We start from the raw sequence: 57,671 nt of genomic DNA on the forward strand, positions 1-57,671 counted from the left end.
AGTACTGCAACTAGATATTTCATTGATACAGTAATAGTTTTAAGGGGTGTTAGATACAATATTACAATAAGTCTAGCTGATAGAGGTAAGATGAAGTATCCAGTAATAATTGGACGCAAGTTCTTGAGAGCAAATAATTTGGTGATTGACCCAAATGGTCAATCGCAGTAAGGTTCAAACATGAAACTAGCAATTTTATCAAACGGTCCAGGTAATTATTCGACAAAACGACTAGCTGAAGAGGCAGAATCGTTAGGTCATGATGTGATGGTTGTGAAATATAAAGAATGTTACGCTTCAATAGAAAAGAGTAATCCCGCAGTAAATTATAGAGGCGAAGATCTTCGTGTGGACGCTATTATTCCACGGATTGCTAGTAATATGACTAGATACGGAACAGCAATTGTGCGCCAATTTGAGATGCAGGGCGTATATACTGCATCGAACTCGATCGCTATTACAAGATCTAGAGACAAGCTTAGAAGCATGCAATTGCTTGCTAAAGCAGGAGTAGGTATACCAAAGACTGTTTTCTCTCGTAATACTGCCGATATCGAAGATTTGCTTGATCAAATTGGTGGTACTCCAGTAATAATAAAGTTAGCAAGAGGTACTCATGGTAATGGTGTTGTATTGGCAGAGACAAAAAAAGCTGCGAAATCAGTATTACAAGCATTTTATCTTCATAATGAGGATGGTACTAACATATTATTGCAAGAATTTGTCAAAGAGTCTGCTGGTGAAGATATCCGGGCCTTGGTTGTTGGCGGTAGGGTTGTTGCTAGCATGAAGCGCCAAAGTTTGGATGATGACTTTCGGAGCAATATTCACCAGGGGGGCGAAGGAATGCCAATTAAACTATCGGACGAAGAGCGCAAGACTGCTACACGGGCTGCAAAGGCAATGGGTTTGCCTATTTGTGGAGTAGACATGATGCGCTCCGAAAAAGGACCTTTGGTGCTAGAGGTCAACTCTAGTCCTGGTTTGCAGGGAATTGAGAGGGTTACAGGGCGCAATGTTGCTGTTAAAATAATAGAGTATGTCGAACAAAACGCCCGAAAACAGCGCCGAAAAGATCGCGTTGGTGCCTAGTAAAGAGAAGTCGCAAAATTCATTGCTGACATTACTGGTTGTTTTAATTGTGGTATTTTTGGGATTTTCTATTTTAGTGTATTCTTTTTTGAACGACAGACAAATTGTGGTTAATAATCATAAAATCAATGTACTAGTGGCAGATACGAAAGATTCGCGTGCAAAAGGTTTAGGTGGATGGAATCGTTTAGGTAAGAATCAAGGAATGCTCTTCAAATACTCCGGTAATGGCATATATTGTGTTTGGATGAAAGATATGAAATTTAATATTGATGTTATCTGGATTAGTGACAACAATAAAGTCGTAGATATTAAAGAAAATCTTAGTCCAGATACGTATCCTGAAGTGTTTTGCCCAAACAAGGATGCGAAATATTTTCTTGAAATTCCATCTGGGTCGGTGTCAAAGTTCGGGATAAGAGTTAATGATAATATAAGTATCGACCGATAAACATGGTATATTAAGCTTATGCCTTACGAGATAGTTGTTATTGGCGTTCCTATTATTATATTGACGTTGTTGATGATGATTATGAGAACAAACAGCGGGGTGGTGTTTTTTAGTGTGTGTTCTGGTAGTGTGCTGGCTACTCAAATTGGTGGTGAGGCGTCTTTGATCGGCGCTTCTTTTATAAAAGACGGCGACCTAAGTAAAACTATTACTAGTATCGCACTGATAACTCTACCTGCAATTTTCAGTGCGATAATTTTACGTAAATCAATCACTCCAGGAAAATTTGTGTTGAACATAATTCCTAGCATTTGCGCGAGCACACTTTTGGTATTATTGGTTGTACCGCTATTGCCCCAAAATATCAATAACCAATTACTAAGTAGTAGTACATGGGAGCAACTACAGGGATTTCAACCGTTTATCTTAGTGGTAGGTGTTATCTCTAGTCTTATGTTATTAGTATTCACTCATGCCAAAATATCGACAAAGTCAAGTAAACACAAGAAACATCATTAAATCTCTAATCGATGCTGTAACCAGTCGCCTTCCAGGAACCACCTTCAATACCAAATGTTACAGACCCCGTCTTAGACATACCCATTATTGACAAGCTGACTTTTATAGATCCGGTATTTTCACTGTACGCTACCCACGTACTCTTATCAAACTTCACACTTGTACCAACAGGTACTTGACTGGTGTCTAGATTGCTGGACACATAAGGGTTTCCTTTTATGCCGTTCGATTCAATTGAGTTGATTGCAGTTTCTACTCCTGGCGGAATTCCGGTGTTTGTTGACTGAACGCTAGGAGCTTGTTGCTGATTTGGTGTAGAAGTTTGTCCTGATTGATTTGTGGTTGATGGCCCGGGATTAGCTGTGTAGTATTGTTGATTAGGGCCCTGTCCTTGAACGGTTTCAGTAGGACTAGGATTAGAATAAATGTCGTCTGTCGAAAGTTGTTGCTCTATCGAAGAAGAAGTTGGTGAATTAACTTGCTTTGAAGATACCGTATTCCTATAAAATAGGTATGCTAACATTGCCAAAAAAACAGGAATCCCAACAACGGCAATAATCAATATTGACCTTACTTTTTGATGCATTTGGAATTTTTGTATATCTTGACTATTTGCGCTAAGAGCATTAAAGCTACTCATAAAGCTTATGATACCAGGGATGGCAAAAAAATAAAACTAAACTAATAACTAATCATCTGCTTTTTCTAAGATTTTTAATATAACTTTTGAAGCTACTCCCGCCGAGATTTTTTGTAAAAAGGAAAAGGATGTTTCTGGGCGGGTGTGCTATGACAGGGCTTTGTCAAAAATTGATTGAAAGAAGTCGTCTTTCAATTTCGTATAAGTTGCCCTGTCATTGGCGTATTGTTGGGCAAGCGTAGTTTTAAGTTTTCTGTATTCGTTGCGTTCGGCTTCGTGGGTTCGCATGTAATCCCTAAAGGCGATCGGCTTTGTCCATTGTTCGGTGTCGTCTTGCAACACAAGGTTTAGGTGATGTGTGCGATTTTCTTGCGAGCCTTTAGGGAAAAACTTGCGGTCATTAAACATACGCTCAGGGATATATTTGTAACTGAGTTTTTGCAGTTCGTCTATAAACTCTGGCAAATCGTCAAAAGATTTTACGGCAACAACAATATCAATAATCGGTTTGGCAACTAGTCCTGGTATTGAAGTACTGCCAATATGTTCAATGGCAAGTATTTTGTCGCCGAAAGTTTCTAGCAATCGTTGTTTTTCTAACTCAAACTCTTTTGGCCAGTTCGGGTCGTAGTCTACGACTTTGACCGTGCCACGTTTTAGCCCAATGCTCATCGTTCCCACTGCTTCAAATGTGGCGAAAAGTCCACTTGATAATCAGGAATACCGATAGATATGCCGTAGGCTGTCGCCTCGTCATATTGTTTCTTATCTGTGCGGTCAGTAATATGAAACACCTTGCTAGTGTAGATAACGTAATGCTCGGTATCAGTCTTAAAATCAGCGTACCAGTCGTGTTCTTTGTCTAATGCCTTGCTTATTTTATCGGCGACTTCTGCAACTTTATCATCTTGTATTTCAACTGTATGCAAAGTCCATTGTTTGACCCAGGGCGTTTTATGGTGTTCGGTTACTGGCTCAACTTTTGTTGAAATGATGTTTACATCATTTAAGACAGATTTGTCTGTCAAACTTTCCTCAATAGTTACGCCGTTAAAACTCATATCTTACTCCATAGATAAATAGGTGTTAAGGATTGCTTCAATTAGCCCACTGTCCAGTTCGCTGTTCTCGGCCATTTCCGCCAGCAGAGTTAAGTCTTTCTGGGGTACCTGGCTCGGCTTGAAAGGTATATTACTTATCATCATTTCTTTCAAATCCTCCCGCCAGACCTGACTTTTTCTCAGCTGAAAAAATGAAGACACTGCCGTTAAATCTTAAAAAATGTCTGATTTGTGGAGGGCCCACTGGGACTCGAACCCAGGACACCCTGCTTAAAAGGCAGGTGCTCTAACCGACTGAGCTATGGGCCCGTTATAAAGCAAACCTTGCGATAACGGATTATTGTTAACACGACTAGCGACCGTATATTACAAGGGTATATTATCCTTGATTTCGGCAAAAAGTCAATAAAATTGACATCTACCTGCTTTTGTTTATTGACACAATAACAAATAAGATACCAGCATGGTTGGCAAGTATAGGATACGTCAAACGACAATGATTTCTTGTGGGTTGATATTATTTTTGGCGGGGCTTATATTGGCAAGGTTTATTAGTTGGGCTGAATTGGTAATTATTGTATCGATATTAATCATTGCTACTTTTATATTATTACCAAAGCATAGGAAATGTTATTGGATCACCCTGGGATTGATAGTTTGTTTATTGATAGGGTACTTTAGAGGAGTATCCTATTCGTATCAAGTTAATAAGTATGATGACCTATACAGGAAGCAAGTTAGCCTAATTGTAGTCGCAAGAGAAGACGCAATTTATAGCGAACGCAAACAGCTAATATTCTCATCAAACAAAATTGAGACAACAAATGGCCATAAGCTGGTTGGCAATATTGAGGTTGAGGGATTTGGGTTGCCAATGGTCTATAAAGGGGATAAGGTTTTAGTAGAAGGCAAGCTCTATCCCAGACGTGGAGATAATGTTGCGGGCATTAGCTTTGCGAAAATATCCTTAGTTTCATCAGGCATAAATAAGATTGATCAACTACGTAGGAACTTTGCTACAGGGCTACAAAATGTCTTACCAGAACCTCTTGCATCTCTTGGGTTAGGGATCTTAATCGGACAGAGGAGCGGTATACCAAAAGATTTGACAGAGCAATTAAGGGAGGTCGGACTAATACATATTGTTGCTGTTTCTGGTTATAACTTAACAATAATCGTATATTTTGCACAGCGATTATTGCAAAAACGGTCAAGATTTCAGGCCACCATTATTCCAGGTATGCTCGTAGTTGTGTTTTTGTTGATCACTGGGTTCAGTCCTTCTATTATTCGAGCAAGCGTGGTAAGTTTCATCAGTTTATTTATGTGGTATTTCGGCAGACAAATACGACCAATCCTGTTGATTTTACTATCTGCAGTTGTAACTGCGGGTTGGAATCCACTATATATCTGGTCAAGTGTCGGCTGGTACTTATCTTTCTCGGCGTTCTTCGGAATATTAATCCTGAGCCCTTTGATACTTAGTAACTTTTTTTCACCAAAACATAACGAAAAGCTCATCCCTCAATTAATCTCCGAAACTATCAGTGCTCAAATTTGCACTATTCCAATATTGCTATATGTTTTTCATAGTTTTTCAGTTGTCAGTTTACTCGCAAATATTCTTGTTGTTCCATTGATACCTTTTGTGATGATGGCTACTTTAGTTTCGGGGTTGTACGGAATGATTAGTCCTATAATGTTCTTTGGACTAATAGTATTGCCCGCCAAAATAATGCTTCAATATATTGTGGAGATTGCGGAATTATTAAGCAGGCTATCGTTTGCTAGCTTCGAGGTTTGGATTACGATACCTCAAACAGTTATTTTGGTGACATTGATTATTTTATTTACCACATTGCTGTATAATCGTTACTCGAAAAAATTGACAATAAAAAGATCCAGTTCTATAGTTTAGTTAAAGAATAAGCATGAAAAAATCAATTCAAAAAATCGTAAAACACCCATTTGTCATTGTTTTGGCTACTTTATATTTCATAGCTTGGTCTTGGGTATTTGTAACAGATAGCTTAGATTTGGCTGGATCAAAACCAGTAGCTATGGTTATTGCCACTTGGGTGGCGTTATTTAACGTTACTTTATCGGTATATATTGTTGTAAAAATATTTAGGTTTTTGAGAAAGAAGTTTAAATTAACAAACCCATGGTTAATTATCGCTCTCGGATTGCCGCTTTTTGCGCTTATGGACTTCTTGGTTTCGTGGATTACGGCAGTTATTTGGATCGGCCCAGAAGGAAGCATTGACAATGTTATACCTCTTGCTTCTCCAACATTGGTATTAATAAACACACCACTTGGATATACGACAAGGTTTGTTGGATTTTATGGTTTGGCTGGGTTGTTTTGGCTGACAGTCTTCTTACTTTCTAGGAAAAGTTGGCGTAAGTATGCATTTCTTTGTTTTGTGGTGACTTGTGTATTGTCGTTAGCTGGATACCTTATGTATAGACATCCAGATGGTAGGTCTATTTCTGCGACTATTGTTAGCGAAAATTTAGATAACCACGTTGGAGTACTTAAGGATCGTAACAGTAGCATAGTGGTATTCCCGGAATATTCATTGGACAATATTGACAATGAAAGACTAGGCGAGCGGTTAGGCAAAAATCAAGATGGGTCAAAAACTTATTTTGTTGGTTCTGCTCAGGTTAATAATGGTCAGCCTGCCGGACACCATAATGTATTAAGATTCGGTAATTCAGAAAACGGCATAGAAAGTTCACAAAAAAAGTATCGATTGATCCCTGCGGGCGAAGACCTAAGCTATATTATGCGCACTATGCTTCGCGCAACTAACCAAAAGTCTACATTAGATTATTTCAGTTATGCTAAAATGGTTATTAAAGGAGAGCACCCTCTCCAACCACTAAAGATTGACGACCAAACCATCCTTGGTTCAGCGGTTTGTTCAAGTATTATTGCGCCAAAGGATTATAGAGTATTTGCCAGGCAAGGAGCAACAATATTCACTAATTCTGCATCGCTCACAATTTTTAGAGGATCAAGAGTTTTTGCTTGGCAACAGAAATCACTAGCAAGATTTATGTCAGTCGCAAATTCTCGATATTTTTTGCAGTCAGCTAATGCTGCAACAGCGTATGAGTTAGATAACAATGGGCGACAATTAGCAGAGGTGCGTGGCATAGAAGCTAAAGACATTAAAGTGGTTACCAATTCCACCAAAACTGTATATACATATATTGGAGAGTTTCTGGTTGCAATCGGGATGCTAATAACTGGAGGGTGGCTTGTTAAGTTGCTACTTGACAGAACGCAATCCAATAAAAATCACAAAAAAAGAGTTTCAAAAAAGCCAAAGAAGTAATTATGTTATAATATTATCTAGAACAACTGGAGTAATAAAATGGCTGGACATAGTAAATGGGCTAAGATACATCGCGGAAAAGCAATAGAGGATGCCAAGAGAGGGGCGATATTTACGCGACTCGGCAATGCAATAGCTATTGCCGCAAAAGGTGGATCAGACCCCGACATGAACTTTTCATTAAGGCTAGCAATTGATAAAGCTAAAGCATCCAACATGCCTGCTAACAATATTCAGAGGGCAATCGATAGGGGCTCTGGCAAGCTAGGGGGTGACCAGATTCAAGAAGTAATGTATGAAGGTTATGGTCCGGGTGGTGTTGGTATTTTGGTGGAGTGTGCAACAGACAACACAAACCGTACTTATACTTTTGTACGAACAGCGTTTGCAAAGCATGGTGGAAACATTGCAGAGAAAGGCTCTGTGGCGTTCTTATTTGATAGAAAGGGAATGATTCGAGTAAAAGGCAGTGGCGAAGAATTATTACTACTAATACTTGATTCTGGTGCAGAGGATGCTATTGAAGATGACGAAGAGACGGTGGTATATACCGAACCAAAACAGCTTGCTACTGTTCGCAACAAACTACAGGACGAAAAGATTGAGATTGTTGAAGCAGAACTTACTTATGTTCCTCAAAATATCGTGACAATTGCTGACGAAGCTACGCAAGGTAAGGTAATGCGCTTGATGGATGTATTAGAAGAGCTCGATGATGTAGTTACCACACATACCAATTTCGATATAGCATAAACATAATGAAGTTGACTTAAAGTAAAATTTACAATTAAGTATTTATTCTTTTAAATATTGAGAGTATATTTAGGCATACTTATGGGGATGAGATTAATAAGTCTAGTTGCTTCTTTGTTTATTAGTAGTATGTTAGTGCCTGCTAGCATGTTGGCTGATCCTGAGCCGAGAGTACTAATTGTGGGTGTTAAAATCGGTGGAATTGTGGCCGGAGAACCTACAGAATACATTAATGTATACAATGACTCTAATGTTGACGTAGACTTATCAAATTGGAGAGTTGAATACGCTAAGCCGAATGCCAAAATAAATGATTGCAATGCAATAGATTGGACAAAACAAGATAGTTCTTCAAGCGTTAAATCATACACCTTAAATGGTGTAATTGCGTCTCATCAAACAGTTCAGGTTGAAGTTAGCATGAACGACAACTCTGGTGGCTCAGTAAGGCTAATCCAAGATAACAAAATTTGGGATTTGGTTGGATGGGGAAGTATGCCGAGTTCTGGGGTATGTAAGGAGGAAGACCTTGCTCCTATACCGGCAAATACAAAGAGTATACATAGAGCAGTTGATGATAGTGGTTACTTTATTGATACGGACAATAATTTCGCAGACTTCAGTCATTCTACAACAGATGTAAAAATTGACACAAACTCACCAAACAATACCGATACTATATCAACAAACGATAGTTGTAGAATTGATGATTGTGCTGGTGTTGGTCAACAGGCATCAAATTTATGTACTGATTTGGCAATTTCGGAGATATTACCTAATCCTTCAGGCACAGATTCAGGTAATGAATATATTGAACTATACAATTCATCTTCTTCAACTATTAATTTAAGTTTATGTAGCATTAAGATAGGTAACTCAACTAAAAAATTGACCGGCTTAGCTCCTCCAGGTTATTGGGTGCACAGAGGATTGGTTCTTCCAAATGCTGATGGCGGGATGGTTGAACTCATAACAAGTACAAACGAGGATGTGGTATCGTACCCTGCTGGATTGCATGACAATGAGGCCTGGGCTTTGATAGATGGTAAATGGCAAGTTACATCTCAGCCAACACCAGGAACGGCTAATATTCTAATTGTACCAACAGAAGTAGCAACCGCTACTACCACAAATACAACTACTCTTGAATCTTGTGGAGCTGGAAAGTATCGAAATCCAGAGACCAATAGGTGCAAAAGTGTAGGTGATTCACAAGCACTAAAGCCTTGTGAACCCGGTCAAGTTAGAAATCCTGACACAAACAGGTGTCGTTCAACTGCAATTATGTTGGCGAATCTTAAACCATGCGACGTTGGGCAAACGCGGAACCCCTCAACTAATCGTTGCAAAAAGGTATCCGCAACGACAACTCTAGCTGTATGTAAAGAGGGTCAAGTTAGAAATCCTGACACAAATAGATGCAGAAAAGTTGCTGGATCAACCACGAATGTATCAGCAACAAATACCCCAAGTTCAGAAAGCAACCAACAGAAAAATAAACTAAATTATGGTGTTTTTGCGGGTATTGCAGTGTTAGTTTTGGGGTATGGTGTATATGAATATCGAGAAGATATCGTTCAAAAACTCTCTCTATTACGAGGCAAAATACTTAAACAAAAGTAATCCTAAGGACTAAATGTATAATAAAAACGTGAGGATATTAGGTATTGATCCAGGAACGGGCATAGTTGGGTTTGGTATTATTGATGTTGATAGTGGTAATACAAAATTTGTAGAAGCCGGGGTTATTAGAACTCCAGCGCATCAAGAAGATAGCGAGAGATTACTGACTATTTACCAAGACCTTAAGGGGATAATATCGCAATATAAACCAGATGTGATGGCTGTAGAAAAACTCTTTTTTATCCGCAATATTACTACCGCAATGAGCGTCAGTCAGGCGCGTGGTGTAATACTATTACTGGGTAAGCAGAAAAAAATACAACTAAATGAGTATACCCCCTTGCAGATAAAACAGGCGGTAACAGGTTACGGTAAGGCGGATAAAAAACAGATACAGGAGATGGTTAAGGTAATCTTAAAACTACCGCAAATACCAAAACCAGATGACGCGGCCGACGCATTGGCTGCGGCTATCTGTTGTAGCACAAGTATGCGATAATATAGCTATGATAGCAACGCTAAGCGGAGTAGTAAGTGAGAAGTTTGAAGAATCTATTGTTCTTGATGTTCATGGGGTTGGCTATGGTCTGATAGTTTCGGCTTCTGATTTTGGCAGAACAAATCTTGGGCAGTCAGAGAAATTTCATGTGTATGAGCATATTCGTGAAGTCTCACACGACTTATACGGGTTTTCCAATCTAGAATCAAAAAAGTTATTTGAACAGTTACTTGGTGTTAAGGGTATTGGCCCAAAAGTAGCTATGGCAGTACTAAACGCTGGCAACAACAGTGAGTTAAAGGCGAATATTGCTAACGGCGATGTGAAATACTTACAAACTGCAAAAGGCGTAGGTAAACGAGCGGCAGAGCAAATCATCGTTGAATTGCGCGACAAAGTTGGTGAAGTAGTTGGAGAGGGTGCTGAGGCTGTAATAGCAAGAGCGGGGGTGAATGTGCAAGATGAGGCTCTGCAGGCTTTAGTTGCGCTCGGGTACTCTGAAGCTGATGCTCAAATAGCTTTACATAATGTAGATTCCAGCTTGCCTACCGAAGATAGAATAAAGAAGGTCTTGAAGGGGTGATATGAAACTTGTGGATATAGAGAAAGATTTAGATGTATACGGTGAATCGATGAAGCGGTACATGGATGCTTTTCAGTTGCCTAAGTCCTGGTTTCGAAACCCGGATCACTTTGCTATAAAGTGCGCAGACGAACTTGATTATCTTGAGACGTGTCAATCATTAGAAAAAGAGGTCTCAAAGGAAGGCCTTTGGGAGATATCATTGGATGATAGGTTGCTTGCCTCAGCGAAACTTGGAGGTAAAGTTGCTCTGGGTGGTTTTAATTTTGAGTGGATTGAAATAATGCAACCAAGGCCAGGCAAGGAGACCAAAGAAGGTTTTGTTGAACATACTGAATTCTTTTTCCCTGATCTATATGAAGTGTTGCGTGTACTTGAACAGTGTGGAGCAGATGCAACACTACAAAAAAATCCGGGTCACGAATGGGTGAATTTAGTCATTGATGATTTTGGTAGAGAGATAAAATTTAACGATAAGCCACTTGCTGACGTAGTAGCAGCTGAGCGGTCGGAGGGCGTGTTACGTAGAATATCGTAGTCGCGAGATAATGGTTTGACATGGCAATTGAGCGGATAGTAAATACAAGTAATAACGAAACTCCAGAGGAGCAAGAGCTGGAAGTTACCTTGCGTCCCCAAGATTTTGCAAACTACATTGGCCAAGAGAGAATTAAACAAAATCTGCAACTAGCAATTACCGCCTCCAAAAAGCGTGGTGAGCCGATTGACCATGTTTTATTATATGGCCCACCTGGACTTGGCAAGACCACGTTAGCTACAGTTATAGCTAACGAAATGGGCGCACAAATCAGAATAACTAGTGGCCCGGCAATCGAAAGAGCCGGAGATTTAGCCAGTTTATTAACGAACTTACATGACGGCGATATTTTATTCATTGATGAAATTCATCGCTTAAACCGTAGTGTTGAAGAAGTTCTTTACAGCGCAATGGAGGATTTTAAGCTGGATATAATGCTAGGAAAGGGTCCGAGTGCAAAAAGCTTACGCCTGGACTTGCCAAGATTTACAATAATTGGCGCGACAACTCGTACTGGTAGTCTGGCGGCTCCGTTAAGGGATAGATTTGGTATGATTCATCGGCTAGAATTTTATACTCCAGAAGAAATTGCTCGAATTATTAAGCGTGCTTCTCGGATATTAAATGTAAAAATAGATAATGAGGCCGCCGATAAGCTTGCAATCAGAGCTCGTTTAACTCCTAGAATTGCTAATAGGTTATTAAAGAGAGTACGTGACTACGCAGACGTTAATGGGGACGGTATTATCGACAATAATATTAGCGACAATGCTCTATTATTATTAGAAGTTGACGAACTCGGCCTAGATCCGGCAGACAGGCGCATGCTTGAAGCGATCATCGAAAGTTATGACGGTGGCCCAGTTGGTGTTGACACGATTGCTGCTTTGATTGCCGAGGAACGAAGTACTATTGAAGATTTTCATGAGCCATATTTGATGCAGATTGGCTTGATAGAGCGAACTCCTCGTGGCAGAAGAGTTACATCCAAGGCGTATAAACACCTTGGTCGGCACAAAAACAACGACTCTCAATCTTCTCTGTTATAATATTAGACGATGGATGTTAATGAATTGCGAGCAGAGGATAAGTTAAAATTATCACGTACCGGTAAAAAATACTTTAATCTAATAGAATTTGATAACGAAGAGCGTTTAATATGTGAGATTCGTAAACATCCAATCGGTCAATTCTTTATCTACTTAACTGGTTGCGTAATTGCTTTTGCTGTTTCTGTGGTGCTAGGTTTTGTTGGGTTCTCTGGAACACTAGAGGACTCTGGCATTGCATCCTCTAGCCTGGGGTCAGTTGTTACTGTTATAGGTTTTGTGTTTGTGTTGTTAATTATTGGCGCAATGCTAATCCAGGCAATACTATACACAAACAATGTCATTTATGTTACTTCTGAAAAAATTGCCCAAATTCTGTATATTAACCTATTTAATCGCAAGATATCCCAGTTGAGTATCGGAGACGTCCAGGATGTAACGGTTACTCAAAAAGGTGTTCTAGCTCATTTATTTAACTACGGAACTTTAGTGATTGAGACTGCAGGCGAACAACAAAATTATTTATTCACCTATATTCCAGACCCATATAAGCATTCAAAACTTATTGTGGGAGCTCACGAAAAAAACCTAGTTCAGTACGGGAACTAATTTCTATTCTTGAAATGGGTTGTCTCTGTATTGCTCGAACAGGGCTCTAATTTCTAGATTTACTGCTTGAAGTTGTTTAATCTGTTTTACTGCTGATTCATCAATGTTAATTGGTTTATTTTCGCTTGATTTTTCAGCAATTGCTGATTCACTAGGCTCTTTATTGGCGAGAAGTCTGATATTGAATGTTAGGTAGGCAATAATGATGAGACCGGAAACAACAAACAAAAATACAGCATTCTTTTTTATAAATCGTGCTAATTTTTCTATACGAGGTCTTATGGTTGAGGTATTTAAATTCATGGCTTTAAGAACATATTTAGTTTTAACGCAAAAATTAGTTGGGGATTCTTACTAGAAGATGATTTAGGTTCAATCCTAATACTGGTTACTTGTGATGTGCGACGATTCTTTTCGAGCTTGGCAAGAAAATCAATAAATTGGTAGTAGTTAACTGGCCCATTTGGCGTAATGGTTGCCTCTAAGCTGTATATACCATTCAGGCCTTTTACAGGAACAGCCTGGCTTATAGGATTGGGCGCTGGAGTTGATCCTTCTTGAGTGGATTCTTTAGACGTTGACTTTTGTGCTGGGGCGCCAAGGTTCGAGGCCGGGAAGGTAATTGATTTTATTTGGATTCCGCTTTCTTGAGCTAAGGCGAGTATTTCTCGTGTAGCACGAGCCTGGTCTTTATCTCTTGGAACAATAGCCTGAGTCAATTCTTCTAGATTCTTGTATTTTTGGATATTTTGTTTTGCTTTAGCTAAGGATAACTCCTGGTTCTCTAACACTTTATTTGATATTTTCTGATCAACCAAGTATTGAGATTGACGCGACAATAGTTTATTACCCATATATATAGCAGAAACTACGCCAAGGATTGATAATACTAACAAACCAATTATTAGTTGAAATGCTTTCTTGGAGGTCATTGGTTGCTACCTGCGGATTTATTGTTTACAAATAGGAATGGATTGTCTTTTGTGAATAAAGCTCTGAAAGTAGCCCTGCAGGGGTAGGTTGGATTACTTTCTCCGCAACTTATCGATACAATGTCTACTTTATCAAATAATTTGTTGTTTGGATCCATTAGGTTAACCTGGATTTGTGTGGCTGATTCTTGGTCTTTGGTTTCTGCTGAAAGATCAATGCCTCCTTCAACCTTACTAATTTCTATATTCGAAAGTACTGTATTTTCTGGCATTACCGAGCCCACCTGTTTGATTAATTCCGAAAACAGCACTTGTTTTGATAATACCTGAACAATAAGTTTTAGGCTTCCGGAAATATTCTCTACAGTCTTGAGCGTACCCTCAAGGTCATTATTTTTTAAATCTTGCGTGATACTGGCATTGATTTCTTGGTATCGTTTTGTTTCAGACTTTAAATAGGTAAACCCTATGAGCTGTGTCAACAAAACAGCCATCAGAATAATAAGAGTTCCACCAACCCATCTGAGTAGTTTTGAGCTACGCCTTGCATAACGTAAAGATTCTTTGTAGTCATCCGGACTAAGGTTAATCATGCGAACGGCTCCTTGGGATCCATTAATGCTAGGCCTGCTGAAGTGATGTAGATATTTTCTTCTCCAGGCTTCGGCAGATTAATAGATTCAAAAGTGATAGTATTCCATGGATCATATGTTCTTACTGGCAACCGGAGGGTGTTGGTAAAATAATCACTCAATCCGGGAATATTAGCTCCACCACCAAGTAAAACTACTTGACCTATGGTTTTGTTGCCATTATTTATTCGCTCTTCGTAATATCGTACCATTCTTTTTATCTCTCTCGTAATCTCGTCGGTTAATGGTTTAAGAGCGTCAATTATTTCAGCTTGCTTTTTACTAAAGTTTAATCCATAGCGTGATTTGATGGTTTGAGCTTCCTGATTTGTGACGTCCAAGGCGTTTCTTATGGCATCAGTGTAATGGTCGCCACCTCCTGTTGTTGTTCCTGTAACTACTAAATCATTGTCGTAAATTGTTACGTCCGTGGATATGGCGCCAAAATCTATCAATACCGTAGGAACCTTATGTTGATCAGTAAAGCCGAATAGCCTATTAGATGCACTGGTTGTTGGCTCCATTGCCACTACCTCAAGTCCAAGAATTCTTGCAAGGTTCATGTATGAGTCGACGAGTTTTCGTTGCGTCGCTACTGTTAGAACACGATTTTGATCTTTCTGTGTACCTAGTATGGAGTAGTCTAAATACAAATCAGAAGATGATGAGGGTAGGTATTGCTGAATTTCAGTATTAACTGCATCAGGTATGTCTTTTTCGGCTATATTGCTAGGTAGATTAATAATTCTTGAGAATGTATACGATGCTGGTATAGACATGATTACTCTTTTTGTATCAATAGTGCCTGTGAGTGAAGAGGAAAACATATTGTGCATACTTGAAGCGATTGATTCATAGTTATCTATGACACCATTGACAATACTTGATTCTTCAAAATTTGCCACACCATACCCTTTAACATGGAATTGATTGTGATTTGTCGATAACTGCATTACTTTTATGCTACTGAAGCCAATATCCATACCAAATACGGGTTTATCGTTATATAAATATATAGTTTCACTCATTATTTTAATCTTAAGCATTAACAGTTTGTATTATATCAATATTAATACATTATTGATATTAATCTTCAAATATTCAAAACCCCCCTCATATGAGGGGGGTTTATCGAGTACATAACCAACTAATTATTTAGGCTAGTTTTAGAGTAGGTACCACTTCCGTCAATTGTGCCTTCTAATGTTGCAGTTAATGTATATGCTGTACATTCACCATTAGCTCCGTTGTCGCATCCAGCAGGTGTAACAGCGTATGAATATGAGTTAGCTGTAGCAGTCGCAACAAGCGTTTGTGCCGAGCCTTTAGGGTCTTGTAGGGCATCGGCATCAAGCCCCTTCATATTCGCTCCTCTAAATGTAGAATCATTCACATTAGCTAACGTAGGATAGTGTCCATTCTGAGCATAGTATGCCTCTAGCTGGCCATGGATTGCTTTAATATCCGTTTGTCGTTCAGTGTCACGACCTTTTTGTTGAATACCGCTATATGTTGTTATAACTAATGCCGCCAAAATTCCAATAACGACAATAACGATTAAGAGCTCCACGATAGTGAAACCACGTTGTTTTTTATTTAGTGAAGTCATAGGGACCCACCCTCCTTCTTATTTATTGTTTTAATGTAACGAGACGTATTCGTCAAGTTGGCCATAATTATAAGCACAATAGTAATACAATGCAAGCACATTTAACTTCTTTAAAATAAAAAAGATCTTAATTGCCAATATTTTTACTAAGTGAAGCAATTGGACCCATAACACTAGCGGCTATTAACCCAACGACACTTCCTAGTACAATTATCATTATCGGCTCAATTATTGAACTTAATCCATCAATAGTAGTTGCTACTTCCTCTTCATAAAAGTCAGCAACTTTCACCAGTATAGTGTCAATTTGTCCAGTTTCTTCACCGACGGCCAGCATTTGAGAAACTATTGGTGGAAAATGTGTATTTTTAGTCAGGCTTTCTGATAGTTGTTTACCGTTTTTTACTTCCTTAGAGGCTTCCTCAAGTTCTCTTTGAAAGACTTTATTGCCGATTGCAGCACCCGTAACTTCAAGGGCATCTAAAACACCAACTCCTGCAGACATTAATGATGCAAAAGTTCTTGCGAAACGTGCTATTGCAACCTTAATAATTATTGTATTTATAATTGGTAGCCTGAGGAGTAAAGCATGAAATTTATACTTACCTTTTGGTGTTTTGATATAGCGTCTTACAATTATTACACATATAATTGAAACTATAATTATTAGTGGTGCCTGGGTTCGCACAAAGTCGCTTATCGATAACATTGCCCTAGTATAAATTGGGAGTTCAGCGTCTTCACCACCTAGATCGGTTAGTATTTTACTAATCTTTGGTATTATCAGGATCATTATTCCAAAGAACGATATCACTGTAACGACTAAGATCACAACAGGGTAGGTCATAGCGCTTTTTATCTTTTTTCGCATACTGGAATCGCGCTCTATTTGCGATGCCAGCCTTTTGAGTATGTCTTCAAGGATTCCTCCAGCTTCACCAGCACGAACCATGCTCACGTAAACCTCTGAGAATATATTTGGATATTTTGCGAAACCGTCAGATAAAGGAAGTCCTCCTTCAACATTCTTGCCGATGTCGCCTATTACATCCTTGAAGTATTTATTCGATGCCTGGGCTTGAAGTGTTGCCAAAGCACGCGATAATGGAACTCCAGCAGAAACCATGGTTGACAGTTGCCGAGTAAAAACCGCCAAATCTTTAAGGCCAACCTTTTGTCCAAGCTTAATATTGAAGCCATTCTTTGACTTTTTCTTTTTGACTATTATGGGATGCAAACTCTGTTTCTTTAGGCTATTAATAACTGCTTCTTTGCTATTTCCGGATACTGTTCCGGTTATAGTTTTGCCATCTTTAGTTGCGGTATATGTAAATTCTTCCATGGTTATACTTATGCCTCCCTAGTCACTCTTAGAATTTCCTCAATACTTGTTTGTCCGCGCAATGCTTTAATCAGTCCATCCATCTGCATTGTCAACATACCTTCTTTAATTGCTTGTGCCTCAATAACTTCACTTGTTGCGTTCCCGACTATTAGTTTTTGAATATCATTTGTATTTTCTAATACTTCATAAATTCCCATGCGTCCTTTATATCCGGTGTGACTACATACATCACACCCTCCATCATGAGCACGCCATAATTGTGTAACTTCAGATTCACTTGTTGACGGGCTACTCGTATCCCTGGCCTTCTTATTGTCTTGATCGGAAACTCCAATTCCCGAACTAATGGCTGACATCTCTAGTTGATGTATCCAGGCAAATTTTTCAGGGCTATCGATATGAAATGAATCTTTAAGTTGCCCTAGAGTCTTTTCGTCTGGCGAGTATTGTTCTTTACACTCAACACATAATCTCCTAATAAGCCTTTGGCCAACAACAGCCCTAATGGTAGATGCAATTAAGAACGGTTCAATCTCCATATCTAGAAGGCGAGGTAGTGAAGTCGCGGCATTGTTGGTGTGTAGGGTGGAGAATACCAGGTGTCCTGTAAGAGCAGCCTGAATTGCCAGATCGGCTGTTTCTCCGTCACGAATCTCTCCAACCATGATAATGTTAGGGTCTTGGCGAAGAAGCGCGCGTAGTCCATTGACAAATGTCATACCTGCTACTGGGTTTACTTGGGTTTGATTTGCGCCAATTACTCGATATTCAACTGGGTCTTCTACGGTTGATATGTTGACGGAAGGTTTATTCAAAATACTCAAAATGCTAAATAAACTTGTGGACTTACCTGACCCAGTTGGGCCTGTTACTAGAATCATTCCATAAGGCTGAACAATTGCATGGTTTATTGCCTCTAATGCCCCGTCCCAGTATCCTAAATCCTCAAGTCCAAGAGCTTTTGTCGATTCATCTAGAATACGCATTACGACCTTTTCGCCATCCATTACAGGCAGAGTTGATACACGTAGTGCATATAGTCTGCTACTAATTTGAATCTTAAATCTACCATCTTGAGGCGCACGTCTTTCATCGATTTTTAGGTTTGAAAGGATTTTTATGCGTGAAACTAACGAAGCCATGACTTTTTTTGGTAGTTTGTTGGCTTCTCTTAATACCCCATCCACACGGTATCTAACAGATACATAATCTTCCCTAGGTTCTATATGGATATCGCTTGCACCTGCTTTAATAGCATATTCAATGAGTAGATTTACTGTTTGAGCTATCGGGGAATCTTCAGCTATGTCTTCTACCTTAACTTTTTCAGATTCACTATCTTCGCTTGCTTCGCTATCAATAACTTTAGTTAGTTCATTGCTTATATTTCCTTGATATTGATCGAGTGCTGACTGAATATTATTTTTTGGCGCAATATGGATTTTTATATCAGAGCCGAGTTGTTTTTGTAATAAGTTAACAGCTTCGATATCATCAGGATCTTCCATGGCCACTAACTGGTTTCCTGCTTGATCTACTCCAAAAACTATAGCTTTATATTGTTTGGCGAGTCTTTCAGGTATTTGCTGAAGAACCTCAACAGGAATGTCTTTGGGATTGAAATCTGCAAATGGAACATCAATTTCTTTAGAATACAATTTTGTTAATTCGTTTTCAGATATTAAGTTGCTTTTTACTGCGAGATCTTGCAACGACTCATTACCATCTACTGATTGTTGACGCATAGTCGCCAGTTCATCGGTGGTTATTTGTGAAGATCGTTGGAGGAATTTCTCCATTAATTCGTCTGATATACGCATAATTAAATGTATTATAGCTAAGAAATCTAGCCATAACCAGGATTAACTAAAGTTTAGTATTTAAGGTTTTGGCAAAAATGTTCATAAACTATTAACTTGACCACTTTCTGTCAGGATAAAATGGTATACTATTAAAGCACCAAAAGGTGGAGAAGGGGAGTAAAGTGGTAGACAAGAAAGTTTCAAAAACGCAAGATGATGGAAAAACTCAGGCACTAAACCTAGCCTTAGATAACATAGAGAAACAATTTGGTAAGGGCTCAATTATGCGCTTGGGTGATGCTCATAAAGTTTCTATTGAATGTATCCCAACAGGAAGCTTGGCACTAGACTTAGCATTAGGTGGTGGCTTGCCAAAAGGTAGAATTATTGAGGTGTATGGCCCAGAAAGTTCCGGAAAAACAACCATTGCTTTGCATGCAATTGCAGAAATCCAGAAAACTGGTGGTACAGCAGCCTTTATTGACGCCGAACACGCTCTTGACCCAGCGTACGCCAAAAAATTAGGTGTTAATGTTGAAAGTCTCTTAATATCACAGCCAGATAACGGAGAACAAGCTCTAGAGATTACCGAAACACTTGTTCGATCTAATGCCGTTGACTTGGTGGTTGTTGATTCTGTCGCAGCCCTTGTGCCACGTGCAGAAATAGAAGGTGACATGGGCGATAGTCATATGGGATTGCAGGCTCGTTTGATGAGTCAGGCATTGCGTAAACTAACAGGTGTCATCAATCGATCAAAAACCACAGTTATATTTATCAACCAAATTCGTATGAAGATTGGTGTAATGTTTGGCAATCCAGAGACTACTACCGGTGGTAATGCACTTAAGTTTTATGCTTCTGTACGTATGGATATTCGTCGAGTTAGCCAAATCAAACAGGGCGATGAGATAATAGGCAATCATTGTCGAGTCAAAGTTGTTAAAAATAAAATCGCCCCACCTTTTAGGCAAGCAGAGTTTGATATCATGTACAATAAAGGAATTAGTAGATCAGGGGATGTTTTGGATTTAGCGGTAGATAAAGGAATTGTCGATAAATCTGGTGCTTGGTTTGCTTATGGTGGTAGCAAGATTGGGCAAGGACGTGAAGCCACCAAGAAGTATTTAGAAGACAATCCAAAGATTATGGAAGAAATTGCTAGTAAGGTGACTGAAGCCTCATCCCAGGAGTAGGCAATGAAAAAGGCAGTGTTGTTGCATGGAACTGATGGGAGTCCAAAAAAAATATGGTTTCCTTGGCTAAAACATCAACTAGAAGAAAATGGTTATGAGGTTTTTGCGCCAGAACTTCCGCAAAACCATACCCCAAACAAAATTGTTTATGATAAGTTTCTAAAAAATTCCGGTTGGGATTTCGCTAACAATATATTGGTTGGCCACTCCTCAGGGGCTACCACTGCATTGAACCTTTTGAGCTCTGATTGGTTTCCTAAGGTTAAGGCGACCGTGTTAGTTGGAGCATTTCTTAACGAGAGGCTACTTAAGTCTGTATCTCCGGACTGGTACGATAGCAGGCAGTTTGAGCGCTTGTTTAAAGACGAATACGACGCAGGTGTATTAAAGGTTAAGGGTGGCAAAATATATTTTGTTCACGGTAGTGACGATCCGTATTGTAGCATTGACGATGCTAAAGATCTCTGTAATCAAGTCGAGGGAACATTTATAACAATACCAAACGGGGGTCACCTATCGGCTTCATGGAACACAACTGAAGTACCTCAAATTATTGACCAGCTTAAGGTCGACAGTGTCTTATGAAAATAACAAGTATTAAACAGCAGGTTAAGCGAGCAGATCGTTACTCAATATATGTTGATGACAAATATTCATTTAGCTTGTCTGAACAGGAACTATTAAGTATCAAGATTAAAGTTGGTCAAGAAGTTACAAAATTAGAATTAAAAGAGCTATTAAACAAAGCAGAAGACGATAAAGCTTATATGAGGGTATTAGATTATCTGTCTAGACGACCAAGAAGTAGGTGGGAGGTGGGACAATACTTATTAAGAAAGGGTCATAACGACAACACAATCACAAAGATACTTAACAGGTTAAGTGAGAGGGGTTATATAGATGATAATAAGTTTGCCGAAAGTTGGGTACGTAGCCGTCGAGCACTCAAACCAATAAGTAAGCGCAAACTAAGGTATGAACTACAACAAAAACATATTTCAAAATCTATTGTTCAGACAGCTTTAGAACAAGACCATACAGATGAACAACTTGTTTTAAGTGATTTAATAGCAAGAAAACGCCAACAAACTAGATATCAAGATGAGCAAAAGCTAAAAGCATATTTAGTTCGTCAAGGATTTGGCTTTGATGATATTAACGTAGTTATTAGAGAGCATCAATAATAAAAATATTAGGCAACCGCTGGCATTGGGGATGTGTCTCGGGCTGTTGCTTCGCTGACCGTTATTTTTTTATGTGTGATTTCAATAATCTGTGAGCGATCTATCATTAGGGCTCCACCGGTAAAACTTTTTACTATTGATTGGCTGACGTGTAGCTTTTGAACAAAGAAATTGTCGGTATTTATTGCGTAATCTGATACTTTGCCTAATCTTCGTTTTTGATCAGTGATAATGTTCATGCCGAGCAAGATAAATTTGTGTTTAATGATTTCTTGTAATCGCACTAACTCATCAGGATTTGATAGTGAATTATGATCGTTTACTACCATCCCATCTTGTATTATTTCTCTAACGTCTTGTGATAAGAGGATTACATTATGTTTGGTGTAATGATCTTTGGCGTACCAGCCTTCTAGTTTAAGATTGAATGGATTTATAATTGCCTCTGTAACAACGCCAATTGGCGCTCCTATTTGAAGACTGAGAACTTGTTTGTTTAGTAAAGACTGTCCAAGCATTAACATCAACGATTATTATAAACCATTACAATAAAACAATTTTGTGGTTTGTTGGATATTTGCATACAATTGTAATTAATAATGAAACTAGAATTGGTATCAAACAATGAAGCGAGAACACGATTAATAGCTAGTCAGGTCGGGGCTAAATTAAAAGGCGGTGAATGCATTGAGTTAATTTCAGACATTGGTGGTGGCAAGACTACTTTTGTTAGGGGGTTAGTAAAGGGTGCTGGAAGCAAAAGCCACGTTTCTAGCCCGACATTTTCTATAAGTAAACTATATAAAACCAAGAGATTTAATATTGTACACTTTGATTTTTATAGACTTGAAGAAGTGGACTTGATTGAGTATGAAGTTGAAGAGTCTATTTTAGACGACACTACAGTTATTATTGTTGAATGGTCGGAAGCTATCAGACATGTCCTACCCGAGGACCGGTTGCAGTTAACTATTAAGCCTATAGATGAAAACAAGAGATTATTATCTTTTGTGGCTCCTGATAGGTTGGAATATCTAATTAATGATTGCTTAATGTCATAAAATGTATAGAATATAAGCATAACCAAGACAAACCAAAGAGCAGGAGATTTAGATGCAACCAGATAATCAAAATAGTCAGCCCATGAACCCTAATCCACCTACTCCTCCTTCGCCTCCTACTCCGCCAGTACCGCCAATTCCTCAAGCTCCTACACCTCCCCCTGGTTCCACTACATCAATAGGTTCTGCAAACAATTCTGCGCAACCTACAACTCAAAGCCCCATAGCCAGTGGCACGCCTAATACTATGCAATCTGCAAGCACGAACCAATTTCAGACTAATCCAACACCAAGAAAAAGCCACAAAGGCTTGATTATTGGCTTGATAATCGGAGCCATTTGCATTGTTATTATCCCAATAGTATTATTTTTCTTTTTTACAGTATTAAGCACCATGCAGATCTCATCTACTTCTAGTTCATTTATGACTGCCATGACTGCGGGAGATGTTGATAAGGCACTTTCTTACACTGACGGTAGCGCTGAAACTAAACAGTTTTTACAAAGTATGGCGCCTGGCATGAAGGCCACAAGCTTTAGTAAGGTTGATAGCACAAATAAATCTGGGAAACATTATTTTTTGTATACACTGCAAGGAGCAAATAATAAAATGGCTCGAACAGCGCTAGAAAAAGGCGACAAGGGTTGGCAAGTAATAGAGCTTGTTACGGGTAGTAACGTTGCCTTAGTGGGCGCAAGCAGTAACCAGACAGATACAACAGCTTCATCAGAACCAGCTACACAATCTAGCGGTAGTCAGTGCCTTGTTCAGGCAGATTTTGACAATTGGTACAAGGATATGTACGGCAAGACAGCTACAGAGTATGGGTTCCATTTTGAAGATCCAACCAGACCTTATACTGCAAATGTGCATTTTGAACCAGATTCATTAGACACTAGTTCGGATAATACTGGTGCGGTGGAAAACATGGCAAATTTAGCTAATGATCCATCGGTTAAGGGGAAATCATTTACCATAAAGCTTTATGGTGGAGTGGCAACATCACAGGCAGATAAAGATTTCGCGAATAAGCGAGCAGAAGTAGTTAAGAAGGAACTAATCGCCAAAGGAGTTCCTGCAGATAAAATTGCAATTGACCCTGCCACCTCTGCAACAGATTACGAAAGCAACCCTAACGAAGTATCTAAAAGAATGAACAGAGTGGTTGTTCTTACCTTTGATCCAACTTGTAGTGCCTCTGGGCAACGTTGATTAAGATGATTTTGACGATTCGCACAGATCGGCCCGTTGCAGAGGTTGGTCTGTTCTTTAAGGCAGGACAAGAACGTCAGTATGAGAAGTGGCAAGCACATAGAGAGCTTGCAGAAACTATACACCTTAAGATCAGTGCCCTTCTTAAAGCTGAGAACAAAAATTGGCAGGATATTACTGGTGTTGTTTGCTATAAAGGTCCTGGGAGTTTTACTGGGTTAAGAATAGGCGCTACGGTCGCCAATAGCCTAGCGTATAGCTTAGATATTCCAGTGGTTGGCACAACTGGTGATGATTGGATATCTAAAGGTATAAAACAACTGCCAAAAAATGCCGATGAACAAATAGTTGTACCTGAGTATGGAAGACCAGCAAGAATCACCGAGCCAAAGAAGTAACGTAGTGAATAACTCAACAGATTTGCGAAAAATGCTTGACAAACTAACAGCTTAAAAATAAGCTTAACTCATAGTACTTTAAACAATAAAAAAGGAGACAAAAACGTGAAAAAACACAAAATAGTAATTGGTATTGGATTATTTGTTGCAACCTTATTGGGTGCGCTAACAATAAGTCGTGGCAATGCATTTGCAGCCACTAAAACTTGGGATGGTGGTGGTGCAGATGATAAATTTAGCACCGGCACAAACTGGGATGGAGACACGGCACCAGCAAATGGCGACAGCCTTGCATTCCCTATGGATACAATTTTTAGTGGTGACTGTTCTGCAGATTTAACATTTAATAATGATTTAGACCCCAATTCTATAACTCTTTCAGGTATCTCGACTAGTGGCGCAAAGCCCAGCGGTTGCTATCATTACATTATCGTGACAGGAAATGATTTTAAATTATCTGGTGATTTTTCACCCCTAGAATCTTATCAGATAAATTTAGGGGTGGGTATAATTGCAGATGGTGACATTACTGTTAAAAACGCAATATTAAACTCTAATGAACCTGTACTTGATATTGGCAATCATACTGTAACTGTTATTGACGGTTATCTTAATAGCGTGTCTGGTACAGGTACTCTGATTTTGGACTCTATTCAAGAAGGATCTGGTGGAGGAGGTTGTTTGTCGGTTCCTTATTCTCACCCAGTTTCGAAGGATAGCCCAAGCTTTAGTGGTAACATAGTTGTTCAAGGGTATCAGCCTCTAATTGTTACATCTAGGGCCAACGATATCGCAAACAAGGCATCAAGCATTTCTTTTGTTGGAGGCAATAGTGGTTTATATCTAGTAACTGATAACGGGTCTGATATGACCTTCAGTAAAGACTTTACAATTAATGGCGGCTCTATTAATGTTATTCAAGCAAAAGGCGAAGATTGTATTACTCCTGCCGCAAATACAACTGTGAATTTGAGTGGTGTGGTTACGGTGGGAGCATCTACTAAGGTATCTTTAGATCATGCTAATCTAAAATTTAGTGGAGTATTAAATGGTAAAGATAATTTACAAGTACAACCTGGGGGTAGCGGAGCTGTAACCTATCCAGATGGATCCTCGGTGAATAGTGAGATGAGGGTTGTAACAATATCAAAGGAAGAAGATTGTCCCGATACTTATTATGCTCTAACAGCGAACAATAAAGTGCTTGTTAATTTTGATTGTAGCGAATCAATACTAGGTACGGTAGATAACCCCTTTCAAGTTAAAGGTATTCTTGGTGGTACAGGAAAAATAGGAGGATTTTTAAAGATCCTTGCTGGAGGAGCAATCGCTCCAGGACACAGTCCAGGAACATTAACGGTTGGCAATATTGAATGGGTCGAAGGCGGAATATACGAGTTTGAAATAGGCAAAGATGGTGGTGACCAAATTATTGCTAACGGAACAGTTACGCTTGGCAACGGAACATTGAAGGTCTTAAGGTTTGAAGATTATGTTCCAAAAGCAAATGATGTATATACAATTATTGCCAACGACGGATCTGATGCAGTAACTGGGACATTCAAAGACTTACCGGAAGGTGCAACCTTTACAAATAGCGATGGTGGCGTATATAAGATTAGCTACAAAGGTGGTGATGGCAATGACGTGACCATAACTGTCGTTACTGCACCAAAAGTTCCAAATACCGGATTCGCAATGCTAAAGAATAATCCATTGCTTACCCTGCTAGCAACTACCGGATCAGCATTAGCAATTGCATTCGTAGCTCGCAAGACTACAATCAAAAAACAAGCCTAGAATTTGCTTTTGTAAAAACTAAAAACTAAACAAAAAAATGCAACAAAAACAGAAGTTACAACTTAGCGCCCTTGAACTGTCTGATAGAATGCGAACATATCGCACCAGACAGCCTCATAGAGTTATTCCACGAAGCGGAGCTACTCACTTACGACGGCGAATAGGCATGGATGTATGGGAGCCCTCTAACATGGCGCTGGATACTTCTGAACATAAAGCGTTGCAAAGTACTCGCCCAGACACCACTACAAAACAAGTAAATACTACTGCAAATAGTTTCAAAAAACCAACACCATTACTTAACGATTCAAAGTTAAATGTTAAAGATAGTAATATCGCTCCCGAAGGTAGTAATCCTAAGGCGTTCGATTTCCAGGAATCCGCTAGTAAATGGAAGAAGTCTCAACAAAACAAGAAAACACTGTCCTTTAGAAGGCTCAAGTCGATATCACCAAATTATTTCATGTATGGCATGGCGGTAGTAGTGTTTATGGTTGGCATAACGGTCGCAATCAGATCGTTCATGCTCGACAACAAGATTGCCCAAACAGTTTCTGCTCAAGCTTCAAACTCTGAAGCAACTAGTGATGTTGATGAAAAAAAACCGTCTGATGATGATGTTCGTTCGTATTCTGTTGCCCCTGACTTGCCAAGAATAGTGGCAATTCCAAAGCTTGGCATTAATGGTAGAGTAAGGCAAATGTCTGTCGACAAGAACGGGTCTCTTGAGGCCCCAAGGAGTATCCATGATGCAGGATGGTACAATCAAAGTGCCAAGCCCGGAACTCCTGGTGGCGCTGTATTGCTTGACGGTCATGTGTCTGGGCCGACACAAAAAGGAGTGTTCTACAAGATAGAAACTCTAAATAAAGGCGATATTGTAACTATAGAGCGTGGCGACGGCAAGAAGATTGACTACAAAGTTGTCAAAGTAGAAATCAAGAAGGCAACAAATTTAGATATGACCGAAATGATTTTACCTATCACTAAAGGTACACATGGGCTCAACCTCATATCTTGCACTGGTAAATTTAATGCTTCTAACAAAACATTTGAAGATAGGGCTTTAGTTTTTACTGAAGTTAGTCGTATTTACTGACTTATTGGTGCAAATATGAATTTTGCAGTATAATCTTACGTAGGATATATTTTTGGGATAAATCCAACATTTTATTGATTTGATTTTGATAATCTTACTAAAGAAGTGATAGTGATTGTGGGGTTATCAAACACGAAAAGAAAGGAACTACGATGGAACCAATTACCATAGTTTTAGCTGTGGCTGGTCTTGCTGTTGGTTTTGGTGGTAATGTTTTGATTACTCGCCAAAAAGCAGGAAAAGCCGAAGAAAATGCCAAGAAAGAGGTTGATAAAGCAAAAAAAGAGGCTCGTAAAATAGTCCAAGACGCAAAAGATGATGCTCTTAAAATTGCTGATGATGCACGTAAAGAAGAACAACAGCGTCGCAAAGAATTTAAGGATATTGAGAAGCGTTTGCTTGATCGTGAAGACGCATTAGATAAAAAACTCGACCAACTAGATAAACGTAATGAGGCATTGCGTAAGAGTGAGGACGAAGTTGAAACCCTAAAAGACGAGATTCGAAAAATTCGAACCAAACAACAAGAAAAATTAGAGAAGGTTGCAAAGCTCTCTAAATCAGAAGCTACAGAAAAATTAATGCAGATGACAGAGCGCGATATCAAGAGCGACCTTACTGGACTTATTGCTAAATTGCAAACCGAAGCTCAAGAAATGGCTGAAGAAAAAGCAGGATATATTATTGTTTCAGCTATGGAGCGTATGGCCAGCGAGGTAACCGCCGAACGAACACTGACCAGCGTAAAACTTGACGATGAAGAGATGAAGGGGCGAATTATCGGGAAAGAAGGTCGCAATATTCAAGCCCTGCAACGCTCAACAGGTGTTGATATCATGGTTGATGACACACCCGGTTATATAGTGCTTTCAAGTTTTGATCCTGTGCGTCGTGAGGTTGCACGCCAGGCTGTCGAAATGTTGCTTAAGGATGGTCGCGTTCATCCAGGGCGAATTGAGGAAGTTGTTGAAAAAGCTCAGAAGAATGTACAAAAGGATGTTATTAGAGCAGGTGAAGACGCCGCCCGAGAAGTTGGAGTAATTGGGATACCTAAAGAAATTTTACAAATCTTAGGGGAGCTTAAATACCGTACATCATATGGCCAAAATGTCCTTAAGCACAGTACGGAGATGGCGCATATTGCAGGGATTATTGCCGAAGAAGTTGGCGCAGATGTTAGGATTGCTAAATATTCTGCATTGGTGCATGATATAGGTAAGGCCTTAACTCACAAGATAGAAGGAAAGCATCACCATATTAGTGGTGAGATATTGCGTAAGTACGGTGCTCCAGAAGAGGTAGCATTGGCTGCCGAGCAACATCATGATGATGTTGAGGCTACGACCGTAGAGGCCTTAATCGTACGAGTGGTTGATGCGATAAGCGCCGCCAGGCCGGGTGCTCGAAACATTAGCGCCGAGAACTTTGCAGAACGCATGAAGGAACTTGAAAACGTTGCAAATAGTTTTAGTGGTATAGAAAAATCATACGCCATTAGTGCTGGTCGAGAAGTTAGGGTGTTTGTTAAGCCTCAAAGTGTTGACGATCTGTCGGCAATTAAGTTGGCGCGAGATATTGCCACAAAAATCGAAAGCACCATGCAGTATCCGGGAACCATTAAAGTAAATGTGATTCGCGAAACTCGAGCCATTGAGTTTGCTAAATAGATATAGATTTTTACAGGGTAATAAAGTATAATTTCCCTGTTGCCGGGGTTTGGCGCAGTTGGCTAGCGCGCGCGGTTTGGGACCGCGAGGTCACAGGTTCGAGTCCTGTAACCCCGACCACATAGAATATTTTTTTAATCTACCATTACTGATGGTAGATTTGTATTTTTAAAGACGCAAGCTTTGTTGAATTTAGTATAGATTAGATATAAAATGACTCTATAATCATGAGCGTATTGAAGGCATGGAATATTAAGCGGTTCTTTATAACCTTGATGGCTGTTTTTGTGCCCATAATGACTGTCTTTTTTGGGATGATGTCACTTACCTTTGCAGATCCTGGTGATGAAGAACCATACTCTATTTTTATTCTAGCTGGTCAGTCTTGGGCAGAGGGTACTAACTCTTTTCGGGTTAATTTGCCTGCTGGCACAGGAATAGATAAGCAAAATCATCCAGCAGATACAGTGACTGGTTTTTGGTGGGCTGGGGCCGATGGTAACGGTCCAGATACCCTTTCAGAATATATTGATTACTTTAATGGAATTAGTCCTGCTGGGTGGATTCAGTCGGGTGGTGTTGGCGCTACAGGTGCTAACAGATATAAAAACATGAATGATGTTCAGAGATTGGGTCAATTTGGTCCAGAGCTATCAATGGCAAGGAAATTGTATGAAAACGGTAGAAGAAAAGTAATTATTTTGAAAGTTTCTTATGGCTTCCAAAGTCTTGCCCAGTCAACAAGTCCAACAGTTCCGTTTGACTTTAATTCTGCTCCAGGAAGGAACAAGAGTTATGACAGGATGAAAACAGAATTTAATGCTTTAACTAACTATCTTAAGAGCACAAATAAAAAATATACAGTCGATGGTTTTTACTGGTATCAGGGTGGAACAGATGCACTACAACAGTCGTATGCCGATCAATACGAACAGAACCTAAGAGACCTAATTACAAGATCAAAAACAGATCTTCAATTTTCTTCTCAGGCACATTTCGTTGTTGCAAAATTTAGCATGAGAAATTGTTATGAATATTCATACCCCTTGGACTCCATTGATTATTGCGGGTTTCCATATATGGGTTCTTTAGATCCGCTGACTCTCTCTTCTGATTTCTACACAACTCATGCCGTAGGATGGAACAGGCAAGAAAAAGTAAGAAATGCAATCCAAAAAGTTGCAGACGATGATAATAATGGAGTAATGAAGGTGGATGCAGTTGAAGATGGTGACTTAATTAGGTCGGGAGATAGAATTCACCTAAATGAAGCCAGTAATATTATCATGGGGCAACGTTTTGTCTCGATGTTTAACCCAGCATATCAGCCAGGTACCCCGAGTAGTGATTATGACGGAGATGGCATAACAAACAATAATGAAGATGTAGGAAGGGGTGCTGGTTGTCAACTCCCATATATTACACAAAATAATAGCAATCTTGGTGATGATGATTCTGACTGCGATGGCTATCCAAACTATATAGATAAACTTGATGGTAGTAATGGAAATGGGTTAGGTCTATGACTAATAAGCTTAAAAGTGTGACAGGATTTTTATTACGAGAAAAAGAAATACCTATTGCAGTAATCGTTGCATTGGGGCTCAGTGGATTAACAATATTTATATATCTAAAAAATACCAAAACAGATCCCCCAAATGTTAAAAATTCAATTGCCATTGAGTCATCAGTCGTTCCCGAGTCAAATGCTTCAATTGCTCAAAAAGGAGAATCTTTACAATGGAAAAAGAGTGTTGGTGTAAGTGGTAGTGTTGTTAATGTTGATGGAACTATCACAGAAAAAATTAACAAAGATCAGCAAGTTTTTGATGGAGAACTAGAACTGCCAAAAGGATGGTCTGCCACATATTCTTGCGATGATGGCGTAAGTTTTGTTGCAACAACCACTACCTCACCTTGCGTATCTGATGCTGACGTTGATTATATTAAAATTCAAACCGGAACATCCCAAACACTAAAGCCGTTCTCTCAGGCAGGGATGATCCTACCTCCCAAGGAAGTTGAGCTAGACAATGGTGCTTTTCATGGCATGGGGCCAATAATGTATAAAGACAAGTTCTATCAAATAATGCAGTCGGTAACAGTTCAAGACGCAGGTAGTCAAGATGATTTTACGATAAATTGTTTTGATCTAAAAGTATATTCTCAATGTGAAGGTTATCCTACGTATATGAGCACCTCAGTTGGGACTTTGGGTACCGGACCAAAGGATATAAATACTCCTATGGCTGGTCAATTTTATGTAGACGATGGAACGTACGGCAATGATGGACGACTTTACGTCGCTGGTCAGTCTGGCGCAAATTACGGTGTAGTATGTGTGGATTTAGTTTTGCAACAAAATTGCGGGTTCACTATTCTTGGGTCAACAGGTAGTACGTATGGTGGCGTGGACAACCCGGTTAAGTTATCAGGGTTTGTTATGAGCGATGGAAAGCTATATGGTGACGCAGCAGATCTTGATCAAGCAAAACAAACAGTGGTTTGCTATGACTTAAATAGTGACGGAAATGGAGCTGATGCACCATGTTCTGGATATTCAAGCTCAACGACATTAAGTATTGATACATACTATACCCCAGAACATTACAACGTCTACTATAACGGCGGAACTCATATAGCCAAAGGTGGAAAACTATATTCATTATTACCTTATTCATATAAAAACATCTATGCAACCACCTTGTTTCCCCCTCCTAGTTCACAAAGATCTTATGGGTATATTCTAAGTTGCTTCGATTTAAATACTAAGGTGAAGTGTAGTGGATGGAATGACCCTGCTCTATTTTGGCCTAACGGTGGAATGTTTATAAGCTCTGTTCGTATTCCTGGGATGTTTGCTTGGAAGAACACTGATAATTCATTACGCGCCGTGTGTTTGACGTATATTTTTGACGAAGGAATACTCGATCCTCATATGCAGTGCCTTGATCAAGAGACAGGAGACAATATTCTTTCGAATGAAACCACTCCAGATCATCCCGTCAAGATGCTTCCTACGTCTTTGATGTATGCTCCTTGGGAGTTTGGTAGGTATACTACAGATATTACTGACAGCGAAGGATCAAAAACATACTTTCCGGTTGCAAAGCGTATTTCTACGGACCCAAATAACCCATCTAAAGATAAAGGTGGAACCATGTGCTGGAATTGGACTACCGGATCAAAATGCTCAGGACAAGCATGGCAGAATCAGCCTAAGTACTGGTACGGAGTGAATAATAATCAGTCTAATGATCTTGGGTATGTTTATGATGGTTCTTGTATGTGGGGTGTGGGCGATAAGGCCGTTGGGGCAGGAAGTTGGGTGGTTAGTAATCCTAGGCTCTGGTCTTTTGACGCAAAAACCGGTGAAAGCCCTTGTCGTATTGAAGACATGGAATTTACGACAAGTATAAATGCTGATGATTTTTATTGTGATGGTCAGAGTCATGTTTTTTCTTGGGGTAAAGTTAAATTAAGTAACGCGAGCATGTATGATTTCGATAGTCTTGAAGTAACAGTAAAGAACTCTGCTGGCACCGTTCTAAAACAAGAAAATATAAAAGCAAATGGATATCTAGATCTTTCCTCAATTAGTTATTCAGGAAACGAGAATCTTAAACTTGAAATAAAAGCTGTTAATCTAAATACTACTCCTTGGGCAAATAACAATAAACCTTTTGTTTCTGTAGAGGCAGATGCCGATAATGCTCAGATTTGTTACAAAACTAAAGCCACAAATTATTGCGACATTAGTAATATAGCCGTTACATCAGGCGCACAGATTGCAACAGGCAATGATATTCTTTCTAAAGACGAAACGACATCTATTGCCTTAAATCAACCCAGCAACGAACAATGCTTTAAGGATGCTAAAATTACGATTACTGCTGATAAACAGAGAATTTCAGAAGGCGAAAACGTAAGCTACCAAATAAATATTGACAACAAAGCAAACAGCAATATTTACAATCGAGGTAATATTGTTGGCGCTCAGGTTAGGGCTAGCTTGCCAGCAGGGTTTAGTTATGTGTCATCCAGTAATGGTGGGTATCAGTCGGGATCATACGTATATTGGGATAACGTATCGCTAAATGCTGGAAGTAATACAACGTATTCATTGGTAGTTAAGGCGCCACAAAATTTGTCGTCAATTCAGAAGAGTACGGCAAATAAGGTATTCGCTGCCACAACAGATGTTCCCGCAGTCTTAACAGCAACCATCATTTATGATGATGACGTTGATCAGGCTGACAACACAACTTCAAACCAAGTGACTTTGGTTAAAGAAATACCTGATAATGATGGTGGACAAGTGGGAAACAATGGTGGAGAGGAGCCACCGGTAGATCAGGAGGCGCCTATTGATAATAACGAAACAACGCAAGACGATAATCAAGCAACAGGACTACCCCAATCATCAAACAATACCAATAATAATAAACCAAGTTTGATACCAGGGTTTATAAGAAGGTTGGTGCCAAATAGTTTGATGAATCAGACAGAGAGCATATTTAGGTTTGCAAATTCAGTTGTTCAACCTATACCAAATACTGTTGCTATAGCTATACCGTATGCAATAATAGCCTTCCTGATCGCTTTTGTTGCGGTGTATATTTATCAGGCAATAATAGCGAAGAGAGAAAAGGATAGATTGGATAAAGTAAGAAAAGACTTAAAAAGAACAGAAGAGCTAAGCCGTAATTACGTAAGTCTAACAACACATTATTTGCATACACCTATCGCAACAATGGAATCTACCATCGAACTTCTAGCCAAAGAGAATAAATTACCTAAGAGTACGGTTGATTCTGCAGAGCGCCGATTAGGGCGACTAAAATATCATATTCAGTTCTTATTAGACGGAATTAGTGGCATAGCAGAAAGTATTAAAGACCAGGCTGGACAAATTGAATCGAAAATAAAAAGACGATCATTGATAGGTAAAACCATTCTTATCCCAATATTTAGCGTTCTAATAGGGATTGTCTTTATTAATAGTTTATTCATTTGGTCTGGTAAATACGATGCGAGTCGTGCTGTAATCTTCACTCAGTCATTAAACTATTTATTGGCAACGGGTGCATTTGTGATTGCTTTTGTCGTGTATAGAAATCAAGCGTACGCACAGAAGGTTGCCGAACATGAGTTGAAACTAGAACAGGACTTATCGCTGTCGCAACTAAACTTTGTTAAAAATTCTAGTGCAACTTTAGATAAAGATATTGAAGAAATGAGTAGAATATCCAAAGAACTTGCCAATAGTCCTCGTGCTAAGCTATTTGACTCAGGACTAGTGTCACTAAAAGACCTAGCGTCAAAATTTGACTATCTGAGCATTCTGCAAAGTGAATCAAAGTCGCCAATTATAGCAGATGCTACTATAAAAAACCTTGCGTTAAATGTTGTCGATGAACTTCAAGCCTTTGCTAACCAAAATAACATCAAGATAGAGTGCATTGTAGACTCTGGTCTGACGGCAAAAATCGATAAAGAAGGTCTAAATCAACTCCTGTACTCTACATTGCATAATGCCATCAAATTTAGCAAAGTAGGAGATATTGTTAAGCTATCGATCAATAATAGCGATACAAGGCATGTGGTTATAACGGTGAGCGATACGGGTAGTGGCATACCTAAGGAGAAGATTGATACGTTGATGATGCCTTTCGGTAGATTAACGAGTACTGAACAATTTGACTTCTCGGGAATTGGCCTTGATCTTTATATGGATAGATTAATAATCGATAAAGTTGGTGGTGAAATATCGATAGTCTCGAAATTAGGAGAGGGAACAAATATAAAAATGACCATACCATCATAAGTGTTGTGGTTATAACATATTCTTGCAAATATTGCTGATTGGTTGATATAATTTTTCATTATAAGCATAATCGGTGGGCAAGGAGGGTTTCCTAGTTCATGAAAAATATTAAGCTAATCGGCGCTGGTTTATTTACCGTTTCTGTAATGGTCTTAGGGCTATTGTTTGTAGTTAAGGGGACTGCAAATGCCCAAGAAATGATACAGTCAACAGATCAAGCACAATCTTCGCAAACTCAGCAACAAGGTAGTGTCTATTCATATGTTGCTCAACCTGGCGACTCATACAGTTTAATGGCGCGTAAGGCAATTCAAACATATGGCATTACTAACAAAGTTAATTTGAGCGAGGCCCAAATAATTTTTGCAGAAACACACTTAACTCAGGATGCTGGATCTCCGGCTTTAGTAAAAGGGCAAAAGGTTGAGATTAAAGAAGATGCAGTAAAAAATTGGGTCAATAAGGCTAAGGATCTTAGTGCTCAACAACAGTCCGCATGGAATGTTTATGCGCAGAACGCAAACTTTAATACAAACAAAGTCGGTCAAGCATCTTAGGCAATAAACTGCTTAAGTTTAGTATTCGCCAGTGCTACAATAGCATATATGCAAGAGTTAGCACTGGCGGTATTGCCAGTTTTTGCCATCCTAATACTAACAGAAGTACTATGGCGTAATAACAGTTTACGTGGTGAATCTGCCCGTAAACTTGTGCATATTTTTGTGGGGTCTTATGTTGCCTTCTGGCCATTTTTGATTAGTTTTCAAGCAATTCAGTTAATTAGCGTCGCCTTTCTTGTTGTGGTTGGGATTTCTCTTAAATTTGGTATTTTCAAGGCTATTCATGGAGTTGCGCGTCGAACATGGGGCGAGGTTTTATTTGCGGTGGGCATCGGGTTGACTGCCGTACTAACAAGTCAACCTTGGGTATTCACAGCATGCATATTACATATGAGCGTAGCTGATGGGTTTGCAGCACTAGCAGGAAAAAAATGGGGTAAAAATAATAGATACCATGTTGCTGGTCACGAAAAAAGCATTATTGGAACAGCAGTCTTTTGGTTTTGTTCGTTAATAATAACTGGTTTGGCTGTTGTTAATCTGCCAGAACTACAAGCAGATGCAAGTGTATATTTGTTTGTTATACCTATAGTTACTAGCTTGATGGAGAACATTGGTATAGGTGGTACAGATAATGTTTTTGTGCCTGTTTTGGTATATTTTATGCTGACCTTCCATCCATAATTAAGACCAATCAATACTCAGCTAATAACAAGTAAATAATGATTTTCTAAGACTTCTTGTTCTTAAATGATTTGTGAGAATGCCTATCTTTCCAGGGGCCGTGTGCTCGTAGAGCGTAAACAATAACCGTAACGTCCACTAGTTCTTGAATAATGGCCCCGCTTGTTGCACTGAATTTACCGGTGGAATAGAGTAGCATTAAGGCAATGCTAATACAAATACCAATCATTATGCTTTGAGTGGCTATCTTTAGAGTATTCTTTGCAATATCAAATCCTTGAGCTACCTTACTGATGTCATCTAGCATAATAACTACGTCTGCTGTTTCACTCGCTGCGGTTGACCCCCTAGCGCCTAAAGCAATTCCAACTTCTGCGGATGTTAGTACTGGGGCATCATTTACGCCATCGCCAACAAATGCAACCGGACGTTTTTTTATTGATTCAATCGCAACTAGTTTATCTGCTGGCAAACAATCAGCTTTGACGTTTGATATGCCTAGTTGCTTGGCTATAGCATTAGCGGTGGTCTTGTTATCGCCAGTCACCATCAGGATATTTTTTACTCCAAGTTTCTTAATTTTTGCGAGCATCGATTTGGTTTCTGGTCTTATCGCGTCTTCAAAGCTGATTGATCCAATTACAGTACCATTAACGGCTACGAGTGCCGTTGTATCTGTGAGTGTAGATGGTTTCAATTTACTCGGTAATGATATGTTATGAGAAATAATGTAGTTTACCTTTCCAACAAGTACCAACTTTCCGTTAACATTTCCAGTTAGCCCGTGGCCAGATTCCTCTTTAACGTTTTTAGTTTTAGGAAACTTAATATCCTGGTTATTTGCTTTGTCAACGATAGCGTGAGCTAAGATGTGGTTTGAGTTTTGCTCCAGTGCCCCAGCATATAAAAGGACATCCTCAGTCTTGTTCTTGCCAAACGCAGTTATTTTTTTGACTGTTGGTTGGCCAGCAGTTAAGGTTCCAGTTTTATCGAAAGCAAATGTTTTTATTGCTGAGAGCTGTTCGATTGCCCCTCCATTTTTGATAATAATTCCGTGACGTGCCGCTCGACTAATACCGGAAATTAGGGCAATCGGCGCTCCTAGAATGAGCGGGCAAGGAGTAGCAACTACCAAAACTTGCAGAAAGCGCATTGAGTCACCAGACATAAGCCAGGCTCCACCAGCAATAATAAACGAAATAATAGTAAATGGTATGCTATAACGGTCGGCCAATCTTACAAATGGGGACTGAGTAGTAGACGCTGTTTTTACGAGTTTTATTATTTGCTCATATTGACTATCCGCAGACGAGTGTATGGCTTTAATAGTTATAGTACCATCAATTACAACAGCACCACTTAACACTGTGTCGCCAGATTTCTTATTAATTGGGAGACTTTCACCAGTCAGGCTAGATTCATCAAAGCTAGTATCACCTTCAATAATTACTCCATCAACCGGAACAACCTCACCTGGTTTTATTAGTACTTTATCGCCAACAGCAACTTTACTAACTACTACATCAATAGTTTTTCTGCCTTTGATAAGGTGAGCCTTCTTTGGCGCATTATCAAGCAGGGCGCTGAGTTCTGATTTGGCACGATTTTCAGCATAATCTTCAAGTGCTTCACCCCCAGTTAACATCAGTACAATAATAATACCGGCCCAATATTCACCCATGATGACAGATGTAATGATGGCGGTAGCAGCCAAAATATCAACCCCATATGTTCCGTCTCGCAAATCTTGAATCATACCCCAAATGAGCGGAATTACATTAATAATGGTCACAATTGCCAACAATATATGGCTAGCTTTAGTAAAACCAGCAAAAGTTAGAATGAGCGCAACAATCAAAGTTACGAATGCCCACGCAAATTGATAATACTCTCTAAAGAAACGTCCAAGCTTTTTGAACACTGTATCCTCCTCTTGTTTCAATCTTCTAAACTGTATTATAGCAGATATTGTACTGCAAGCATGACGATTGTAGGTTACAATAAATGCTATGGTTATAATGTTGGTCTTAAGGTGGTGGTATGGCCAAGGTTGGCGCTGGGTATGGCGCCGAGCAACGATTGAAAGAGTGCAGTGGCTAAATGAAGCTTTTTCTATTTCTGCTCTAGTTAAAACTTGGTTTGCTCCCTTTAAACAGACATACAGAAAGGTCAATAAAGGATCTATTGATTTGCATGTTCAGGCTTTTATAGATAATTTAGTATCCCGATTTATTGGCACCATACTCAGGACTATCATTATATTTGTTGGATTATTCGGCATCGTCTTAACGCTATTATTTGGGCTGATTTCATTATTGGCTTGGCCATTAATTCCGCTTTCTCCTATTTTAGCTATTGCGTTGTTCATGGTCGGGGTTGGTGTATGAATAGTGATAACTTGCATTGTGACATTAGTAGCCAGCGCGCAATTAAGGCAAGAGTCGGATCTTGGTTAGAAAAATCATCAATCAGAAACTTGATGATGATGGTTATTTTTTTGAGCTTGCTAACTTTATTGTGGTTGATAATCATTCAACAAAATGCAGTGGGTTGGCTACTCTTAATTCCAATAGGTATTTTGAGTGTGTTTTTAATTTGGTATCATGGTGAGCTTAATGAATTGTCGCCTGCATCATCACTTGATGATGTTCGAGATTTAAGCGATGTAATGAGTCGTAACCTATTATCTAAAATAACAAAAGACCAAACACCAAAAGGATTAGCGCAGGTTGTGAGTAAGCAACCGGGTGGCTACTTTTTTGGCGCACGTTTTGGTATAGGCAGGGAGTTTTTGCAAGAGCTTTCGGCTGTGGACGAAGGTTCAACAGCGTTGGTATGGAAACTTGCAATTGAGCTGGCAAAAAAAACTGGCAATATTGAGGTAGATTCTGGCGCGCTTGCAGGAGCACTGATTATGTCAATTCCTGATGCCGAACCAATTCTTGCTAAGCTATCTTTAGAAAAACAAGATATAGAAAATGGTGTTGAATGGTTTGCGCATATTCGTAAAATGATAGAAAACGCTAACGAGAAGAGTCATTTTGGGGGTATTGGACGTGATTTAAGTTTTGGCTGGGCCCCGATATTAAATCATGTTGGGTTTAATATTACTGAGAGCATTCAGGCTGGGGGTTTCTTGCGTCGTAGCGTAGCTAGTAGAGAGCAGAATATTGATCAAATGATGCGATTACTTGACCAATCTGGTCGACGAAATGTTGTGCTTGTTGGTGAAGCCGGCGTAGGTAAGACCACTTTAGTTTATAGTTTAGCCTCACGTTTGTTGAGTGCAAAAGTTAAGCATTCACACCAACTAAAATATCAGCAAGTAATAGCGCTCGATGCTTCAAATTTGATTGCCAACGCAAAGGCTAAGGGGCAGTTAGAAGACCTATTGATTCGTGTATTTAATGAGGCAATTCATGCCAAGAATGTAGTAATTTTTTTGGATGACGCACAGTTATTCTTGAGAGACGGCACCGGGTCGGTTGATTTATCCAATCTGCTGTTACCAATCTTGCAAGGTGGGGCGCTAAGAATTATTTTATCGATGACAGACCAAGAATGGCTTAGATTAAGTCAAGAAAATCCTGGATTAGCACAATTGGCTAATAGGGTAATAGTTAGTCCACTTGAACATGAAGAAACGATTCAGGTAGTCGAAGATGAGGTCATTTTACTGGAGTCAAAAAATAAACAAATCTATATGTATCAATCAATTGGCGAAGCCTATCAGCTTGCCGAAAGGTTTATTCACGAACAAGCTTTTCCGGGCAAGGCAATAAAGTTGCTTGAATCGGCTAGTAATTTTCCTGAATCGGAGCGCTTCATAACGGCCAAAAGTGTCAAACAGGCAGTAGAAAAATCCTTTGATGTCAAAGTACAATCTGCCGATACAGCCTCAGAAAGAGACATATTGTTGAATTTAGAGCAGAAAATTCACCAGAGAATGATTAACCAAACTCGAGCAGTAACCCTGGTGAGTGATGCTTTGAGACGCGCGCGTAGTGGTGTGCGAAACCAAAATAAGCCTATCGGTACTTTCTTGTTTCTGGGACCAACAGGTGTCGGCAAGACTGAGCTCTCTAAAGCTTTAGCATCAGTATATTTTGGCGGAGAAGAACGATTGGTGCGTGTTGATTTAAACGAATATTCACGAGCCGATGATACCAATCGATTATTAGCAATTGGTTCAACGGATCCATATAGTCTATGTGCTCAAATCGCTAAACAGCCTTTTAGTGTAGTGTTGTTGGATGAAATAGAGAAGGCTCACCCTAATGTTTTGAATATTTTACTTCAGATGTTGGATGAAGGAATTTTGCGTGATAGCGCCAATAAGGCTATTAGTTTTCGTGATGCCATAATTATTTGCACCAGTAATGCTGGTGCTGAGCAAATAAGGGCACATATTGCTCAGGGTCAAAATCTTGAAGATTTTGAAGACGCTTTTATAGATGAGTTAATTAACGCAAATATTTTTAGACCAGAATTTTTGAACAGATTTGATGAAATTATCTTATTCAGGCCTCTTAAAAAAGAAGAACTTATTCAGCTAGTTGATCTATTACTAAATTCACTGAACAAAACTTTGGCAGATCGCAAAGTTAGTGTTGTTCTAACCGATCGTGCTAAATCTTTCTTGGCGGAAAAAGGATACGATCCACGTTTAGGTGCGCGCCCTCTCCGTCGAGTAATGCAACGTGCAGTAGAGAATGTTGTTGCGCAGAAATTATTATCTGGCCAGATTTCTCCAGGTCAACAAATCCAAATAGACGCCCCAGAACTTCACCAAGCACTATCTTCAAGATAATGTAATCTTTACCCATAGTAAATTACGAAAAAAATAGAGGTCCTCCCACCTCTATTTAATATCCAATATCTCTAGTTGATACGGAGAGCTCTTCTAATCCAACAGATCTCAAGTAGTTATAAGTATTATCATAATATTCTTGTTTTCTTGTTGGGTCAGGTGGATAGTTGCCATGAGGTATGAAGATAACCATTCCTTGCCTAGCTCTTGTTAACAGTACGCGATATGCGTTTTTTGCTTCTTGTTGATTCGATTTGTTATTCTGCCAGACGATACCTTTTTCAATATTATTTTTTGAATTGAAATATTGCCACCCATCGTCATTAAAACGCATGTCTGCATCCCAGCAAAGGAGCGTGTAGTCAAGCTCTAGTCCTTGACAGACAAATTCTGATGCGGCATCTTCTAAGAAATACGAACTTTTATTACTCTCTTTACTCCCCAGAAAATAATGCACCTCGTTAACCTTCTTGTTTGAGTCTATCGCATATGGAATTAGTCTTTGGGCTCTGCTGGTTGCAACCATTCCAATTCTCTCTGTGCCCTTTGCTTGACTTCTAATCCATTTTTTTGCAAGCTTTAAGTCTCTCGTTATTCTGATGGGGTAGGTTTCTTTAAGGTCATTGTATATTTTACTGGCTGAATCATCAATGTCTAAGAGTGCTTTGATAAAATGTGATAGTTTCTCTGATCTAAATGAGCGCATCGTTGTAGATAGATGAAGCTCTTTAATCTTCCTCGCACTTGCAGGTACTTTTGAAACGTTATACTCAGAGTCCATAATGTTTGGTGATATTGCAATTTGCCAATTTTCAGGAACGGCATCTATCCAGGCACCGATACCTGCTTCTCCCTTTTTTAACTCTTGTCCACCGCCCACAAGACACACTATGCATGCCCAGTCATCATGTCTATCCATGGTGCTTATTAAAAACCCAGGTTCTGATTCACCATGCACCCATTCTCTATTATTTCTATTCATCCAATTTGTAATTGTGTCACCGTCCCAAGCTCTTTGTGCTTCATCAAATATTGCGACATGCTCACTGGGTGCATTTATGTCTTTAATATACTCATCGCGGTAATGATGAACTATTTGAATGAAAGATTTTACTTTGTTCCTAGCATCGACAATTTTGGTGCCATAACTACACTTATCATCTCTAGCTAATGCTTCCGTCAATACGTTAACTAACGGTCCATTACCCGACAGCAGTATAGCGTGGTCATTAGAACTAAGATCCCGTTTTTGGGTTGCTATGTTTAACCCTACTAATGTTTTTCCTGCGCCGGGAACACCAGTCACAAAAATAATTACTTTTCTTTTATTCTTTTTACAATCTTCGATAATTTCGTTGATCTTTCGGCAAGTAGTGACGATATTATCTCCCGCTTCGTTTCTAGTAATCTCCTGAACGTTATGTCCTGAGTATAAGGCTTGAGCTGCCTCAATTATTGTAGGAGTTGGTTTATAGGGTGATTCTTCCCATCCATTCGCTCCAAATCCAGTGACGTATTCAATACTATCAACATACTTCTTAATGCCATGTACACCAATACAGCAAACGCCTTCGATATTTTGTGACTCACCATAATAGTCAGACGCAATTAATACCGGGAATATATCTGCATTATGTGATCCTAAGTGGAAATTTTTGAGTTCAAGCATATAATCTGTTACTTGATCTATATCCTTAGTTATAAATTTTTTCTGGCCAATTTTAAACTCTAAGATTACTATATGAGGTTTATCTGAATGTATCAACAAGACAGAGTCTATTCTTTTACCCATTCGAGGAATTTTGAATTCCAAAAATATGGTTATATTTTTGGAATACCGTAATTGGTTTTTTAATATTTCAATTTCTTTCTTCCATGTTTCAACTTGTGGTTGTTCAACACTGAAGCCGTCATTAACACTCCCTTGAGTTAAATGACTAATAATAATATCAGTACTTTGTTCTAAAAAATCTGCCAATGATGATTTGTGCCATGCTCTCATATCTTATGGATTATATATCTTCAACAATTTTATTAAAATGGATCTACTAATAATAGAAATTATCTAATAGTTAGGCGTCTAATATCTCATCAACATATAGAGACTCAAGTCTTGGGTCAGACATGTCGCCGCCACACACAATTTTAGCTTCTTCATATTCTAATTTTGTCATATTATTCTCCTCGATCTCAAAATGATGTTGATCCAACGATCAAAAATACCACCAATGTAATCGCTTTTACCACTTAAGCCACCATACATTCTGCCACGCTGTGCAATTGAACACACAAAGTAAATGTATGAAATTACATCTTCCTTATTTATGATAACTTTGTTGTTATTTGCCATAACAGAGTGTATTTTAACAGATTTTACAATGTGCGATATAAAATAATTGGGGTGAATAAGTCAGGCAATCATTAAATCAGGAGTGCGAATTTGCAATTTAGCAAATATTAAAGTCTAAATTCTGAATTGGTGGCTTTCTACAGGAAAGCTCGAACCCATTTCCAAAAAAACTGTTGAATCAAGCCCCGCCTCCTAGCACAGTGGAGCCGTGCTGCGCCCCGACTAGAAACCCCTTTGCGTATTTTGAGATTTCCCCGCTGAGATTTTTTAGGAATTGGATAAGGTTTTTTTGGTTCGGGTCGCCTACCGTAAAAGCAGTAGAGGCGTCGTAGTTCGGGTCAACACAGCTGATGCGCTACTCACTAACCGTCAATAAATTGTCTAGTAATTTCAGGTCTACTTCCAGTAGAGAGTGAACAATAATATCAGCTCCGTTCAAATCGTCATCGGTAGTATACACCGCAGTTATTGCGATACACTTCATACCCGCCCGTTTTGCTGCTTCGATACCAGATGGAGCGTCCTCGATGACTATACACTGGCTCGGCTGGATATGTAGCTTTTTGGCAGCGGCGAGATATACAGTAGGGTCTGGTTTGTGCTCCGTAATATCATCGTGGGTTACTAATGTTTCAAAGTTATGAAAAATGCCAGCATCAGTTAACTTTCGCTCAGTATCTGCTGTTGTGCTACTCGTGCCGATGGCGATAGGAATACCGTTTTCGTGAAGGAGCCCTATGAGTTGATCGACGCCCTCTTTTGGCTGTATCCCTTTCTGTAAATCTTCCTTTATCGGCTTTAATTCCTCTATTATTGTATCTATATTAAGTGTGGTTTGGAACTTTTCGCTAATTTGATTGAGTTGATGTATGACTGATTGACCAATGTAGTGTCTGCGTTCACTGTCCTCAATATGGATATTGTACTTTGCGAGCACTTGGTTCATTGCTTGCCAATGATACTTAACGCTGTCAATCAGGACACCGTCCATATCAAAGATGACGGCAAAATTACTCACTAATTTTCCTAAAACCTTGTTCATCTAATGACTTGGAAATCAAATGATAGAGTTCATCCCAGTCGTGGGCGGTTTTTTCCGGTGGCCAGTCATGCTTACCATTTTGGTTGTATGCCTGAGCAAGTACAAAGGATGCAACACCAGCCTTTTGAGCACTCAATGCGTTTTTAACGCTGTCTTCAACCATGATGTGTGCACCAAGCTTTTCGCGGAGGTACGTTCCTTTGTCTGTCAGATCAATTTTTTTGCCGTTTTCATCTACCTGATTGTCATGGTCAGGATCACCAGAGAAATGTAGCTCATCAATCAGATATTCTTCTTCCTCACCGACACCGAAATGTTCGCCGAGAGCAGTAAGAGTTACGTCTCCTAGATTTGCTTTCTTGCGAGCAGTTAATGCGTGAAGTGAGGCTCCGTATTCATGTTTGAGCCTTGCTAGGACTTCACGAGCACCTGGTATAAGTAGGTAGTTAGCAACGTCTTTTTGTGCACCGTAAAATCCATCGTCGTATTTCTCGCCGGTATCTTTATCGGTCTCTATTCCACTGTCATGCCAGTGGCGGAATAACACTTTGTCGTGAACGGCATTATGATCAAAGATATCTTCAACTTTGTAGCTGGTGCCGTGAATACTATTCCATCGCTCTACGGCGTGCCCAGGGGTATCAAACAATACACCGTCAATGTCCACGGCAATTACAGGGTGCTCCTTCAATACTTCTGAGCTTACCGGCTGTTCTGGTAATAGTTCGGTCATATTACTCTCTACTCTCCATAGTTCCACAAACTCTGCGTTATTCATCTCGGCTGGTGAGTCAAAGTCCTCGAAACGAGTGCGACCTTTTGAAACTTGTGTCGTGTAGTAACCAATCTGTCCGTGAGCGATAGCTAATGTCGTACCGCCACGCTCCTCGGTGATTTCCTTGAGCTTTGCGATAGCTTTAGTGGCGCGGTCAATCATGTGCTGGCGCGATTCAATTCCTCCCTCATTGTCAGAGTTTAGAAAGAACTCTGGTGGTCTGCCAGTTGTTCCCTCAAACTCACCTAAATAGCGTTCTTGTAGTTCGTCAATCGTAACAATTTCATACACAGGGTAGTTGAGCTCTTGCGCGATAATCTCGGCAGTCTGGCGAGCACGAATAAATGGCGAGCAAGCAATCGTAACGACACCTTCGTTTTTTAGATGTTGCCCAGTAATTTTTGCTTGTTCTGCGCCTTTTTCGGTGAGCTGCGCATCGCTTACGCCTGCAACGCCGTTGATATTGGCAGTACTTTCGCCGTGACGAACATAAAGTATTCTTTTCATCTGTTCCGATTGTACTATTTACACTGCTGTTTTGCCATAAGGCAAAGCACGCCCGAACCAAAAAACTCTTTGTATTATTTTTTGAGATTCCCCAGTAGAACTTCTTTTTTTAATTGAAAAGAGTTTTTCTGACGGTTCGCCAACCGCAAGCGTTGGGGTGTCGTGGCTTCGTAAAATCAGTCTGAGTTAAGCTGGTACTGGCCATCATCAAGCGTAGTAACAATGAAATATTTTTCACACGGCTTACTAAACTTACCGCAATCTTGTGAATCGTTACCCAGTGCAGGAACATAAGCATACTGACTGCCGCTTTGACCGATAAATCTTCCACTCGGATCTTTAAAAACTTCAAAATCGGCTCCTGACATTTGATTACCAATAAATGCCTGTTGATTAACCGCCATCTCGTACCTTTCCGGATAATGACCGGTCCGAGCTTTGTATATTTCCAGAGCCGTTTTAATTCCTTTAAGATCCGCAATTCGTTCACGGTCAGTTTCACTATCACCCTGCTGGAACTGCTTATTAAATAGCTTACCGGAGACGATACCAAATCCAAGTTTGCTTGTTAATTTTTCTGCTTTGGGTGCATCTATGGAGTTATGGTCACTTGCTACCAGCTTAAGACTAAAGGTTGCATCACGAAATGGCCTACCCTCGTAGCTTATTTGTTCAATAGTTTTGGTTTTCAGGTTAATCCAAACACTGGCTTTGATATCTGCTGTTGTTAAACCATCTTTCGGAAAGATACTAGACGGCATATGAATATTTGCTGATTTGTCTATTCCTGTTACAACTTGTTTAAAAGCATCACTTGTAAGAGTAACTTCATACTTACGTGTTGGTTTGTTGCCAACATTCTCCTTACTTCCAATTGATCTAAGAGTAACTCCATTCAATCCCGATGGCTGAGAGTCGCTACTTTTATCTGTTCCATGTTGCGCCAAAACATAATCCCCAACTTCTAGCCACTGATCTTGATTAGTCGATAAATTAGCTCTTTCTGTAAACTCCGCGATGTATTCCTGAATACCTTTCTCGCCCGAATTAGAATAGTGAGTGGCTAACTTTTTGAAATCTTCAAAACCAGTAAACCGAACATACAGCTTACCATTTACTTTTTTAACAAAAACGCTTGGTTGTTGAAGAAAGGTACTCATATGGACTTCTGCTGATGAATCATTTTGTGTATTTGTTTTGACTGAGTAATCGAAGTCTGGGTCATTCGGCCCAGCTTGGTCAAGGCGACCAGTTATCGTATAGTTTCTTGATTTCGTAGCATAATCCAAGACTGCTTTTTTAAAGACATTCTCTGGTTTATTCGGTATATACACCATAAAAATATAGGCAGCTCCGCTACCCATAGCTAGCACCAAGAAGATAAGTATCCCGAGAGTTATATATTTTTTAGTACTAGTTTTAGGTTTACTAAAATCGCTCGCGGATATTAATGGTTGCTGTGGTGATGTAGTAGTCTGATCAGTTTTAATTTCTTGATTATGAGTTTTATGCGGTTGTACTTGTTCGGGTTCCATTTTTTATTGCTCCTTAAGACTTAATGTAACTAATTATAGCTTATGGCAATCAAAAAATGACCGCAACGCGGTCAAATTCTAAAAATTCTCTACTTTGGTGCGGGTGGAGGGAGTCTAACCCTCGTCGCCTGCTTGGAAGGCAGGAATAATAAACGTTATACCACACCCGCATCGGATGATATAATAACATACCCCTGTAAAAGATACTATCTTTTTGTTTGTGTGTTTTGTTTTGTAGTTAATAATGTTACACAATAGAGTTACATAATTGCGTATACTAGCATGTACTGATGAGTGTAGAAAAATCCATATCAAAAGAGGAATCTAATTGGTGGGACCCGAGAGAGCGAGGTACTATTGCCAACTTTACTGCCAAGGTGGCAATTGTAGGATTAATGTTAAACTTCGTAACTCATAGAGCGATTGATTACAGCAGTGATAAAGTTGGGGGAGTTGTTGACTCGCAGGCCGACTTAATAAGGAAGGATATTCAAGAACCTATGAATGCAGTTCAAGAAAAGGTTCAGGGTGCAGTGGAGTCTGTGGAGAATATCGAGGATGGCGTCGAGCAAATGAAGAAATTTTTACATGAAGAATTCGGAATAGATTTCAAAAAACACAAAGATTGAAAAGTTCTATAGATTAATAAAAGTGTAAAGTCAGGTATAGATTGAGAATATGGTTTTGGGGAAGGGTTGCCTGAGAGCAGGGAGTGTGGATTCGTGAAGGCCTCGAAAATTCGTTGGCAAACATAAATCTCAAACACTCCCTGCTCACGGCTTCCTGGTTCCCGCCAGATCATGGTCTCCTGCGAGACTACCCGCAGTCGACGATACTGCCGTCAGGCAGTCGCTCGACGCATGAGCCAGTGCCAGGCCCGTTGGGGGCGAGGCTGGGCTCGATGGCCGACGGCGGCGTCGTGGTAGTCGTCACCACAGTCGTGGTTGTCGACGTGTACTCGCTTCTCGGAACGAATTCCGTCTGCGAGGCCTGGGCAATCGCCCAGAAGACGATCACTCCCGCAAACGCGAGAGCAAGAATGCCAACTATTACTGACTTGATCTGCTTCTTCATCAGAAGCTCCCTTCTGGGGGGTCGACTACTGCCGAATGAGCAGGATTTCTGCTCGGATGAACCTATGCGAGGCTCATAGTGGCGTCAATTAATTATTAACTACACTATGAGCCTCACAACATAATCTATACCTGACTGTTAAGGCAGAAATTAGGCATTTCGCTACATGCGTAATTCAACTAAAACTTCTGCCACAGGCTAAAAAGCCAACACACATAATAGCATAAACATAAACAATTGTCAATGCGAACCAGTATAAATACTTTGCAATTACAGGGGTGGATAAGCTTTTTGTGATTGCAAAAACAGATAGTATTGTGTATAATCACCCCTGTTTTTGGCGAATGTAGTTCAACGGTTAGAACGTCGGGTTGTGGTTCCGAAGACGAGGGTTCGATTCCCTTCATTCGCCCCAAGAGCATTATTAAGCACCCATGTAGCTAGGGTGTTATTTTTGTTTTAACAGATTAGAAAACAATATTTTTGATGATAATTTTGACAACGGGGCGTATAATAGATAGTGGTGAATTTTAAGTAAGCAAGAAGATAAACAATGCAAACTTTAGAACGACACTTAAACGAATTACCTATTGTTGATTACGTTGGTCTGCAAAATTATGATGATTTGTTGCATGATGCTCATATTTTAGCCAAAGAAAACCATGTAGATGAGATGTTGCAAAGCTCAACGTTTGAACTCTTAGAAGAAATGAGGGTTTACGATGAAGATATTGCTATTGGTGGGCTCCGTACTTTGCCGGTAGCCTTAAGTACTGCTAGTGAGATAGGGTTGTTTTATGATATTGACATAGATCGGGGATCAATTTTTGCAAGCTCTTTATTGCATGATGTCGGAAAGATGGCTTTACCAAAAGAATTGTTAGTAAAAAGCACTATTGGGCAAGAATGGACAACTGCAGATACTCTTACGATGCGTCAACATATATATACTGGCGGAATGATATTACGTAACAGATGTTTGCCGGTTACGGTAATACGTTCGGTTGAAGAACATCACCATAAGCAAACTGGCGGTAACGAATATGGTATTGATGCACACTTAAATAACGAAGAACGAATTTGTCGTGATGCTGTGGCTATCGCTGATTTTGCAGAAGCGGATATTAATCGAACCAATACTAGAAATCAGGACTTATCGCGCGCTCAAAGAGAGCAAGAAATCTGTAAAGATATCCGCTATGTTTTAGGTGATTATTCTTATTGTGATGAGCTTTCTCGGGTTGTGGCAGGCCAAATTCTTGGATATACCAGTACTTCTTTGTTGCTAGCAGGTTAATTTCGCATAGTATATAACACAACAAGCACTTGCACTCTCCCCTTATATCATCTATCATAAGCACTATAAGAAATAATTTCTTATATAACATTAAATTAATAAAAGAGGGGTGTAATAAATAAACTAACCATGAAAGACCTACTAACTAAGCTATCTATAACAAACAAAGTAAAAATTATAAACTATCTAGTACTATCCCTACTATTCACTATAACTACCCTTATACCATTAACTACCAGCACAGCCAATGCTACACCACTACCTACTGATGTGCCTGAGCATGTGTTAAATATTGGTACTTCCGATGGAATATTAAACTCCCCCCAAGACATCACCACTGACTCCTCCGGCAATGTCTATGTAGTTGATATAGACACCAATCGCATCCAAAAGTTCGACTCCAATGGCACATTTCTTGCCAAGTGGGGCAGTAACGGTTCTGCTGATGGTCAGTTTAATGATCCTCGCAGCATCACCACCGACTCCTCCGGCAATGTCTATGTCGTAGATACCTACAACTACCGTATCCAGAAGTTCACCTCCACCGGCACCTTCCTAGCTAAGTGGGGAACATCTGGCTCGGCAGATGGTGAGTTTAGCTATCCTTCCGGCATTACCACCGACGCCTCTGGCAATGTCTATGTGACTGATATGGGCAACAACCGCATCCAAAAGTTCGACTCTACTGGCACCTTCCTAGCTAAGTGGGGAACATATGGCTCAGCAGATGGTGAGTTCCAATCTCCTTACGGCATCACCACCGACTCCTCTGGTAATGTCTATGTGGCCGACTCTGGCAATGACCGCATCCAAAAGTTCAACCTTCCGGTACTTTCTAACCAAATGGGGCAGTAATGGCTCGGCCGATGGTCAGTTCAGTAATCCTGACGGCATCACCACCGACTCCTCTGGCAATGTCTATGTAGCTGATTCGAGCAACAACCGCATCCAAAAGTTCAACTCTTCTGGCACCTTCCTAGCCAAGTGGGGCAGTAATGGCTCGGCCGATGGTCAGTTTAGCTCGCTTCGTGGCATCACCACCGACTCCTCTGGTAATGTCTATGTGGCCGACTCTGGCAATGACCGCATCCAAAAGTTTGACTCCTCTGGAGATTTCCTACTTAAATTTGGTATGCCGAGTAGTGAAAACGGTAAATTCTACTTCCCATATAGCATCACCACCGACTCCTCCGGCAATGTCTTCGTAGCAGATATTGGCAACAGCCGCATCCAAAAGTTCACCTCCACCGGCACCTTCCTAGCCAAATGGGGCAGTAATGGTTCAGCTGATGGTCAGTTCAATATACCTACTGACATCACCACCGACTCTTCCGGCAATGTCTATGTAGCAGATACTTACAACAACCGCATCCAAAAGTTCGATTCTAACGGTACTTTCCTAACCAAATGGGGCACCTCTGGCTCAGCTGATGGTCAGTTTAGCTCTCCTTCTGGCATCACCACCGACTCCTCCGGCAATGTCTATGTGACTGATATGGATAACAGCCGCATCCAAAAGTTCAACTCCACCGGCACCTTCCTAGCCAAGTGGGGCAGTAATGGCTCAGGCGATGGAGAATTTAATGGTCCTTTCGGCATCACCACCGACTCCTCCGGCAATGTCTATGTGACTGATATTGGCAACAGCCGCATCCAAAAGTTCAACTCCTCCGGCACCTTCCTAGCCAAGTGGGGCAATAATGGCTCAGCCGATGGTGAGTTTAATACACCCCTAGGAATCACCACCGACTCTTCCGGCAATGTCTACGTGGCCGATACAGGCAACAACCGCATCCAAAAGTTCGATTCTTCTGGCACCTTCCTAGCCAAGTGGGGCAATAATGGCTCAGCCGATGGTGAGTTTTACTATCCTTATGGCGTAGCATCTGACACTACAGACAGTATCTATGTAGCTGATTCTGGCAACAACCGCATCCAAAAGTTCGCCTACCCTAGCGAAGAACCTGAAACCCCAGAAGAACCTTCCTCCGACTCTGATGGTATCCCCGACACCATCGAAAACTCTTCCCCCAATAGTGGTGATGCTAACAATGACGGTACACCAGATAGCACTCAAGCTAATGTAGCTAGCTATGTTAACCCAGTAACAAATAGCTATGTAGTACTCCAAACATCTAGTGAATGTAGTATCACTGCCACTACTACAACTAGTGAAGATAACCTAACTATAAAAGACTCTGGCTATAACTATCCAGTAGGACTAACTAACTTCACTACTGACTGTAACACCCCAGGCTTTACTGCTACCATAAATCTCTACTACTACAACCTAGATAGTACTAACTACACTCTAAGAAAACATAACCCTAACAATAACTCTTTCCTTACTATAGCTAACCCTACACTAACTAACCTAACTATAGACAATAAACCAGTAACCAAAGTAACCTACCAAGTTACTGACGGACAACAACTAGACATAGACAACACCACTAACGGAACCATAGTAGACCCAGTAGGCCTAGCTACACTAGCTGTAGGAAGTCCTAATACGGGGTTGAGATAGAGCAAGATAAAACCATAAAAAGCTATTCTCTGAGGACTGTCCTCATAAAGAGGGAAAATATGGTGTAGTATAGTTTTGGGTGGATTCCTGAGAGATTGGGGGTGCGTATTATTTGCGAACAACGTAGGAATACTATAAGCAACACTATTGACAAAAGTGCAACAAATATGTAATATGACTACAATTAAGTAATGTGGTGGGACTAAGGTTGAGTGATGTTTAAATCTTTTGTCCAAAAAATTCAGTTTCTTGTATTATTAACTTTATGTAGTTTTGTTTTTGGGTCTATCAGGAGTCCTCATGTACATGCTAGTGTACAGAATCCAACTCCCCAAGCACAGGTATCGTTTACTTTTGATGATGGTGCTTCGAGCGTGTATAACAAGGCCGTTCCAACTTTAGCGCAATATGGGTTTACTGGTACAAGTTATGTTATTACCGGTTGTGTAGGTATGGTGACGGTTCCTAATAATTGTGAAGCAGATAACGATGTGCCGTATATGACATGGAGCCAGGTTGTTTCACTGCAAAATACTTATGGCTGGGAGGTTGGATCGCACGGGGTTAGTCATCAATTGATGTCTGAGATTTCAGCAAAAAAGATTGATAAAGAATTGTTAGATAGTAAAAACCAGTTAGTTGCACATGGGCTTAACGTTTCTTCTTTTGCCACACCTTACGGTGATTATAATCAAAAAGTTTTAGCAAATATTGCTAAATATTACTCTAGCCATCGCCCTTTCCATGATACCGGGTATAATCATTGGCCATATAATGATTATTTACTTCGCGTTCAGCAAGTTCAGGCTGGAGTGAGTGTCGATACTGTTAAGAGTTATATTGATCAAGCATCGAACGATGGAACGTGGTTAATTTTGGTATTCCATGATATCAGAGATGTGCCAAGCACCAACCCGGAGGATTACCAATATAGCACTGCAGATTTATCTGCGATTGCCTCTTACATTAAAAGCAAAAATATTAAAGTGACGAATATTGATAAAGGGATTGTTAAGTCAGACGCAAGCGATAATTTGGTGGCATCACCTGATACGGGTAAAACTATTGGTGGTGGCTGGACAACCGATACGCCTAAGGCAGTAAAGATTGACGCAACATCTAAGGGTAGTAATCCTGATCCAGTAAAATCAATAAAGGTTACTGCAAATGCCAAGAAGAGTATACATGTCTTTACTCCATTAGTAACTATTCAGCCAAATGATCAATATGTGGTTAAAGGCTATATTAATTTGGATAAGAATTCAAAAGGTGTCGGATTGTATATCGATGAATACGATGCCAGTGGCAATTGGATTAGTGGGCAGTATAAGCAAACAATTAATACTTGGTATGACAAAGATATTTCATTTATGTACGTTGCTAGCTCGAGCTCAGTAGCTTGTGCTCGCTTACAGATTATTGTTACAGCAAATTCTGGTGTTAAAGTTTACATTGATAACGTTAGATGGTTTGTCGCTGTTAGTGGCCCTGCCCCAGATCCGGAATTAGTGAATTTGCTTACCAATGGTGATTTTGAGCAAGGCTTGACTGGTTGGAGTATTGATGATCCTGCCATATCTTTAGATACTGCAAATAACGGAACATCGCCAACGCCCGTGAATTCCATAAAACTAACTAACATTGAAGACCGAAGCGTACAACTATTTTCGTCAAAGGTTAACGTAATAAATTCTAAAACCTACAATATCAATGCAGATATGAATGTACTGTCTTTGAATGCGAACGGTGAAATAGGTTTTTATATCGATGAATACGATACCAGTGGCAATTGGATTAGCGGACAGTACCTATATACAGTAAGACAAAATGGGTTAAATAAAGTTGATTTTTCATATACTCCAACCTCTATAAATGTTGCTTCATCTAGCTTGCAGGTTATCGTGTCTAAAGGTATTGGCACCGTAGCATATCTAGATAACGTGAAATTCACCACTGCATGAGCAGTACAATCACACAATAACATTTACAAACCTGCACTAAAGTAGTAAAATACATTGTGTACAAGCGTGAGGGTCGTTTGGCCCTCTTTTTTGTTGGCTAAATTACCATCACGTGTCTTAACAAGCAAAGGAGAGACATTATGTACGAAGGTGGTAAAGGCGCTGGTGCCGTTGTAGCTGGTAGTGTTGTTCTACCAAATACCGGTGGAAGCCAAATACTAACTGCAATTGCAGTAACCAGTATTGCTGTGGGCGTAGTGATTGTTATTTCAACAATTGTACGTTTTGCAGTAAATAAGGCTCGATAGGGCCAGAACGAGGGGGGTAGCGTTAATGCGCTACCCTTTAGTTTTATGAAGAATAAGTTACGTATTTTAATTGCGATATTTGGACTGTTCTTACTTCTTGTTGGGTCGTGGATACTAATGAAGGGTAGCTACGTGGATGAGGAATATAAGTATATACCTACCCAGGCTGAAGCACTCAGACAGGATAGTGGAAGTTCGGTAAATAAGACGCAAGCCACACCCAGTAATTCGCCCAATTCCAATTTGTCTGGCTATCCAGTCCGTATTGTGTTGCCGGATGTGAATATTGATATTGGGGTCGCAAAAGGCTATTACAATAGCTCTACAAAGAAATGGACTATTAGTCGGGACAAAGCTTATTATGCTGTGATGACTAAACGACCAAATACTGAAGGTGGAAACACCTTTATTTATGGACATAATAGATCAAATGTTTTTTCAAGGTTGCTGAAGATAAAATCTGGAAGCATAGCTACCATAACAACAGACAATAACAAGAAGTTTGTTTATCAACTAGAACGTTCTTATACCACAAATCCAAACGACAGCGGAATTCTTAATTACGAAGGCGACCCCATACTAACCCTACAAACCTGCTCTGGAGCAAATTTTCAACATCGAACATTATATATTTTTAAACTTATTAAGGTAAAAAATGCTTAAAGATGTATTATTTTACACGTTTGCTTTCATAGCAATTCTGAATACAATTCATTTTGGGTTATATATAGCTGGTGCAAATTTTTACGATATTCGTGAGGCGTTACGAAAGAAAAAGCCACATAAAAAGCAAAGAGGATTAAGGCCATTACTAACCTTAGTGATTCCAGCTCATAATGAGGAGGCAGGAATAGTAAGGACTCTAGAATCAGTTCGAAAAAATACGTACCGTAAGTTACAAATTTTGGTTGTCGACGATGCGTCTACCGACAATACACGTGGCTTGGTTTGGCGATACATAAATGAACACCCACATATGAATATTCAGCTAGTCTGTATGAAAAAAAATGTCGGTAAGGGAGAGGCTATGAATTATGCCTTACGACATTTTGCGAAAGGTGATTTATTAATGACTCTCGATGCTGATTCTTTGTTGGCTCGCCGGTCAATTAATAATGCCGTTAAGCATTTTGATGATCCAAACATTGTCGGTTTGGCTGCTAATGTCAGGGTGCTTGATGACGGAAGTGTGTTGAGTTTAATACAAAAATTTGAACATATGATTGGTTATCGTTCAAAGAAGTTTTATACATTAACCAATAGTGAATTTATTATAGGTGGAGTGGCGTCAACTTATCGTATGAATGTAATTCGAGAATCAGGATATTATGATACAGATACACAAACCGAGGATATAGGTTTAAGTATGAAGTTAACATCAAAAGGAAATACTCAACAGAAAATTATCTATGGGTCTGACGTATTGGCATTAACTGAGGGCGTACAAAGCTACAAAGCTCTTTTTAAACAGCGTTATCGTTGGAAACTCGGCATGTTACAGAATCTATTAAAATATAAATCTATGGTTGGAAATCCTAGCTCAATGTATAGTAAAACATTAACATATTATAGGCTCCCTATGGCATTCACTAGCGAGATTATTTTATTAGTAGAACCTATTCTGTTAATTTATGTAATATATTTGAGCATTATTAATAAAAATCCATATGCATTGGTCGGAGCATATTTAACAATAACTTTATATATACTGTGGAGCCTCTGGCCTGATGAATATTTGTTGCGTAAAAGCAAGATTCGATTGAGTCTATATGCGCCATTTATGTATTTTATGTTTTATGTAATGAATGCCGTTCAGTTGGTTGCAGTTTTGCGATGTATTAAGAATTATAAAAAAGTGTTGAGAAAAGTTAAAACTGGTGGGGCATGGACATCGCCGGCTAGAGCAACAAATTAGTTATTAAAATTCATGCATGACAGATATCTTAGCGCCTAATGAATTAAATCGATCAGCTAGATCTTCATACCCGCGATTAATCGTATAGACATTACGCAACATACTTACTCCACTGCCAGCGAGCATTCCAATCAGAATAATGACTGCTGGTCGGATACCGCTAGGTGCTACCATGTCTGCTGGCTTGAATCGTGTTGGGCCATCTACGTACAGGCGATGTGGATCGGCAAGCTCCAATTTTACTCCAATTTTTTTCATTTCCGTGAACATTAATGCCCTATCTTCATACACCCAATCATGAATCAATGTTCTGCCATGCGCAACAGCAACTATTGGTACAAAGTAGGGTAGATGGTCGATGTTGAGGCCGGGGAACGGTCTGCCATAAATTTTTTCAGCTGGAGCAATCAATTTGCCATTATGTTTATGAATTGTAATATCGATTAAATCAGTCTGGTTGTTGTTTGCCTTATATATCTTAGATTTATCAAACTTGAGACCCATTTTTTCTAGCTTAAGAAGCTCTAGTTCGAGAAAATCAATCGGTACTCGTTTTATGGTGATTGACGAATTTGTAACAATTGAAGCCGTAATAAACGTCATTGCCTCAACAGGGTCTTCACTTGGATAATAGGTGACGTTTTTCTTGATATTTTTGATGCCACGAATTCTTAGAGTGCTTGTTCCTATGCCGTCTATTTTTACGCCCAAACGTCTCAAGAAAAAGCAGATATCTTGAACCATATAATTGGCGCTGGCCATTTTTATGATAGTTTCACCATCAAAACGAGAGGCTGCCATGAGGATGTTTTCTGTTGTGGTATCGCCAGATTCATACAATACTATTGGCTCTGTGGGTTGTTTTTTCTGCACAGTCACTTTATATACACCTGTCTTTGTGTCAACAGATACCCCAAACTCTTCAAGAGCGTATAAGTGGGGTAGAACAGTACGTTTGCCTAGCTCACAACCCCCTGCGTAAGGAATATCAAACCTCGTCATTAAATGCATTAATGGCCCCATTAACATAATTACGCTTCTGGTGCGTCGGGCCGCAGATTTATCAATATTGTCTATGTTAAGTTTTTCTGGAGGTTTGATCTCGATATCATTGCCAATCCAGCGCACAGCTACACCAATACTTCGTAAAACCTCTATAATTCTGTTAACTTCTTCAATGTGTGGCGCACTTTTAATGCGAGTCGTACCTTTGTTTAATAAGCTTGCACAAAGTAGGGCTACTGTAGCATTCTTAGAGCTTTTGACTGAAATTTCTCCATGTAGCTCATGACCACCCTCAACTCTTAAATTGATTGCACCACTTGAAATGTTTATCAAAGGCTTGTTAAGTACATCACTAATACGTGCCAAATAATCTAGGCTTAAGTTTTGGCCACCATGCTCAATGCGATTAACGGCAGATTGGCTAGTTTTTAGCTGTTTAGCAAACTCCGCTTGGGTTAAGCCTCGTTCTTGCCTTATTTGATAAATAAGCTTGCCGATTTTTTCGTTATTCGATTGCATGTGCGATAATTATATCATTATTGATGTTTAATCTAAATGTATTTTTTGGTTTTCGTTAATCTGTAAATACAGTACAATAAAGATATGATATAGCGCAAGTGGATTACTGAACAGAAATTAATTAGGAGATATTATGAAGGATAGTAAAGTTGCGCAGGCTATAAAAGATGAAGAAATCAGGCAGAGGACCGGTCTGGAGCTCATACCGTCAGAGAATTATGTTAGCAGAGATGTGCTGGATGCCTTAGGAAGTATATTTACGAATAAGTATTC

Annotated in this window: 56 protein-coding genes and 4 tRNA genes (2 of these 60 running past the window's edge); 39 read left to right on the plus strand and 21 right to left on the minus strand. The window is 39.7% G+C overall.

The window, feature by feature from the left end; all coding sequences use genetic code 11:
* The 4 genes in view from H6793_02395 to H6793_02410 are tightly spaced (at most 18 nt apart) and all read left to right on the plus strand, a layout consistent with a single transcriptional unit that may run on beyond the window.
* Nucleotides 1–171: the final stretch of an ATP-dependent zinc protease gene (locus tag H6793_02395; protein ID USN95167.1), read on the plus strand. 270 nt of this gene lie to the left of the window's left edge; only the last 171 of its 441 coding nucleotides appear in the window; its start codon lies off the left edge, out of view; it ends in the stop codon at nt 169–171.
* A gap of 9 nt (nt 172–180) precedes the next feature.
* On the plus strand, nt 181–1,092 hold the full coding sequence (locus H6793_02400; GenBank protein USN95168.1) for a RimK family alpha-L-glutamate ligase: 912 nt from the start codon (nt 181–183) through the stop codon (nt 1,090–1,092).
* Complete coding sequence (locus H6793_02405; protein ID USN95169.1) at nt 1,040–1,543, plus strand: DUF192 domain-containing protein; 504 nt, start codon at nt 1,040–1,042, stop codon at nt 1,541–1,543. The genes H6793_02400 and H6793_02405 overlap by 53 nt, the downstream gene beginning before the upstream one ends.
* 18 nt (nt 1,544–1,561) lie before the next feature.
* The gene (locus H6793_02410; protein ID USN95170.1) at nt 1,562–2,062 is read left to right on the plus strand and encodes a hypothetical protein; all 501 of its coding nucleotides are present in this window, start codon (nt 1,562–1,564) and stop codon (nt 2,060–2,062) included.
* A 4-nt stretch (nt 2,063–2,066) separates the two neighbouring features.
* On the opposite strand, the gene H6793_02415 is transcribed toward H6793_02410, so the two are convergent.
* From H6793_02415 to H6793_02430, 4 genes are all read right to left on the minus strand, one after another.
* Nucleotides 2,067–2,702: a hypothetical protein gene (locus H6793_02415; GenBank protein USN95171.1), complete on the minus strand. Its 636-nt coding sequence runs from the start codon at nt 2,700–2,702 to the stop codon at nt 2,067–2,069.
* Nucleotides 2,703–2,849: 147 nt separating this feature from the next.
* Nucleotides 2,850–3,374 (minus strand): GrpB family protein, encoded by a 525-nt coding sequence (locus H6793_02420; protein USN95172.1) that lies wholly within the window; start codon nt 3,372–3,374, stop codon nt 2,850–2,852.
* On the minus strand, nt 3,371–3,763 hold the full coding sequence (locus tag H6793_02425) for a hypothetical protein (GenBank protein ID USN95173.1): 393 nt from the start codon (nt 3,761–3,763) through the stop codon (nt 3,371–3,373). Before H6793_02425 ends, H6793_02420 begins: the two co-directional genes overlap by 4 nt.
* Nucleotides 3,764–3,995: 232 nt before the next feature.
* Nucleotides 3,996–4,072, minus strand: a tRNA-Lys gene (locus tag H6793_02430).
* A 154-nt stretch (nt 4,073–4,226) separates the two neighbouring features.
* Between H6793_02430 and H6793_02435 the strand changes: the two genes are divergently transcribed.
* The 9 genes from H6793_02435 to H6793_02475 all read left to right on the plus strand — a co-directional run bounded on the left by H6793_02435 (nt 4,227) and on the right by H6793_02475 (nt 12,764).
* Nucleotides 4,227–5,681: a ComEC/Rec2 family competence protein gene (locus H6793_02435; GenBank protein ID USN95174.1), complete on the plus strand. Its 1,455-nt coding sequence runs from the start codon at nt 4,227–4,229 to the stop codon at nt 5,679–5,681.
* Nucleotides 5,682–5,694: 13 nt separating this feature from the next.
* The gene (locus tag H6793_02440) at nt 5,695–7,110 is read left to right on the plus strand and encodes a hypothetical protein (protein USN95175.1); all 1,416 of its coding nucleotides are present in this window, start codon (nt 5,695–5,697) and stop codon (nt 7,108–7,110) included.
* Between the two features lie 39 nt (nt 7,111–7,149).
* Nucleotides 7,150–7,863, plus strand: a complete 714-nt coding sequence (locus H6793_02445) for a YebC/PmpR family DNA-binding transcriptional regulator (protein ID USN95176.1) — start codon at nt 7,150–7,152, stop codon at nt 7,861–7,863.
* 87 nt (nt 7,864–7,950) lie between these two features.
* Complete coding sequence (locus tag H6793_02450) at nt 7,951–9,486, plus strand: lamin tail domain-containing protein (GenBank protein ID USN95177.1); 1,536 nt, start codon at nt 7,951–7,953, stop codon at nt 9,484–9,486.
* Nucleotides 9,487–9,514: 28 nt separating this feature from the next.
* Entirely contained in the window at nt 9,515–9,985 is a 471-nt protein-coding gene (ruvC, locus tag H6793_02455) for a crossover junction endodeoxyribonuclease RuvC (protein USN95968.1), read from the plus strand.
* 7 nt (nt 9,986–9,992) lie between these two features.
* The gene (ruvA, locus tag H6793_02460; GenBank protein ID USN95178.1) at nt 9,993–10,568 is read left to right on the plus strand and encodes a Holliday junction branch migration protein RuvA; all 576 of its coding nucleotides are present in this window, start codon (nt 9,993–9,995) and stop codon (nt 10,566–10,568) included.
* A 1-nt stretch (nt 10,569) separates the two neighbouring features.
* Nucleotides 10,570–11,106 (plus strand): hypothetical protein, encoded by a 537-nt coding sequence (locus H6793_02465; protein ID USN95179.1) that lies wholly within the window; start codon nt 10,570–10,572, stop codon nt 11,104–11,106.
* A 20-nt stretch (nt 11,107–11,126) separates the two neighbouring features.
* Nucleotides 11,127–12,155, plus strand: a complete 1,029-nt coding sequence (gene ruvB / locus H6793_02470) for a Holliday junction branch migration DNA helicase RuvB (GenBank protein USN95180.1) — start codon at nt 11,127–11,129, stop codon at nt 12,153–12,155.
* A gap of 9 nt (nt 12,156–12,164) precedes the next feature.
* Nucleotides 12,165–12,764, plus strand: coding sequence for a PH domain-containing protein (locus H6793_02475; GenBank protein USN95181.1), 600 nt, complete (start codon nt 12,165–12,167; stop codon nt 12,762–12,764).
* 3 nt (nt 12,765–12,767) lie between these two features.
* On the opposite strand, the gene H6793_02480 is transcribed toward H6793_02475, so the two are convergent.
* The 7 genes from H6793_02480 to H6793_02510 form a co-directional block, all read right to left on the minus strand.
* Complete coding sequence (locus H6793_02480; GenBank protein ID USN95182.1) at nt 12,768–13,067, minus strand: hypothetical protein; 300 nt, start codon at nt 13,065–13,067, stop codon at nt 12,768–12,770.
* Nucleotides 13,064–13,696, minus strand: coding sequence for a hypothetical protein (locus tag H6793_02485; protein USN95183.1), 633 nt, complete (start codon nt 13,694–13,696; stop codon nt 13,064–13,066). Before H6793_02485 ends, H6793_02480 begins: the two co-directional genes overlap by 4 nt.
* Nucleotides 13,693–14,289 carry a hypothetical protein gene (locus tag H6793_02490; GenBank protein USN95184.1) on the minus strand — a complete coding sequence of 199 codons (597 nt, stop codon included), beginning with the start codon at nt 14,287–14,289 and terminating at the stop codon, nt 13,693–13,695. The genes H6793_02485 and H6793_02490 overlap by 4 nt, the downstream gene beginning before the upstream one ends.
* Nucleotides 14,286–15,374, minus strand: coding sequence for a type IV pilus assembly protein PilM (pilM, locus tag H6793_02495; protein USN95185.1), 1,089 nt, complete (start codon nt 15,372–15,374; stop codon nt 14,286–14,288). The genes H6793_02490 and pilM overlap by 4 nt, the downstream gene beginning before the upstream one ends.
* A gap of 101 nt (nt 15,375–15,475) precedes the next feature.
* Entirely contained in the window at nt 15,476–15,937 is a 462-nt protein-coding gene (locus H6793_02500; GenBank protein ID USN95969.1) for a prepilin-type N-terminal cleavage/methylation domain-containing protein, read from the minus strand.
* Between the two features lie 127 nt (nt 15,938–16,064).
* Nucleotides 16,065–17,279: a type II secretion system F family protein gene (locus H6793_02505; protein ID USN95186.1), complete on the minus strand. Its 1,215-nt coding sequence runs from the start codon at nt 17,277–17,279 to the stop codon at nt 16,065–16,067.
* Between the two features lie 8 nt (nt 17,280–17,287).
* Nucleotides 17,288–19,102, minus strand: a complete 1,815-nt coding sequence (locus tag H6793_02510) for a type II/IV secretion system protein (protein USN95187.1) — start codon at nt 19,100–19,102, stop codon at nt 17,288–17,290.
* Between the two features lie 146 nt (nt 19,103–19,248).
* On the opposite strand from H6793_02510, the gene recA reads away from it, so the two are divergent.
* Genes recA through H6793_02525 form a run of 3 tightly spaced genes read left to right on the plus strand, consistent with a single transcriptional unit; the run spans nt 19,249 to nt 21,464 of the window.
* On the plus strand, nt 19,249–20,280 hold the full coding sequence (recA, locus tag H6793_02515) for a recombinase RecA (GenBank protein ID USN95188.1): 1,032 nt from the start codon (nt 19,249–19,251) through the stop codon (nt 20,278–20,280).
* A gap of 3 nt (nt 20,281–20,283) precedes the next feature.
* Nucleotides 20,284–20,865: an alpha/beta hydrolase gene (locus tag H6793_02520; protein USN95189.1), complete on the plus strand. Its 582-nt coding sequence runs from the start codon at nt 20,284–20,286 to the stop codon at nt 20,863–20,865.
* Nucleotides 20,862–21,464, plus strand: a complete 603-nt coding sequence (locus H6793_02525) for a RecX family transcriptional regulator (GenBank protein USN95190.1) — start codon at nt 20,862–20,864, stop codon at nt 21,462–21,464. The genes H6793_02520 and H6793_02525 overlap by 4 nt, the downstream gene beginning before the upstream one ends.
* 8 nt (nt 21,465–21,472) lie before the next feature.
* Here the strand turns inward: H6793_02525 and H6793_02530 are convergent, their stop codons facing one another.
* Entirely contained in the window at nt 21,473–21,982 is a 510-nt protein-coding gene (locus H6793_02530; GenBank protein ID USN95191.1) for a hypothetical protein, read from the minus strand.
* 81 nt (nt 21,983–22,063) lie between these two features.
* Here H6793_02530 and tsaE point away from each other — a divergent pair, with 81 nt between their 5' ends.
* The 11 genes from tsaE to H6793_02585 all read left to right on the plus strand — a co-directional run bounded on the left by tsaE (nt 22,064) and on the right by H6793_02585 (nt 35,773).
* A complete protein-coding gene (gene tsaE, locus H6793_02535) occupies nt 22,064–22,525 on the plus strand; it encodes a tRNA (adenosine(37)-N6)-threonylcarbamoyltransferase complex ATPase subunit type 1 TsaE (GenBank protein USN95192.1) in 462 nt (153 codons plus the stop codon).
* A gap of 52 nt (nt 22,526–22,577) precedes the next feature.
* Nucleotides 22,578–23,738 (plus strand): hypothetical protein, encoded by a 1,161-nt coding sequence (locus tag H6793_02540; GenBank protein ID USN95193.1) that lies wholly within the window; start codon nt 22,578–22,580, stop codon nt 23,736–23,738.
* A gap of 5 nt (nt 23,739–23,743) precedes the next feature.
* Complete coding sequence (gene tsaB, locus H6793_02545) at nt 23,744–24,136, plus strand: tRNA (adenosine(37)-N6)-threonylcarbamoyltransferase complex dimerization subunit type 1 TsaB (protein ID USN95194.1); 393 nt, start codon at nt 23,744–23,746, stop codon at nt 24,134–24,136.
* Nucleotides 24,137–24,241: 105 nt separating this feature from the next.
* Nucleotides 24,242–25,936 carry a hypothetical protein gene (locus H6793_02550; GenBank protein ID USN95195.1) on the plus strand — a complete coding sequence of 565 codons (1,695 nt, stop codon included), beginning with the start codon at nt 24,242–24,244 and terminating at the stop codon, nt 25,934–25,936.
* Nucleotides 25,937–25,973: 37 nt separating this feature from the next.
* Nucleotides 25,974–27,035: a class F sortase gene (locus tag H6793_02555; protein ID USN95196.1), complete on the plus strand. Its 1,062-nt coding sequence runs from the start codon at nt 25,974–25,976 to the stop codon at nt 27,033–27,035.
* A gap of 152 nt (nt 27,036–27,187) precedes the next feature.
* Nucleotides 27,188–28,702 (plus strand): ribonuclease Y, encoded by a 1,515-nt coding sequence (rny, locus tag H6793_02560; protein ID USN95197.1) that lies wholly within the window; start codon nt 27,188–27,190, stop codon nt 28,700–28,702.
* Between the two features lie 43 nt (nt 28,703–28,745).
* Nucleotides 28,746–28,822: transfer RNA gene (locus tag H6793_02565), tRNA-Pro, on the plus strand.
* Nucleotides 28,823–28,929: 107 nt separating this feature from the next.
* Complete coding sequence (locus H6793_02570) at nt 28,930–30,228, plus strand: hypothetical protein (GenBank protein USN95198.1); 1,299 nt, start codon at nt 28,930–28,932, stop codon at nt 30,226–30,228.
* On the plus strand, nt 30,225–34,529 hold the full coding sequence (locus H6793_02575; GenBank protein ID USN95199.1) for a hypothetical protein: 4,305 nt from the start codon (nt 30,225–30,227) through the stop codon (nt 34,527–34,529). Before H6793_02570 ends, H6793_02575 begins: the two co-directional genes overlap by 4 nt.
* Before the next feature lie 98 nt (nt 34,530–34,627).
* The gene (locus H6793_02580) at nt 34,628–35,086 is read left to right on the plus strand and encodes a hypothetical protein (protein ID USN95200.1); all 459 of its coding nucleotides are present in this window, start codon (nt 34,628–34,630) and stop codon (nt 35,084–35,086) included.
* A gap of 48 nt (nt 35,087–35,134) precedes the next feature.
* Nucleotides 35,135–35,773 carry a hypothetical protein gene (locus tag H6793_02585; GenBank protein ID USN95201.1) on the plus strand — a complete coding sequence of 213 codons (639 nt, stop codon included), beginning with the start codon at nt 35,135–35,137 and terminating at the stop codon, nt 35,771–35,773.
* A 46-nt stretch (nt 35,774–35,819) separates the two neighbouring features.
* On the opposite strand, the gene cadA is transcribed toward H6793_02585, so the two are convergent.
* The gene (gene cadA / locus H6793_02590; GenBank protein ID USN95970.1) at nt 35,820–37,694 is read right to left on the minus strand and encodes a cadmium-translocating P-type ATPase; all 1,875 of its coding nucleotides are present in this window, start codon (nt 37,692–37,694) and stop codon (nt 35,820–35,822) included.
* Nucleotides 37,695–37,782: 88 nt separating this feature from the next.
* Between cadA and H6793_02595 the strand changes: the two genes are divergently transcribed.
* Together H6793_02595 and H6793_02600 are read left to right on the plus strand one after the other, a co-directional pair.
* On the plus strand, nt 37,783–38,160 hold the full coding sequence (locus tag H6793_02595) for a hypothetical protein (GenBank protein ID USN95202.1): 378 nt from the start codon (nt 37,783–37,785) through the stop codon (nt 38,158–38,160).
* Nucleotides 38,157–40,583, plus strand: a complete 2,427-nt coding sequence (locus H6793_02600; GenBank protein USN95203.1) for an ATP-dependent Clp protease ATP-binding subunit — start codon at nt 38,157–38,159, stop codon at nt 40,581–40,583. Before H6793_02595 ends, H6793_02600 begins: the two co-directional genes overlap by 4 nt.
* A 55-nt stretch (nt 40,584–40,638) precedes the next feature.
* Here H6793_02600 and H6793_02605 read toward each other — a convergent pair whose 3' ends face one another.
* From H6793_02605 to H6793_02630, 6 genes are all read right to left on the minus strand, one after another.
* On the minus strand, nt 40,639–42,585 hold the full coding sequence (locus H6793_02605; GenBank protein USN95204.1) for a DUF2075 domain-containing protein: 1,947 nt from the start codon (nt 42,583–42,585) through the stop codon (nt 40,639–40,641).
* A gap of 168 nt (nt 42,586–42,753) precedes the next feature.
* Nucleotides 42,754–42,933: a hypothetical protein gene (locus H6793_02610; protein USN95205.1), complete on the minus strand. Its 180-nt coding sequence runs from the start codon at nt 42,931–42,933 to the stop codon at nt 42,754–42,756.
* A 355-nt stretch (nt 42,934–43,288) separates the two neighbouring features.
* On the minus strand, nt 43,289–43,975 hold the full coding sequence (locus H6793_02615) for an HAD family phosphatase (protein ID USN95206.1): 687 nt from the start codon (nt 43,973–43,975) through the stop codon (nt 43,289–43,291).
* Nucleotides 43,944–45,257 carry a histidine phosphatase family protein gene (locus tag H6793_02620; protein ID USN95207.1) on the minus strand — a complete coding sequence of 438 codons (1,314 nt, stop codon included), beginning with the start codon at nt 45,255–45,257 and terminating at the stop codon, nt 43,944–43,946. Before H6793_02620 ends, H6793_02615 begins: the two co-directional genes overlap by 32 nt.
* Nucleotides 45,258–45,433: 176 nt before the next feature.
* Entirely contained in the window at nt 45,434–46,792 is a 1,359-nt protein-coding gene (locus tag H6793_02625; GenBank protein ID USN95208.1) for a hypothetical protein, read from the minus strand.
* Between the two features lie 95 nt (nt 46,793–46,887).
* Nucleotides 46,888–46,962 (minus strand) — tRNA-Gly (locus H6793_02630).
* 120 nt (nt 46,963–47,082) lie between these two features.
* Here H6793_02630 and H6793_02635 point away from each other — a divergent pair.
* On the plus strand, nt 47,083–47,421 hold the full coding sequence (locus H6793_02635) for a hypothetical protein (protein ID USN95209.1): 339 nt from the start codon (nt 47,083–47,085) through the stop codon (nt 47,419–47,421).
* 187 nt (nt 47,422–47,608) lie between these two features.
* Here the strand turns inward: H6793_02635 and H6793_02640 are convergent, their stop codons facing one another.
* A complete protein-coding gene (locus tag H6793_02640; GenBank protein USN95210.1) occupies nt 47,609–47,866 on the minus strand; it encodes a hypothetical protein in 258 nt (85 codons plus the stop codon).
* 340 nt (nt 47,867–48,206) lie between these two features.
* On the opposite strand from H6793_02640, the gene H6793_02645 reads away from it, so the two are divergent.
* The 8 genes from H6793_02645 (at nt 48,207) to H6793_02680 (ending at nt 55,874) form a co-directional block, all read left to right on the plus strand.
* Nucleotides 48,207–48,281: transfer RNA gene (locus tag H6793_02645), tRNA-His, on the plus strand.
* Between the two features lie 138 nt (nt 48,282–48,419).
* Nucleotides 48,420–49,163 (plus strand): HD domain-containing protein, encoded by a 744-nt coding sequence (locus tag H6793_02650; protein USN95211.1) that lies wholly within the window; start codon nt 48,420–48,422, stop codon nt 49,161–49,163.
* A 129-nt stretch (nt 49,164–49,292) separates the two neighbouring features.
* Complete coding sequence (locus H6793_02655) at nt 49,293–50,018, plus strand: hypothetical protein (protein ID USN95212.1); 726 nt, start codon at nt 49,293–49,295, stop codon at nt 50,016–50,018.
* Nucleotides 49,963–51,690 (plus strand): hypothetical protein, encoded by a 1,728-nt coding sequence (locus H6793_02660; GenBank protein ID USN95213.1) that lies wholly within the window; start codon nt 49,963–49,965, stop codon nt 51,688–51,690. The genes H6793_02655 and H6793_02660 overlap by 56 nt, the downstream gene beginning before the upstream one ends.
* Before the next feature lie 215 nt (nt 51,691–51,905).
* Nucleotides 51,906–53,651 (plus strand): polysaccharide deacetylase family protein, encoded by a 1,746-nt coding sequence (locus H6793_02665; protein ID USN95214.1) that lies wholly within the window; start codon nt 51,906–51,908, stop codon nt 53,649–53,651.
* 140 nt (nt 53,652–53,791) lie between these two features.
* Entirely contained in the window at nt 53,792–53,959 is a 168-nt protein-coding gene (locus H6793_02670) for a hypothetical protein (GenBank protein ID USN95215.1), read from the plus strand.
* A gap of 45 nt (nt 53,960–54,004) precedes the next feature.
* On the plus strand, nt 54,005–54,622 hold the full coding sequence (locus tag H6793_02675) for a sortase (GenBank protein ID USN95216.1): 618 nt from the start codon (nt 54,005–54,007) through the stop codon (nt 54,620–54,622).
* Nucleotides 54,615–55,874 carry a glycosyltransferase family 2 protein gene (locus H6793_02680; GenBank protein ID USN95217.1) on the plus strand — a complete coding sequence of 420 codons (1,260 nt, stop codon included), beginning with the start codon at nt 54,615–54,617 and terminating at the stop codon, nt 55,872–55,874. The genes H6793_02675 and H6793_02680 overlap by 8 nt, the downstream gene beginning before the upstream one ends.
* 3 nt (nt 55,875–55,877) lie before the next feature.
* Here the strand turns inward: H6793_02680 and H6793_02685 are convergent, their stop codons facing one another.
* Complete coding sequence (locus H6793_02685) at nt 55,878–57,398, minus strand: UDP-N-acetylglucosamine 1-carboxyvinyltransferase (protein ID USN95218.1); 1,521 nt, start codon at nt 57,396–57,398, stop codon at nt 55,878–55,880.
* A gap of 133 nt (nt 57,399–57,531) precedes the next feature.
* Between H6793_02685 and H6793_02690 the strand changes: the two genes are divergently transcribed.
* Nucleotides 57,532–57,671 carry the 5' end (the start) of a serine hydroxymethyltransferase gene (locus tag H6793_02690; protein USN95219.1) on the plus strand. Its footprint extends 1,138 nt past the window's final position, so 140 of the gene's 1,278 nt are visible here — the first part of the coding sequence; it begins with the start codon at nt 57,532–57,534; its stop codon lies off the right edge, out of view.

It is taken from the genome of Candidatus Nomurabacteria bacterium, from assembly GCA_023898625.1.
Taxonomy (GTDB): Bacteria; Patescibacteriota; Saccharimonadia; order Saccharimonadales; family JAGQNJ01; genus HK-STAS-PATE-36.

Bases quoted from the DNA above. Each gene is read 5' to 3' on its own strand.
- H6793_02400 (USN95168.1), top strand. From the start codon at position 181: ATGAAACTAGCAATTTTATCAAACGGTCCAGGTAATTATTCGACAAAA.
- H6793_02405 (USN95169.1), top strand. From the start codon at position 1,040: ATGTCGAACAAAACGCCCGAAAACAGCGCCGAAAAGATCGCGTTGGTG.
- H6793_02410 (USN95170.1), top strand. From the start codon at position 1,562: ATGCCTTACGAGATAGTTGTTATTGGCGTTCCTATTATTATATTGACG.
- H6793_02415 (USN95171.1), bottom strand. From the start codon at position 2,702: ATGAGTAGCTTTAATGCTCTTAGCGCAAATAGTCAAGATATACAAAAA.
- H6793_02420 (USN95172.1), bottom strand. From the start codon at position 3,374: ATGAGCATTGGGCTAAAACGTGGCACGGTCAAAGTCGTAGACTACGAC.
- H6793_02425 (USN95173.1), bottom strand. From the start codon at position 3,763: ATGAGTTTTAACGGCGTAACTATTGAGGAAAGTTTGACAGACAAATCT.
- H6793_02435 (USN95174.1), top strand. From the start codon at position 4,227: ATGGTTGGCAAGTATAGGATACGTCAAACGACAATGATTTCTTGTGGG.
- H6793_02440 (USN95175.1), top strand. From the start codon at position 5,695: ATGAAAAAATCAATTCAAAAAATCGTAAAACACCCATTTGTCATTGTT.
- H6793_02445 (USN95176.1), top strand. From the start codon at position 7,150: ATGGCTGGACATAGTAAATGGGCTAAGATACATCGCGGAAAAGCAATA.
- H6793_02450 (USN95177.1), top strand. From the start codon at position 7,951: ATGAGATTAATAAGTCTAGTTGCTTCTTTGTTTATTAGTAGTATGTTA.
- ruvA (USN95178.1), top strand. From the start codon at position 9,993: ATGATAGCAACGCTAAGCGGAGTAGTAAGTGAGAAGTTTGAAGAATCT.
- H6793_02465 (USN95179.1), top strand. From the start codon at position 10,570: ATGAAACTTGTGGATATAGAGAAAGATTTAGATGTATACGGTGAATCG.
- ruvB (USN95180.1), top strand. From the start codon at position 11,127: ATGGCAATTGAGCGGATAGTAAATACAAGTAATAACGAAACTCCAGAG.
- H6793_02475 (USN95181.1), top strand. From the start codon at position 12,165: ATGGATGTTAATGAATTGCGAGCAGAGGATAAGTTAAAATTATCACGT.
- H6793_02480 (USN95182.1), bottom strand. From the start codon at position 13,067: ATGAATTTAAATACCTCAACCATAAGACCTCGTATAGAAAAATTAGCA.
- H6793_02485 (USN95183.1), bottom strand. From the start codon at position 13,696: ATGACCTCCAAGAAAGCATTTCAACTAATAATTGGTTTGTTAGTATTA.
- H6793_02490 (USN95184.1), bottom strand. From the start codon at position 14,289: ATGATTAACCTTAGTCCGGATGACTACAAAGAATCTTTACGTTATGCA.
- pilM (USN95185.1), bottom strand. From the start codon at position 15,374: ATGCTTAAGATTAAAATAATGAGTGAAACTATATATTTATATAACGAT.
- H6793_02500 (USN95969.1), bottom strand. From the start codon at position 15,937: ATGACTTCACTAAATAAAAAACAACGTGGTTTCACTATCGTGGAGCTC.
- H6793_02505 (USN95186.1), bottom strand. From the start codon at position 17,279: ATGGAAGAATTTACATATACCGCAACTAAAGATGGCAAAACTATAACC.
- H6793_02510 (USN95187.1), bottom strand. From the start codon at position 19,102: ATGCGTATATCAGACGAATTAATGGAGAAATTCCTCCAACGATCTTCA.
- H6793_02520 (USN95189.1), top strand. From the start codon at position 20,284: ATGAAAAAGGCAGTGTTGTTGCATGGAACTGATGGGAGTCCAAAAAAA.
- H6793_02525 (USN95190.1), top strand. From the start codon at position 20,862: ATGAAAATAACAAGTATTAAACAGCAGGTTAAGCGAGCAGATCGTTAC.
- H6793_02530 (USN95191.1), bottom strand. From the start codon at position 21,982: ATGCTTGGACAGTCTTTACTAAACAAACAAGTTCTCAGTCTTCAAATA.
- tsaE (USN95192.1), top strand. From the start codon at position 22,064: ATGAAACTAGAATTGGTATCAAACAATGAAGCGAGAACACGATTAATA.
- H6793_02540 (USN95193.1), top strand. From the start codon at position 22,578: ATGCAACCAGATAATCAAAATAGTCAGCCCATGAACCCTAATCCACCT.
- tsaB (USN95194.1), top strand. From the start codon at position 23,744: ATGATTTTGACGATTCGCACAGATCGGCCCGTTGCAGAGGTTGGTCTG.
- H6793_02555 (USN95196.1), top strand. From the start codon at position 25,974: ATGCAACAAAAACAGAAGTTACAACTTAGCGCCCTTGAACTGTCTGAT.
- rny (USN95197.1), top strand. From the start codon at position 27,188: ATGGAACCAATTACCATAGTTTTAGCTGTGGCTGGTCTTGCTGTTGGT.
- H6793_02570 (USN95198.1), top strand. From the start codon at position 28,930: ATGAGCGTATTGAAGGCATGGAATATTAAGCGGTTCTTTATAACCTTG.
- H6793_02575 (USN95199.1), top strand. From the start codon at position 30,225: ATGACTAATAAGCTTAAAAGTGTGACAGGATTTTTATTACGAGAAAAA.
- H6793_02580 (USN95200.1), top strand. From the start codon at position 34,628: ATGAAAAATATTAAGCTAATCGGCGCTGGTTTATTTACCGTTTCTGTA.
- H6793_02585 (USN95201.1), top strand. From the start codon at position 35,135: ATGCAAGAGTTAGCACTGGCGGTATTGCCAGTTTTTGCCATCCTAATA.
- H6793_02595 (USN95202.1), top strand. From the start codon at position 37,783: ATGGTTATAATGTTGGTCTTAAGGTGGTGGTATGGCCAAGGTTGGCGC.
- H6793_02600 (USN95203.1), top strand. From the start codon at position 38,157: ATGAATAGTGATAACTTGCATTGTGACATTAGTAGCCAGCGCGCAATT.
- H6793_02605 (USN95204.1), bottom strand. From the start codon at position 42,585: ATGAGAGCATGGCACAAATCATCATTGGCAGATTTTTTAGAACAAAGT.
- H6793_02610 (USN95205.1), bottom strand. From the start codon at position 42,933: ATGGCAAATAACAACAAAGTTATCATAAATAAGGAAGATGTAATTTCA.
- H6793_02615 (USN95206.1), bottom strand. From the start codon at position 43,975: ATGAACAAGGTTTTAGGAAAATTAGTGAGTAATTTTGCCGTCATCTTT.
- H6793_02620 (USN95207.1), bottom strand. From the start codon at position 45,257: ATGAAAAGAATACTTTATGTTCGTCACGGCGAAAGTACTGCCAATATC.
- H6793_02625 (USN95208.1), bottom strand. From the start codon at position 46,792: ATGGAACCCGAACAAGTACAACCGCATAAAACTCATAATCAAGAAATT.
- H6793_02635 (USN95209.1), top strand. From the start codon at position 47,083: ATGAGTGTAGAAAAATCCATATCAAAAGAGGAATCTAATTGGTGGGAC.
- H6793_02640 (USN95210.1), bottom strand. From the start codon at position 47,866: ATGAAGAAGCAGATCAAGTCAGTAATAGTTGGCATTCTTGCTCTCGCG.
- H6793_02650 (USN95211.1), top strand. From the start codon at position 48,420: ATGCAAACTTTAGAACGACACTTAAACGAATTACCTATTGTTGATTAC.
- H6793_02655 (USN95212.1), top strand. From the start codon at position 49,293: ATGAAAGACCTACTAACTAAGCTATCTATAACAAACAAAGTAAAAATT.
- H6793_02660 (USN95213.1), top strand. From the start codon at position 49,963: ATGACCGCATCCAAAAGTTCAACCTTCCGGTACTTTCTAACCAAATGG.
- H6793_02665 (USN95214.1), top strand. From the start codon at position 51,906: ATGTTTAAATCTTTTGTCCAAAAAATTCAGTTTCTTGTATTATTAACT.
- H6793_02670 (USN95215.1), top strand. From the start codon at position 53,792: ATGTACGAAGGTGGTAAAGGCGCTGGTGCCGTTGTAGCTGGTAGTGTT.
- H6793_02675 (USN95216.1), top strand. From the start codon at position 54,005: ATGAAGAATAAGTTACGTATTTTAATTGCGATATTTGGACTGTTCTTA.
- H6793_02680 (USN95217.1), top strand. From the start codon at position 54,615: ATGCTTAAAGATGTATTATTTTACACGTTTGCTTTCATAGCAATTCTG.
- H6793_02685 (USN95218.1), bottom strand. From the start codon at position 57,398: ATGCAATCGAATAACGAAAAAATCGGCAAGCTTATTTATCAAATAAGG.